The 57,040-nt window shown below is 63.3% G+C and carries 54 protein-coding genes and 3 pseudogenes (1 of these 57 cut by a window edge); 36 read left to right on the top strand and 21 right to left on the bottom strand.

Going from position 1 to position 57,040, the window contains the following annotated elements; translation table 11 throughout:
- Positions 1-439 precede the first annotated feature (439 nt).
- Positions 440-751, bottom strand: a pseudogene (locus tag E3N86_RS02035) (NUDIX domain-containing protein); the annotation flags it as partial.
- Positions 752-1,191: 440 nt separating this feature from the next.
- Here E3N86_RS02035 and E3N86_RS02040 point away from each other — a divergent pair.
- The 3 genes from E3N86_RS02040 (at position 1,192) to E3N86_RS02050 (ending at position 4,227) form a co-directional block, all read left to right on the top strand.
- Complete coding sequence (locus E3N86_RS02040) at positions 1,192-1,572, top strand: STAS/SEC14 domain-containing protein (RefSeq protein ID WP_369827978.1); 381 nt, start codon at positions 1,192-1,194, stop codon at positions 1,570-1,572.
- A gap of 318 nt (positions 1,573-1,890) precedes the next feature.
- Positions 1,891-3,429 carry a bifunctional diguanylate cyclase/phosphodiesterase gene (locus E3N86_RS02045; RefSeq protein ID WP_134511277.1) on the top strand — a complete coding sequence of 513 codons (1,539 nt, stop codon included), beginning with the start codon at positions 1,891-1,893 and terminating at the stop codon, positions 3,427-3,429.
- Positions 3,430-3,438: 9 nt separating this feature from the next.
- Positions 3,439-4,227 (top strand): class I SAM-dependent methyltransferase, encoded by a 789-nt coding sequence (locus E3N86_RS02050; RefSeq protein ID WP_104101742.1) that lies wholly within the window; start codon positions 3,439-3,441, stop codon positions 4,225-4,227.
- A gap of 634 nt (positions 4,228-4,861) precedes the next feature.
- Here the strand turns inward: E3N86_RS02050 and E3N86_RS02055 are convergent.
- Both E3N86_RS02055 and E3N86_RS02060 read right to left on the bottom strand, forming a co-directional pair.
- Positions 4,862-5,428 carry a GrpB family protein gene (locus E3N86_RS02055; RefSeq protein ID WP_134511236.1) on the bottom strand — a complete coding sequence of 189 codons (567 nt, stop codon included), beginning with the start codon at positions 5,426-5,428 and terminating at the stop codon, positions 4,862-4,864.
- 74 nt (positions 5,429-5,502) lie between these two features.
- Complete coding sequence (locus tag E3N86_RS02060; RefSeq protein WP_134341927.1) at positions 5,503-6,219, bottom strand: ASCH domain-containing protein; 717 nt, start codon at positions 6,217-6,219, stop codon at positions 5,503-5,505.
- Between the two features lie 680 nt (positions 6,220-6,899).
- On the opposite strand from E3N86_RS02060, the gene E3N86_RS02065 reads away from it, so the two are divergent.
- Positions 6,900-8,102, top strand: a complete 1,203-nt coding sequence (locus E3N86_RS02065) for a CaiB/BaiF CoA-transferase family protein (protein ID WP_241985915.1) — start codon at positions 6,900-6,902, stop codon at positions 8,100-8,102.
- Here the strand turns inward: E3N86_RS02065 and E3N86_RS02070 are convergent.
- Positions 8,099-9,676 carry a PucR family transcriptional regulator gene (locus tag E3N86_RS02070; RefSeq protein WP_134416672.1) on the bottom strand — a complete coding sequence of 526 codons (1,578 nt, stop codon included), beginning with the start codon at positions 9,674-9,676 and terminating at the stop codon, positions 8,099-8,101. The genes E3N86_RS02065 and E3N86_RS02070 overlap by 4 nt on opposite strands.
- A gap of 115 nt (positions 9,677-9,791) precedes the next feature.
- On the opposite strand from E3N86_RS02070, the gene E3N86_RS02075 reads away from it, so the two are divergent.
- From E3N86_RS02075 to E3N86_RS02115, 9 genes are all read left to right on the top strand, one after another.
- On the top strand, positions 9,792-11,165 hold the full coding sequence (locus E3N86_RS02075; RefSeq protein ID WP_134373399.1) for an aminotransferase class III-fold pyridoxal phosphate-dependent enzyme: 1,374 nt from the start codon (positions 9,792-9,794) through the stop codon (positions 11,163-11,165).
- Positions 11,162-12,706, top strand: coding sequence for an aldehyde dehydrogenase family protein (locus E3N86_RS02080; RefSeq protein WP_134511237.1), 1,545 nt, complete (start codon positions 11,162-11,164; stop codon positions 12,704-12,706). Before E3N86_RS02075 ends, E3N86_RS02080 begins: the two co-directional genes overlap by 4 nt.
- A 30-nt stretch (positions 12,707-12,736) precedes the next feature.
- Complete coding sequence (locus tag E3N86_RS02085; RefSeq protein ID WP_134373403.1) at positions 12,737-13,966, top strand: acyl-CoA dehydrogenase family protein; 1,230 nt, start codon at positions 12,737-12,739, stop codon at positions 13,964-13,966.
- 101 nt (positions 13,967-14,067) lie between these two features.
- Positions 14,068-14,346 carry a cupin gene (locus E3N86_RS02090; protein ID WP_134373405.1) on the top strand — a complete coding sequence of 93 codons (279 nt, stop codon included), beginning with the start codon at positions 14,068-14,070 and terminating at the stop codon, positions 14,344-14,346.
- A gap of 85 nt (positions 14,347-14,431) precedes the next feature.
- Positions 14,432-14,860: a GNAT family N-acetyltransferase gene (locus tag E3N86_RS02095; RefSeq protein ID WP_134341934.1), complete on the top strand. Its 429-nt coding sequence runs from the start codon at positions 14,432-14,434 to the stop codon at positions 14,858-14,860.
- Positions 14,861-15,236: 376 nt separating this feature from the next.
- Entirely contained in the window at positions 15,237-16,355 is a 1,119-nt protein-coding gene (locus E3N86_RS02100; RefSeq protein WP_134511238.1) for an extracellular solute-binding protein, read from the top strand.
- Complete coding sequence (locus tag E3N86_RS02105; RefSeq protein WP_241973158.1) at positions 16,328-17,266, top strand: ABC transporter permease; 939 nt, start codon at positions 16,328-16,330, stop codon at positions 17,264-17,266. Before E3N86_RS02100 ends, E3N86_RS02105 begins: the two co-directional genes overlap by 28 nt.
- Complete coding sequence (locus tag E3N86_RS02110; RefSeq protein WP_134341936.1) at positions 17,263-18,048, top strand: ABC transporter permease; 786 nt, start codon at positions 17,263-17,265, stop codon at positions 18,046-18,048. The genes E3N86_RS02105 and E3N86_RS02110 overlap by 4 nt, the downstream gene beginning before the upstream one ends.
- Positions 18,045-19,232: an ABC transporter ATP-binding protein gene (locus E3N86_RS02115; protein WP_134373409.1), complete on the top strand. Its 1,188-nt coding sequence runs from the start codon at positions 18,045-18,047 to the stop codon at positions 19,230-19,232. The genes E3N86_RS02110 and E3N86_RS02115 overlap by 4 nt, the downstream gene beginning before the upstream one ends.
- Before the next feature lie 63 nt (positions 19,233-19,295).
- On the opposite strand, the gene E3N86_RS02120 is transcribed toward E3N86_RS02115, so the two are convergent.
- Together E3N86_RS02120 and E3N86_RS02125 are read right to left on the bottom strand one after the other, a co-directional pair.
- Positions 19,296-20,603: an NAD(P)/FAD-dependent oxidoreductase gene (locus E3N86_RS02120; RefSeq protein WP_241985916.1), complete on the bottom strand. Its 1,308-nt coding sequence runs from the start codon at positions 20,601-20,603 to the stop codon at positions 19,296-19,298.
- Positions 20,600-21,841, bottom strand: a complete 1,242-nt coding sequence (locus E3N86_RS02125) for an NAD(P)/FAD-dependent oxidoreductase (RefSeq protein ID WP_134511239.1) — start codon at positions 21,839-21,841, stop codon at positions 20,600-20,602. The genes E3N86_RS02120 and E3N86_RS02125 overlap by 4 nt, the downstream gene beginning before the upstream one ends.
- A 154-nt stretch (positions 21,842-21,995) precedes the next feature.
- Here E3N86_RS02125 and E3N86_RS02130 point away from each other — a divergent pair, with 154 nt between their 5' ends.
- Entirely contained in the window at positions 21,996-22,988 is a 993-nt protein-coding gene (locus E3N86_RS02130; RefSeq protein WP_134341939.1) for an Lrp/AsnC family transcriptional regulator, read from the top strand.
- Positions 22,989-23,765: 777 nt separating this feature from the next.
- On the opposite strand, the gene E3N86_RS02135 is transcribed toward E3N86_RS02130, so the two are convergent.
- Both E3N86_RS02135 and E3N86_RS02140 read right to left on the bottom strand, forming a co-directional pair.
- A complete protein-coding gene (locus E3N86_RS02135) occupies positions 23,766-24,209 on the bottom strand; it encodes a hypothetical protein (RefSeq protein WP_134511240.1) in 444 nt (147 codons plus the stop codon).
- 265 nt (positions 24,210-24,474) lie between these two features.
- A complete protein-coding gene (locus E3N86_RS02140) occupies positions 24,475-25,206 on the bottom strand; it encodes a dienelactone hydrolase family protein (protein WP_134511241.1) in 732 nt (243 codons plus the stop codon).
- Between the two features lie 245 nt (positions 25,207-25,451).
- Here E3N86_RS02140 and E3N86_RS02145 point away from each other — a divergent pair, with 245 nt between their 5' ends.
- Complete coding sequence (locus tag E3N86_RS02145) at positions 25,452-25,985, top strand: DUF488 family protein (protein WP_134511242.1); 534 nt, start codon at positions 25,452-25,454, stop codon at positions 25,983-25,985.
- A gap of 80 nt (positions 25,986-26,065) precedes the next feature.
- The gene (locus tag E3N86_RS02150) at positions 26,066-26,275 is read left to right on the top strand and encodes a DUF2945 domain-containing protein (protein ID WP_104099967.1); all 210 of its coding nucleotides are present in this window, start codon (positions 26,066-26,068) and stop codon (positions 26,273-26,275) included.
- 40 nt (positions 26,276-26,315) lie between these two features.
- Here the strand turns inward: E3N86_RS02150 and E3N86_RS02155 are convergent, their stop codons facing one another.
- Positions 26,316-26,957 carry a DNA-3-methyladenine glycosylase gene (locus E3N86_RS02155; protein ID WP_134511243.1) on the bottom strand — a complete coding sequence of 214 codons (642 nt, stop codon included), beginning with the start codon at positions 26,955-26,957 and terminating at the stop codon, positions 26,316-26,318.
- A 200-nt stretch (positions 26,958-27,157) separates the two neighbouring features.
- Between E3N86_RS02155 and E3N86_RS17150 the strand changes: the two genes are divergently transcribed.
- Positions 27,158-27,358, top strand: a complete 201-nt coding sequence (locus E3N86_RS17150) for a hypothetical protein (RefSeq protein ID WP_134401125.1) — start codon at positions 27,158-27,160, stop codon at positions 27,356-27,358.
- An 822-nt stretch (positions 27,359-28,180) separates the two neighbouring features.
- The gene (locus tag E3N86_RS02160) at positions 28,181-28,636 is read left to right on the top strand and encodes an SRPBCC family protein (protein ID WP_104101671.1); all 456 of its coding nucleotides are present in this window, start codon (positions 28,181-28,183) and stop codon (positions 28,634-28,636) included.
- 323 nt (positions 28,637-28,959) lie between these two features.
- On the opposite strand, the gene E3N86_RS02165 is transcribed toward E3N86_RS02160, so the two are convergent.
- The 5 genes from E3N86_RS02165 to E3N86_RS02185 all read right to left on the bottom strand — a co-directional run bounded on the left by E3N86_RS02165 (position 28,960) and on the right by E3N86_RS02185 (position 33,508).
- A complete protein-coding gene (locus E3N86_RS02165) occupies positions 28,960-30,312 on the bottom strand; it encodes a M1 family metallopeptidase (RefSeq protein ID WP_241985917.1) in 1,353 nt (450 codons plus the stop codon).
- A gap of 625 nt (positions 30,313-30,937) precedes the next feature.
- A complete protein-coding gene (locus E3N86_RS02170; protein WP_104101668.1) occupies positions 30,938-31,606 on the bottom strand; it encodes a GAP family protein in 669 nt (222 codons plus the stop codon).
- Positions 31,603-32,136, bottom strand: a complete 534-nt coding sequence (locus E3N86_RS02175; protein ID WP_104101666.1) for a TetR/AcrR family transcriptional regulator — start codon at positions 32,134-32,136, stop codon at positions 31,603-31,605. The genes E3N86_RS02170 and E3N86_RS02175 overlap by 4 nt, the downstream gene beginning before the upstream one ends.
- Positions 32,137-32,346: 210 nt before the next feature.
- Positions 32,347-32,955 carry a hypothetical protein gene (locus E3N86_RS02180; protein ID WP_134373423.1) on the bottom strand — a complete coding sequence of 203 codons (609 nt, stop codon included), beginning with the start codon at positions 32,953-32,955 and terminating at the stop codon, positions 32,347-32,349.
- Complete coding sequence (locus E3N86_RS02185; protein WP_104101734.1) at positions 32,942-33,508, bottom strand: RNA polymerase sigma factor; 567 nt, start codon at positions 33,506-33,508, stop codon at positions 32,942-32,944. The genes E3N86_RS02180 and E3N86_RS02185 overlap by 14 nt, the downstream gene beginning before the upstream one ends.
- Before the next feature lie 192 nt (positions 33,509-33,700).
- Here E3N86_RS02185 and E3N86_RS02190 point away from each other — a divergent pair, with 192 nt between their 5' ends.
- Positions 33,701-34,552, top strand: a complete 852-nt coding sequence (locus E3N86_RS02190; RefSeq protein ID WP_134373425.1) for a carbonic anhydrase — start codon at positions 33,701-33,703, stop codon at positions 34,550-34,552.
- 269 nt (positions 34,553-34,821) lie between these two features.
- On the opposite strand, the gene E3N86_RS02195 is transcribed toward E3N86_RS02190, so the two are convergent.
- Positions 34,822-36,198 carry a serine hydrolase gene (locus E3N86_RS02195; RefSeq protein ID WP_134373427.1) on the bottom strand — a complete coding sequence of 459 codons (1,377 nt, stop codon included), beginning with the start codon at positions 36,196-36,198 and terminating at the stop codon, positions 34,822-34,824.
- Between the two features lie 148 nt (positions 36,199-36,346).
- Between E3N86_RS02195 and E3N86_RS02200 the strand changes: the two genes are divergently transcribed.
- The 13 genes from E3N86_RS02200 to E3N86_RS02260 all read left to right on the top strand — a co-directional run bounded on the left by E3N86_RS02200 (position 36,347) and on the right by E3N86_RS02260 (position 49,915).
- Positions 36,347-36,964 carry a response regulator transcription factor gene (locus E3N86_RS02200; RefSeq protein WP_198412859.1) on the top strand — a complete coding sequence of 206 codons (618 nt, stop codon included), beginning with the start codon at positions 36,347-36,349 and terminating at the stop codon, positions 36,962-36,964.
- A complete protein-coding gene (locus E3N86_RS02205; protein WP_104101655.1) occupies positions 36,961-38,136 on the top strand; it encodes a sensor histidine kinase in 1,176 nt (391 codons plus the stop codon). Before E3N86_RS02200 ends, E3N86_RS02205 begins: the two co-directional genes overlap by 4 nt.
- Before the next feature lie 111 nt (positions 38,137-38,247).
- The gene (locus tag E3N86_RS02210; RefSeq protein WP_166784976.1) at positions 38,248-38,898 is read left to right on the top strand and encodes a V-type ATP synthase subunit D; all 651 of its coding nucleotides are present in this window, start codon (positions 38,248-38,250) and stop codon (positions 38,896-38,898) included.
- Positions 38,895-39,248: a hypothetical protein gene (locus E3N86_RS02215; protein ID WP_104101650.1), complete on the top strand. Its 354-nt coding sequence runs from the start codon at positions 38,895-38,897 to the stop codon at positions 39,246-39,248. The genes E3N86_RS02210 and E3N86_RS02215 overlap by 4 nt, the downstream gene beginning before the upstream one ends.
- A gap of 15 nt (positions 39,249-39,263) precedes the next feature.
- The gene (locus E3N86_RS02220; RefSeq protein ID WP_166784977.1) at positions 39,264-41,186 is read left to right on the top strand and encodes a V-type ATP synthase subunit I; all 1,923 of its coding nucleotides are present in this window, start codon (positions 39,264-39,266) and stop codon (positions 41,184-41,186) included.
- A 14-nt stretch (positions 41,187-41,200) separates the two neighbouring features.
- Entirely contained in the window at positions 41,201-41,428 is a 228-nt protein-coding gene (locus E3N86_RS02225; RefSeq protein WP_198412860.1) for a hypothetical protein, read from the top strand.
- On the top strand, positions 41,428-42,021 hold the full coding sequence (locus E3N86_RS02230) for a V-type ATP synthase subunit E (RefSeq protein WP_134511244.1): 594 nt from the start codon (positions 41,428-41,430) through the stop codon (positions 42,019-42,021). The genes E3N86_RS02225 and E3N86_RS02230 overlap by 1 nt, the downstream gene beginning before the upstream one ends.
- Positions 42,021-43,115: a V-type ATPase subunit gene (locus E3N86_RS02235; protein WP_134373434.1), complete on the top strand. Its 1,095-nt coding sequence runs from the start codon at positions 42,021-42,023 to the stop codon at positions 43,113-43,115. Before E3N86_RS02230 ends, E3N86_RS02235 begins: the two co-directional genes overlap by 1 nt.
- 38 nt (positions 43,116-43,153) lie before the next feature.
- A complete protein-coding gene (locus tag E3N86_RS02240; RefSeq protein WP_158250282.1) occupies positions 43,154-43,477 on the top strand; it encodes a V-type ATP synthase subunit F in 324 nt (107 codons plus the stop codon).
- Complete coding sequence (locus E3N86_RS02245) at positions 43,477-45,237, top strand: V-type ATP synthase subunit A (RefSeq protein WP_134373436.1); 1,761 nt, start codon at positions 43,477-43,479, stop codon at positions 45,235-45,237. Before E3N86_RS02240 ends, E3N86_RS02245 begins: the two co-directional genes overlap by 1 nt.
- The gene (locus E3N86_RS02250) at positions 45,234-46,664 is read left to right on the top strand and encodes a V-type ATP synthase subunit B (RefSeq protein WP_134373438.1); all 1,431 of its coding nucleotides are present in this window, start codon (positions 45,234-45,236) and stop codon (positions 46,662-46,664) included. Before E3N86_RS02245 ends, E3N86_RS02250 begins: the two co-directional genes overlap by 4 nt.
- Positions 46,661-49,450 (top strand): cation-translocating P-type ATPase, encoded by a 2,790-nt coding sequence (locus tag E3N86_RS02255; protein WP_134511245.1) that lies wholly within the window; start codon positions 46,661-46,663, stop codon positions 49,448-49,450. The genes E3N86_RS02250 and E3N86_RS02255 overlap by 4 nt, the downstream gene beginning before the upstream one ends.
- A gap of 9 nt (positions 49,451-49,459) precedes the next feature.
- Complete coding sequence (locus E3N86_RS02260) at positions 49,460-49,915, top strand: hypothetical protein (RefSeq protein WP_134373442.1); 456 nt, start codon at positions 49,460-49,462, stop codon at positions 49,913-49,915.
- 14 nt (positions 49,916-49,929) lie between these two features.
- Here E3N86_RS02260 and E3N86_RS02265 read toward each other — a convergent pair whose 3' ends face one another.
- On the bottom strand, positions 49,930-50,244 hold the full coding sequence (locus tag E3N86_RS02265) for a hypothetical protein (RefSeq protein ID WP_198412861.1): 315 nt from the start codon (positions 50,242-50,244) through the stop codon (positions 49,930-49,932).
- On the opposite strand from E3N86_RS02265, the gene E3N86_RS02270 reads away from it, so the two are divergent.
- Complete coding sequence (locus tag E3N86_RS02270) at positions 50,237-50,422, top strand: hypothetical protein (protein WP_134511246.1); 186 nt, start codon at positions 50,237-50,239, stop codon at positions 50,420-50,422. The two genes, E3N86_RS02265 and E3N86_RS02270, sit on opposite strands and share 8 nt — an antisense overlap.
- A gap of 79 nt (positions 50,423-50,501) precedes the next feature.
- Here the strand turns inward: E3N86_RS02270 and E3N86_RS16645 are convergent, their stop codons facing one another.
- Complete coding sequence (locus tag E3N86_RS16645; RefSeq protein WP_166784978.1) at positions 50,502-50,675, bottom strand: hypothetical protein; 174 nt, start codon at positions 50,673-50,675, stop codon at positions 50,502-50,504.
- Positions 50,676-50,929: 254 nt separating this feature from the next.
- Here E3N86_RS16645 and E3N86_RS02275 point away from each other — a divergent pair, with 254 nt between their 5' ends.
- On the top strand, positions 50,930-51,856 hold the full coding sequence (locus E3N86_RS02275; RefSeq protein WP_104171202.1) for an aldo/keto reductase family oxidoreductase: 927 nt from the start codon (positions 50,930-50,932) through the stop codon (positions 51,854-51,856).
- Positions 51,857-52,805: 949 nt separating this feature from the next.
- Here E3N86_RS02275 and E3N86_RS17750 read toward each other — a convergent pair.
- The 3 genes and pseudogenes from E3N86_RS17750 to E3N86_RS02290 all read right to left on the bottom strand — a co-directional run bounded on the left by E3N86_RS17750 (position 52,806) and on the right by E3N86_RS02290 (position 55,917).
- Positions 52,806-53,459: a DUF2249 domain-containing protein gene (locus tag E3N86_RS17750; protein ID WP_134511247.1), complete on the bottom strand. Its 654-nt coding sequence runs from the start codon at positions 53,457-53,459 to the stop codon at positions 52,806-52,808.
- 200 nt (positions 53,460-53,659) lie between these two features.
- A pseudogene (gltD, locus tag E3N86_RS17220) lies at positions 53,660-53,856 on the bottom strand (glutamate synthase); the annotation flags it as partial.
- 72 nt (positions 53,857-53,928) lie between these two features.
- On the bottom strand, positions 53,929-55,917 hold the full coding sequence (locus E3N86_RS02290) for an aconitate hydratase (RefSeq protein WP_134511248.1): 1,989 nt from the start codon (positions 55,915-55,917) through the stop codon (positions 53,929-53,931).
- A gap of 279 nt (positions 55,918-56,196) precedes the next feature.
- On the opposite strand from E3N86_RS02290, the pseudogene E3N86_RS17755 reads away from it, so the two are divergent.
- Positions 56,197-56,292 (top strand): annotated as a pseudogene (locus tag E3N86_RS17755) (helix-turn-helix domain-containing protein); the annotation flags it as partial.
- A gap of 6 nt (positions 56,293-56,298) precedes the next feature.
- A complete protein-coding gene (locus tag E3N86_RS02295; protein ID WP_241980717.1) occupies positions 56,299-56,586 on the top strand; it encodes a hypothetical protein in 288 nt (95 codons plus the stop codon).
- Between the two features lie 246 nt (positions 56,587-56,832).
- Here the strand turns inward: E3N86_RS02295 and E3N86_RS02300 are convergent, their stop codons facing one another.
- Positions 56,833-57,040 carry the 3' end of a radical SAM protein gene (locus E3N86_RS02300; protein ID WP_206751002.1) on the bottom strand. The gene runs 758 nt beyond the window's last position, so only the last 208 of its 966 coding nucleotides appear in the window; its start codon lies beyond the right edge, outside the window — the gene reads right to left on this strand; its stop codon occupies positions 56,833-56,835.

A 57,040-nucleotide genomic window follows, 5' to 3' on the forward strand; every position in this document is an offset into this window, starting at 1 on the left:
CCTTTGTGAGTTCTTTGATCGGTACTCACTGACCATCCCACGGTGGCTCTTCACGTTGACGAAGCAACACTCAAGAGCGGGAAACCACACCACTCACGGGGACGTAACCTTACATCGGCGGTGAGGGCCTGCAGAATGGGCGCGCCTAACCCGCGGCCCCGAGCGTTCGCGGATAGCCGCAGGTCGAACAAGGGTGCGTCGTCGAGGAGGTCTTCGAGGATCACGAGGCCTACGCGCCCTTCGGATTCTGATTGGACCCAGAAGCTCGCGTGATCGGGGCCGCCAAATGCTCCCTCGGAGGTCTTTCGCTCGAGATCCGTGCGGGACGGTCTGGCGTTCACGTGGAAGGGGAACTCGTTAGACATCATGAACTGCATCAGTGCAGCGTGGTCAGCTGGCAGGTCGAGCGCGGTAAACGTGATGTCTAGGCTGCTGTCTCCTAGGTGATCGCGTGAGGGGGTACCGTTTGGGCTGAATCGAGCCCGTTCAAGCTGGGCCCGATGTCGTCAATGACTCGATCTATCCATTCGAACCGATCGAGCTGTTTGATCTGGAGGGGAAAGAACCAGCCGACAGCGGTCAACTCTTCCGTTTCGAGGACTGGCCGTTCCTCGGCAAGGCGGCAGAGGTAGGCGGTCGTGACGTAGCTCACGACGTCACCGTTCGGATACTCGTTCGTCGAGTCGACGCCACCATAGCTATCGACCACGGCGACAATGTCGACCTCGAGACCGAGCTCCTCCTTGACTTCCCTGCGTAAAGCGGATCCGCATCACCGACGACTCCTCCGGTGCCGGCGTAACCTTCGATTCTGCAACTGGCCTCGTGACCAACAACTGACCCGCGATAAACAAAAGCGAACCTTGGGGAGCAGCCCGGGGCCACTCCGCCCACAGTTACGTCGGGAGACAGGCCCCAGCTTTTTGCCGTGTAGGAGCTCCGGATGTCCCGTGAGAGGTCGGTCAGTCGTAATTCGTTCATGGCCGCTGTGAGATCAGTAACCTGCATACCTGATCGGTATTGGACCCGGCATTTGGATACTCGCGCTAATACATTGCATCCTCCGTGCCTGCAGAGGCAAGAACCGCTCTCAGCCTGCAACCCACCGTCCTCGTGACGGGAGAAATCGATGAACCCGAGTACCTTTGAGGAGCGGCTGAATGGTTCGGCGGCGTGCTCGGGGGAGGACACGTGGTGGTGGATCCGGTCGCTGCAAACGAGGCAAAGCTCAGCATTGAAATGAGTGATAGCGGGCTTCTCCATCTGCGCTGGCTGCCCGGGGTCCACGTTCAGGTCGAGGACGCTCGGGCCGCGATGGCGAAAGTCAACGAGGTCTGCCAGCAGGAAGAGCATCCCATGCTCGTCGATATGGCAGCGGTCGGTTCGGTTAGCCGTGAGGCCAGGGCTGTTTGGTCCATTCCCTGCAGCGCCTCACGCATTGCTCTATTAGGTGAATCGCCTGTAGATCGGGTCCTGGCGAACTTCTTCCTCGGTGTGCACGTCCCGCCTTGTCCGACTCGTTTTTTTACATCGCGCAGCGAGGCCTTGGACTGGCTTAGTGCCCGTGCATGAGCGCCGGGAAGTGCTGCCTGCCGCGATGAGGGCCACACCGGGCGTCTGTCCTTTGAGCGGGGAACCGGCGGTGGCGGTGCCCGACACGTTCCGGCCAACCGGCAGGGTTACTGACCGCCCGTCGGGCTGGCCGGCGCCTTCGGGTGGGTACTCCTCTTGGTGGAGTATCGATAGTGGGCCCACATCGGAGGTCGCTGGTGACCGCAGGATTCAGCGCGTGACAGATCGATTCAGGGCGACCCCGGGGCAGTTGCCAGTTCTTCGGCCGGGGTCTGCAAAGGGCCAGACTTCCCGTCGTGGATTGCACCTTTGGACGATATGAGCTCGGGAAAGGCCGCTGAGGACCCGCGCCTGCAGCAGTTGGTGGAGGGCATTGTCCGGTTGGCTGCCGGTGAGCTAGACACACGCATGAAAACTTCGGAACGTAGGGATGACATCGATGCTGTCATCACGGGTGTCAACCTGCTCGCGGAGGAACTTGACCATATTTACTCGGATCTGGAACGGCGGGTTGCCGACCGTACGGCCATGTTGGGGCGAGCGCAGGCTGAGCTGGAGCAGATGGCCAAGACGGATGCCTTAACAGGCCTTGCGAATAGGACCCTGCTCAACGAGCGGATCCAGGAGGCAATCCTGGCCAGTGCGGACAGCGGGAAAGCCCCGGCCGTGCTGGTGCTGGATCTGGATTCTTTCAAGGCCATAAATGACACTCTGGGCCATGGTGCCGGTGACGCCGTGCTGGTCGAGGTTGCCAAGCGTCTCCGGTCCGCCGTCAGGGCCGCCGATACAGTGGCCCGTCTGGGTGGGGATGAATTTGCCATCGTCATCACCGAGGCCACGGAAGAGGAGATCCTGCAAATTGCGCACCGGGCATCCGAGCAACTGCAGGACAGCGTGCGTGTCGGAACCGAAACGGTCTGGGCAATGGCCAGCATCGGGGTTTGCATCGGCACGCCGGGGTATCCGGCCGAGGCGCTGATGCGCGATGCTGACATCGCCATGTATCAGGCGAAGGAGCAGGGTCGCAACAACGTCCAGCTCTTCCACCCCGATATGCTCGACGCTGTCCGGGAACGCTCGCGCACAACCGCCGAACTACGCAGCGCTGTTGCCGGCGGCGAACTGGCACTGCGGTACCAGCCGGTGGTCGAATTGGCCTCCGGCAGGGTCATAGGCATCGAAGCCCTCCTTCGGTGGCATCATCCCGTGCGCGGAATTATTATGCCGGACAGCTTCATCCGCATCGCGGAAGAGACCGGCCTGATCCTAGAGCTGGGGCGGTGGGTGCTGCATGAAGGAGTCGCCCAGATGAGACGCTGGAGCGAAACCGCACCTGACCTGACGGACTTCCGTCTGCACATCAATCTTTCCGCCGCCGAACTGCTTCGCAGTGATCTGCTGGAGGATATCAGGGATACGCTGGACCGGAATCACGTGGCTCCGCGGCGTTTGGTTTTGGAGATCACCGAGACCGTGTTGATGTCTAGGGGAACGGCGGAAGAACAGGTCTTCAGCGGGCTGCGGGACATGGGCGTGGGGCTGCAAATTGACGACTTCGGTACCGGCTATTCGTCCATCAGCTATCTCCGGTCGCTTCCCGCGGACACGGTGAAGGTCGACCAATCCCTGATTCAGGACATGGGCTCGGACCAGCAGCAGCTGAAATTCATTGCTGCCATTCTTCAGCTGATTTCCTCTGCGGGACTGAAAGCGATCGTGGAAGGCATCGAAACCGCCGAGCAGGCGATCCAGTTGCAGGCCATGGGTTGCCTTTACGGGCAAGGCTATTACTACAGCTACCCGCTGCCGCCCGCGAAGGTACTGGATCAGCTCCGGAGCCTCGCGCAGCGTCGGTAGAGTTAGGGCATGTCAAAGCTTTGGGAACAGATGCTGCTTGTCCCAACAGTAGTACGCCTCACTTCCCGGGTACCGAGAGATCCGGCGGCCGCGTGGGATGGGTATTGGCGCGGAATCCACACCACCGGCCGTTCCGGAGACGTGCTGTGGGACTCCGGATCCCGGACCGAGCATGCGCAGTACTCCGACGCCGTCGTAGCCCACTTTGATCCGGCTCTTCCGGTGATTGACGTCGGGTGTGGTAACGGGACCTACACCCGCTGGCTTGCTGGTCTTTTTCCAAGCGTGCTCGGCATCGATGTTTCAACCGGCGCGGTCGAGTTGGCGAGGAGGGAAGCTGAAGGCGTCCAGAACGCCGACTTCATGGTCATGGATGCTGCGGGAGTAGGAGCGGGAGAGCACCTGTTGGAGCGGATGGGGCCTGCCAACGTTTTTGTCCGCGGAGTCTTCCACGTCCTGAAACCCGACAAACAGTCCAGCTTAGCTGCCAACCTGCGAACCGTCATCGGGCGCAGCGGCCGGGTGTTCCTCGCCGAAACCAACTTCCAAGGAAACAGCCTCGCCTACCTGCAGCAGCTGGGTGCCACGCCGCGAAGCATACCCCGGCAGTTGCAGAGCGCCCTGGAAAACCTGCCCCGCCCCGGGCGTTTCGGCGCCCAGGAACGGCACAGCACATTTTCGGATTCGGACTGGCAGTTGATCGCGGACGGGCCGGTGAACATCGAAGTGGTCCCGATGAAATCCACCGGTCTTTCGCAGCAGATTCCGGGATATTTCGCTCTTCTGGCCGGCAAATAAATCCAGCGAACATCCGCCCTGAGCGTCAAACGGCGGACTTGCTCTGAGGTACTGGCCCTGACACGTAGGAACAGCCCTTTCTCCGAACCCCGCTCACGTCGAGGGTCTCTCGCGTTACGTGGTGAAATGAAACCGCCAACGGACGCGGGCGACAAGACCCACCGATCGTCAGTCCGGGTTCTGGTCGACGCTGGCGGTCGGAGTCAGGTCGACTAAACTCACCGGCTCTACTTTTGCATGGGTCACGTCCGCCGGCGGCGCGACCGGAGAGTTCCGAAGCGAATCGCGGTCCGCCTCGCCATAGCCAACGATCTCGACTGTGACGGAGTCAAAGGTAAAGCTCAGTGCCCGCAGGGGGGTTCTGCGACGTGATGTAGAACGACCCTGGCCACGCGAGGCCACCGATCGGCGGCCCATCAGGATCGGGGTTAGCGAGAGTGACGCCAAACTCGGCGGCTAAGTCACGGCCGACATGGAACGGGAGCCCGACAGCATCCGGCACAGTCACGCGAGCCGCCAACAGCTCAGTCATAGCAACAAGCTACTCGCCGCCCGCCATGAAAACACCCCGCACCAGATCCGCGACCGTTGCATCGGTGGAACCGTCGCCGGGACGTGGTTCCGTGGGGACGGTTCAGCTGGTGGGCTGTCCTGCTCGCCAGTTGCGTGCATGGGTCAGTATCTGCTGGATGACTGCACTCTTGGCATCGGCGTAGTGGTTCATATCGCTCCATGTGTTCTCCGCGAACGTCCGCTTCGTGGATTCGTAGAGTGCACGGTCTGCAGCGCTGACCCGGAGCCAGTCGCGGAGGTCGAGGTAGTCGATTTGCTCAGCGAACTTTGCCGGAAGAACGTGCACGTGGAAGTCCAGCTCCGCCGTGCGGAGCATCCGGTGGCCGTATTCTCGGACACGGAGCCGCAACCCGATGGATTCCATTGGCACAAGGTAGGACTCCTCGTCGTCAATGTTGGCCACGACAAGCAGCATGTCGATCACCGGTTTCGCAGCCAGTCCAGGGACTGAGGTCGAACCGATGTGTTCGACCGACAGCGCAGCTGGGCCCAGGGAGTCCTGGATCTTTTGAGCCATGGAAGCTGCTTTTGAGGGCCATGTGTCGTCGTGATCGACGATGACGATCGCACGTTGCTCACGACCACCGATCAGGATGGTGTCGAATTCCGTGTCTCTTGCCTGGTCCATCCAGCGAGTCTGGCACGACAGACTCGGCCGTCCAGGCCAGACGGAAGTCCCTCAGCAGCGGAACCGTGACCGCGTCAAGCAGTCACCAGGTGAAACGTCGCTACGTCCACGACATCGTGGCCTTCGAGGTCCGGGTAGTGCGTGCGCAGTGCTCCGCGAAGAGCGTCAGCGTCGGGGAGGTCTTCCTGGCGAGCGTCGTCGTTGCTCAGGTGATCGAAGCGGCGTGATTCGATGCTCTCGATCTTGGCGTTGAGCCGCCGAATGGTGTCTCCGTCGTCGAATACAAGCACTGCCGATCCAGTCTGGATGGGATCGTGGTGGCGGATCGTGATTGTCTTCTGACCCGAAGCAATGCTGTCGTAGTAGCGAGGGTTGAAGTAGACGATTCTGGGGCCGAATGCGGGCTCCGGTGCCGAGTAGCTGCGGGGTAGTAGATCGCGAAGGGGTTCCGCGGTCACGTCGCCACCGGGGAGGGGCAGGATGACTGCCACATCGGGGTGAAGGTCGAGCAAGACCTGTCGGCACCGTCCGCACGGAGCGAGCACACCACGGTCACGGTCACCGACCGCGACGATGGTGACGAGGGGGCCAGCGAGGGCCTGCGCGGCGGCTGCAATGACGACGAGTTCGGCGCATGGCCCACCCGTGAAGTGAAAAACGTTCACGCCCGTGTGGACATTGCCCTGGGTATCCATGGCCGCCGAGGCGACCGTGTGCGTGTCATCGTCTGGCAGTGATCGCACTATCGCTTCGGCGGCAGTCACGAGACGACGTTCGTTGTTTTCCAGCACGGGCCCAGTCTCGCATCGACACCGGCCCCCGACTCGCTCTGCGGACTCAAACGAGCTTCCGAATTGGGAACCCTGAGGGCGTACGGCAGTCGTTACGGTTCCGATCCAGTGCCCGTATGGCCGTCCAAGGCTCTGCTAGCTTGGCCTCGACTCTCTGGGCCGGCCGGCAGGTGGGAACCGGTCCCTCAGGGATTAGGTCAGCACCTGTTTGAAGAGCGCTGGGTACTCATCATCAGCTAGGTCCAAAGACGTCGCCTCGTCCGAACTGAACCAGCCGAAAGCGTCGTGTTCATCGGGCGCCGTATTGACGGTGTCGCCGTCCCACCCGTTGACCCTTCACGCCTCCAGGAGGACGTCCGCTATTCGACGCGTTGGCAAAGCGTTATCCACGGTGTCACGGACGTGCCCGGTGTTCCGGTCTGGTGCGGCGGGGTGCTCGAACCGGGCATCGGCCTGGCAACAAATATCGCCCTTGTACTGGCCGGCGTCGCGGCATCCATCACCCAAATCGGGTTCCACCGCGTGGCGGTCTTTGAACCGGGCATCCGTGCATCGGATGTCCGCAGGCCTGGGTGCAGACATGTCCAGACTCTGGATGATCCGTCCAATGAAACAGCTCTGACTCGCCACTAGATTCGAGGAAACCCGAACATCATCTGAACCGAGTCAACGGAGCACGAGTGCAGAATCAGTTCGAAGACAGCCGGAGTCCAACCTCGAAGCCGCTCGCCGGGATCCTGGTCGCGGACTTCTCCCGGGTACTGGCCGGTCCGCTGGCCACCGTGACGCTGGCCGACCTGGGAGCACGGGTGGTCAAGGTGGAGAGGCCGGGCAGCGGTGACGACACCCGCAGCTGGGGTCCGCCGTTCTCCGCCACGGGGGCCACCTATTTCGAGAGCGTGAACCGCAACAAGGAATCCCTCTGCCTCGACCTCACCGACGACGCCGACCTCGCCGTCGCGCGCGCTCTCGCCCTCAGGGCCGACGTGGTGGTCGAGAACTTCAAGCCAGGCGGGATGGACCGGCTCGGCCTGGGCTATGAGAGCCTCAAGGCAGAGAACCCCGGCCTCATCTACGCCTCGATCACCGGTTTCGGCAGCGGCGGTGGGGCCGACCTGCTCGGTTACGACTTCATGGTCCAGGCGCTGGGCGGGCTGATGAGCGTCACGGGGGACGAGAGTGGCCCGATGAAAGCGGGCGTCGCTCTCGTAGATGTGCTCACCGCGAAAGACACGACCATCGGCGTGCTCGCCGCCCTGACGGCCCGAGCGAGCACCGGCCTCGGTGCCCGGCTGGAAATGAACCTGCTGTCGAGCCTGCAGGGGGCGCTCGCCAACCAGGCGCAGGCGTACCTCGGCGCGGGCGTGGTTCCCGGAAGAATGGGCAACCGGCATCCGTCGATCGTGCCGTACCAGCTGCTTGCCTGCGCGGACGGACCACTGGCCGTGGCCTGCGGTAACGACGCCCAGTTCGCCAAGCTCGCCCGGGTGCTCGGCGACGAGCGACTCGCAACCGACCCGCGGTTCTCGACCAACTCGGCCCGTGTGCACCACCGTGAGGAACTCGTGCTCCTCCTGGAAGCGCGCCTCGCGGAGGCTCCGGCGCTGTCTTGGCAGAACCGGCTCACGGATGCCGGCGTACCGGCCGGGCAGGTTGCCACCATCGCCGAGGGCATCGAGCTCGCCGAATCACTGGGCCTGGAGCCGACGATCGAGGTGCAGGACGCCTCGGGTGCCACCATGGGCCGCCAGATTCGGCACCCCGTCAGCTGGACGCCGCCGCTGGCCCCGCGCACGAGCGCGCCGCCGGCCCTCGGCGAGCACAACGACTCCATTCGCACCTGGCTCACCGGCGCTGCGGTTCTCGTCGCACCCCGGGGCTAAGCAGGCTGAACCGGCTGCGTGGTGACGCCGCGCAGCGCCAGCCACAGGTTCGCCGCCACATCGGGATCGTCGAGGTCAGCGTCGATCAGTCGGGAGGCGATCTCGATCCGGTGCCGCAGCGAATTGCGGTGCAGCTGCAGATCCCGAGCGGTCGTCTCCCACTGGCCGCGATGGCGCAGGTAGCAGCGCACGGTATCCACGAGATCCGCCCTGGTGTAGCCCTTGAGCGCTTCGACCCAGGAATCGGCCAGCGGGTCGAGAACGTTCTCCATCTGTACCAGTTGTCCCGGCGCTGCCCGCCGGCAGGCCCGGCCCACCTCAACCACGATGCCAGAGACCTGGGACGGCAGCACCGGACCGCTCATCGCGGCCCCTAGTCGGTCGGGAGCGACACCCGGCAGTCGCCTCGGCACAGGCGCCGGATGCTCCAGTTTCACCGTCTTGGCCGATGCAGCTGCGCCGCCAGCGACGTCTGGAGCGACGTGCGGCACGTCCAGGACCACGTAACTGAGTCCGTCGAAGATACACCGCAGGCTCGAGCGCCGGATGCTTTGCCGCAGCTCCGCGGCATCCTCCCGCGTCGCCATCGCGGCTACCGCATCGGCGAGCTCCTCGGTAGAGAGTAGGTCCACCTGCTCGCCGGTGACGGCCAGGACCCGCACCCGGTCCGTCACCGGGGGCAGTCCCAACTCCGCCGCAGCAAGGCGCGCGGCGTCGACGTAGCCGTGCAGGAGCAGGGTAGTGGCGGTTCCGCCCAGGATCGCGTTGGCCCGGCGCATTTCCCAGTCCTGCTGCGCCGTGATCGACAGCAGCATGCAGCCGGTCAGCATGAGCTGCCGGTCCGCGGGGCGGAGCGCCCGCCCGGCTCCGACCGCCAGGAACCCGGCGGTTCGCCGGCCAGACACGATGGAGTACTCGACGACATCCGTTCCCAGCAGCGGGAAGGTCGCTGCGGCGTGCGTGCCGGCCAGGTTCAGCCGGGCCGTCTCCTCTCGGAGCTTCGGCAGCACCCGGCTCTCGGTCGTTGGCCAGAGGGACTCCGGCGTGCCGTCGGCCGGCAGGTACGCGGCCCAGCCGCCCAGCGCTTCGGCCAGGACCTTCACCACGGATGCTGCCGCTCCCGGCCGCGTGGCGGCGCGCGCGAGCGAGGTCTGCAGCCCCAGGTTCGCTGCAAAATCGGCCTGTTCGGTGCGGCCCACGATGTCCCAGTACGCCCGGGAAACCTGCAGGAAGGGGGTTCCGTCCGGAACGATCAGCAGCGCCAGCCCCGCCTCGCGGCACGCGGCGGCGAGGTGCGGCGGAACGTGGTCGGTGCCCGCGCCGAGGCCCAGCCCGAGGGCTGACACCCCGTGGTCGACGAGCCGCCGCACGTATCGGCGTACATGCTCGTCGGTTCCGGCCAACGGGATTCCCGTGGTCAGCAGTAGTTCGCCGCCGCCCAGGTACGGAGTCGGGTCGGTCAGCTCGGAGATGTGGACTCCCGTGAGGTCGCGGCGGGTCGGTCGCCCGCCACCGTCTGACTGGAGGTCGCTGCCGAGCTGATCCTGCAGTTGGGTGAGGCTGATCGTCACCATGGGGTTCCTTTTCGACTCTGAAAGGCCAATATCTTGGATATTCTAGCCACGCCGCCCGGCCTTCTTAGACGTTTTATACGATGTCAAGCGGCGTGGCCTGCCCTACCTTTAGTCGATGGACACAGCGACCGTTCCCCAGACCCGACTCCTCCGGACGGCTATCCCGGGCCCTCGGTCCAATGCGCTGCAGGCCGAGCGGATGCGACAGGTCTCCAGCGGGTTCGGGACCGCGCTGCCGGTGTTCATCGAACGGGCCGAGGGCGGCATCCTGCAGGACGTCGACGGCAACCGCATCATCGACTTCGCCTCGGGTATCGCGGTCACCAGCGTCGGAGCCGCCAATCCGCTCGTGCAGGCGCGCGTCAGCGCGCAGCTTGCCCGCTTCACGCATACCTGTTTCATGGTCACCGAGTACGAGTCGTTCACGGCGGTCTGCGCCTGGCTGAACGCCCACACGCCCGGCGACTTCGAGAAGCGCACGGCGCTGTTCTCCACTGGTTCCGAGGCTGTGGAGAACGCCATCAAGATCGCCCGGGCCGCAACCGGCCGGGCCAGGGTCTTGGTCTTCGACGACGCCTATCACGGCCGGTCCCTGCTGACTATGGCCATGACCGCCAAGGAGAAGCCCTACAAGATCACTTTTGGGCCGTTCCCCACCGAGATCGTGCGTGCGCCGATGGCGGCTCCGCTGCGATGGCCGAGCGGCGCGGAGAACGCCACCGCCGAGGCGGTCGCCGGGGTCGAGGCTGTTCTGGCCGAGCACGGTCCCGAGACCTTCGCCGCCATGGTGATCGAGCCCATCCAGGGCGAGGGCGGCTTCATCGTGCCGGCTCCCGGTTTCCTGGCCGGGCTCCGCGACATCGCGGCCCGGCACGGGATCGTGTTCGTGCTCGACGAGGTGCAGGCCGGCATGGGCCGCACCGGCACGATGTTCGCCAGCGAGCACGAGGGCGTTGCCGCGGACCTCCTTGTCACGGGCAAAGCGCTCGGCGGAGGACTGCCTCTGACAGCCGTGACCGGCCGCGTCGAACTGATGAACGCCGTGCACACCGGGGGACTCGGCGGCACCTACGCCGGCAATCCGCTGGCCTGCGCGGCCGCGCTCGGCGTCTTCGAGGCGTTCGAGAACGGCGACCTGCTCGCCGGGGCACTGCGAATCGAGAGCACGGCCCGCCGCTTCCTGGAGCCGCTCGTGGCGGAGGATTCCCCCATCGTCGACTTCCGTGGCCGCGGCGCCATGCTCGCAATCGAATTCGCCGACTCCGGGACCCTCGAACCACGCCCCGAGCTCGCCGCCGCCGTTGCCGCCCGCTGTCACCAACAGGGGGTGCTCGTGCTCGTCTGCGGCACATACGGCAACGTCATCCGTCTGCTGCCCCCGCTCGTTATTGAACAGGATCTACTCGAAGACGGGCTCGCCGTGCTCCGGACAGCCGTCGAGACCATCTATGCCGAATCGACCGTCGGCGCTGCGGCGGTGCACGCGTGACCGAAACATTCGCACCGGCCGTCGACTCGGCCGTTGACCCGAGCTACGACCCCCGCACGGGCGCGCAGCACGGAAGCGTCTCTCACACTGCCCCGGAGCAGGTCGCCGAGATCCTGCGGCGGGCGCAGGGCGCGGCATCCCAGCTCGCCGACACCAGCCCCGCGACCCGGCAGGGCTGGCTGACCACGATTGCGGAATCCCTCCGAACCCACGAAGACGAACTCGTTCAGCTCGCCGGAGAGGAGACCGGCCTCGGCGCGGACCGGCTGCGCGGTGAACTCGCCAAGTGCGCCACCAGCACCGATTTCTACGGCGCGGTCGCGGCCGAGGGCAGCTACCTGGGTGCCAGCACCGAAGTCATCGGCGGCGACTCCACGCTGTCCCGCTGGAACATCCCCCTCGGCCCGGTCGCGGTGTTCGGGGCGAGTAACTTCCCGTTCGGGTTCGGCGTGATCGGCCACGACGTGGCGTCTGCGCTCGGCGCCGGCTGCCCCGTCATCGTCAAGGCTCACCCGGCCCACCCGCGACTCAGCGTGCGACTGGCGGAGCTGGTCTCCAACGCGCTCAACCGGGCCGGTGCCCCGGCAGGCAGCTACGCGCTCGTCGTCGGCTTCGACGCGGGCCTCCAGCTCGTCGACGCCTCCGAGGTCACGGCGGTAGCGTTCACCGGCAGTCAGGGCGGCGGGATGGCTCTCGTGCAGCGCGCCGCCGCGCGCGGCGTGCCGGTCTTTGCCGAAATGGGAACCGTGAACCCGGTCTTCGTCACGACGGATGCCGCGGCCGACACCGCGGGGATCGCAGCTGGCTTTGTCGGCTCCTTCACCCTCGGTGCCGGCCAGTTCTGCACCAAACCCGGGCTGCTCTTCGCCCCCGCGGGAGCCGGAATCTTCGAGGAAGTGCTGGCCCGGCTGTCGCAGGCCCCGCGGGCCCCGCTGCTGACCGCCGGCATCGCGTGCGGCTATCGGGCCGGTGTGGCGCAACTCATCGAGGCCGCCGATGTCGCGGGAAACGTCACGCCGACGGTCGTCACCGGGGAAACGCCGACCGACCCCGCTGACGGCTACGTGGCCGCCCCGCAGGCCGTCCTGGTGCGGCTGGAGGACCTTCACCCCGGCTCACGCCTGCTGGGAGAGTGCTTCGGCCCGGTCGCTCTCGTCTGCGAATACGAGGATACCGGGGCTGCACTGGATGCTCTGATGCGCCTGCAGCCAAGCCTGGTCGCATCTGTCTTCACCAGCGGCCCGGGCGACCCGGAGTCGGCGGAGGTCGTGCGGCGGCTGCTTGGGCAGGTGGGCCGGGTCGCGCTGAATGCGTGGCCGACCGGAGTGGCCACCAGCTGGTCCATGCAGCACGGCGGGCCGTGGCCGGCCACGTCCCGGTCCGACGCGACGAGCGTTGGAGCGGGCGCGCTGGGCCGATTCGTGCGACCGGTCGCGGTGCAGAATGCCGAACCCGCGCACCTTTCGGATGCCCTCCACCCTGACAACCCCTGGCGAGTTCCTCGGCGCATCGACGGGCGACTGACGCTCCCCACCCTCTGACTTCCGGTTCAACCTAACGAAAGCGAAACCATGACTGACCTCGCATCCCGCATCGGCCTGACCTTGACAACAGCTCCCTCCGGTGTCGTTGCCTCGCCTCTGATCGACACCTCGGATCTCATCGACATCGAGTCCCTGCTCACCGCCGAGGAGGTCAAGCTGCGCGATTCGGTTCGGGCCTTCGTTGATTCCACCATCAGGCCCAACATCGCCGGCTGGTACGAGAACGGGGTCTTCCCTCTCGAAATCGTGCCCCAGATGGCGAAGCTCGGCCTGCTAGGAATGCACCTGAAGGGTTACGGCTGCCCGGGCCGTAGCAGTGTCGAGTACGGTCTGGCCGCCCTGGAGCTCGAGGCCGGGGACTCGGGCCTCCGAACCTTCGTGAGTGTGCAGGGGTCCCTCGCCATGAGCGCCATCCACAAGCACGGCTCGGAAGAGCAGAAGAACGAGTGGCTGCCGAAGATGGCGGCCGGCGAGGCGATCGGATGCTTCGGGCTGACCGAGCCGAACTCGGGCTCCGACCCCAGCAGCATGACCACGTTCGCCCGCCGCGATGGAGACGACTGGGTGATCACCGGCACGAAGCGGTGGATCGGGCTCGCCGCCGTCGCCCAGGTCGCCGTGATCTGGGCGATGACCGACGACGGGGTGCGCGGCTTCGTCGTGCCCACCGAGACCGCCGGCTTCGCGGCCACGGTGATCGGACCGAAACTCTCCATGCGGGCGTCCATCCAGTGCGAGATCGACCTGGACAACGTGCGCCTGCCTGCCTCGGCGATGCTGCCGAAGGCCAAGGGGCTGAGCGGCCCGTTCTCCTGCCTGAATGAGGCACGGTACGGCATCATCTGGGGTGTCATGGGCGCGGCGCGCGACAGCTACCTCACCGCCCTGGCTTACGCCGGTGAGCGGATGCAGTTCGACAAGCCTCTGTCCGGCTACCAGCTGACCCAGCAGAAGCTCGTCGACATGGCGCTGGAGATCAACAAGGGCACGCTGCTCGCCCTGCACCTGGGCCGTCTCAAGGACGCCGGAACGCTTAAGCCGCACCAGATCTCCATCGGCAAGCTCAACAACACCCGTGAGGCGATCGCCATCTGCCGTGAGGCCCGCACAGTGCTCGGCGGCAACGGCATCACTCTGGATTACTCGCCGCTGCGCCACGCGAACAACCTCGAGAGCGTGCGCACCTACGAGGGCACCGATGAGGTTCACACGCTGATCGTCGGCAACCACATCACCGGAGTCGCCGCCTTCCGCTGACCCCGGTCCACCGTCCCGAGCTTGCACCGGGGTCATCTCGTGGCCAGTGATCAGCGCGGCCGGGAACGTCCCATGACACGACGAAGAACAGGTGAGCGATCATGGCAACCGCTGAAACGCAGATCGACAATGGGATCTTCAGGGTCACGAAGTGGACCATCGAGCCGAATGACGCCATTCCTATGCACGTGCACGAGTTCGAGTACGTGGTGGTGCCGCTCGTCAACGACAGCATGCGAGTGCTGAACTCCGACGGCTCGGAGATCGTGGCGGAGATTCGGCTCGGGGAGAGCTACACACGCCCGGCCGGCGCTGAGCACACAGTAATCAATCGTGGGGCCAACACGATCGAGTTCGTCGAGATAGAGAAGCTCCTTTAGCCGGCATCCAACCATGGATGTGCATAATCACGTGCTATCGGGCGATTGCCGGGGCGCAGTCCGCCCAAGACCGATTGGATGGGGAATGGATTCGTACTATCGGTTCTCAGCCGACGTCGCTGAGATAGACCGTGACCAGGTGCATCGCTGGATCAGCGAGCTGTCCTATTGGGCGCCAGGGCGGTCACGTGCCAGGCAGGACGCAGCCATAGACGGCTCACGAAACTTCGGTATCTACCACACCGAATCAAACAAGCAAGTCGCCTACGCCCGGGTCATCACGGATGGAGTGACTTTTGCATGGCTTTGCGACGTATTCGTCGACCCCGAGGTTCGAGGCCGCGGCATAGGCGGTGCTCTCATCGATGGAGTCTTGGAAGAGTGTGAACCACTTGGTCTGCGACGAATAGCTCTCTCGACAAACGATGCGCACGGCTTGTATTCCAGGTTAGGGTTCACGGCTTTGGATATCCCCGAGTCGTGGATGGAACGAATCGGGGACCCCACAGCTTGAGCACCAGCAGACCCGAATTGCGGCGGACGGTGGCTTGTTCCGAGTCAGTTTGGGTGCTCGGCCCATACTCGCGCCCATACTTCGGTCCAGGCGAGCGTTTTCCGGGTGCCAGCGGGAGGTGACCGCGTCTCTCGGCGAGTTCGGAAGTGCGCACATTTCGTCCTGATGCACGGGAGGAATTGTAAAATTGAGGGTTACTAAGTGCGTATTTTCGTTTTTTTCGCCGGCAAAGTTGGCTGATATTGGTAAATTGTTCGCACTTCCGGACCGGTATTGCTACGTTGGGGCCAACCGATTCCACGGGCTGGCCATGCACCGGGTGCGTGTCTACGGGTCTCACGGGATTTCACAACGGAGTGAAAGAAGAAGGATCACCATGCGAAACCAGAAACTGAAGCGGCAACTGAGCACAATCGCGTTGGGGGGAGTGGCGACTTTGATCATGGCTGGCTGCGCGGGAGGTAACGCAGCTGAACCCGTGGCAGATCGAGACCTTGGCACTCCGGTGGCAGGAGTCGTCCCCGAGGGCATTTTTGATGGTGTCACGCTCACCTACGCGGCTTCTGGCGGTATTTTCCAGGATGGTCAACGCGACGCAGCGTGGGATCCTTTCGCAAAAATCTCAGGTTCGAAATTTTTGCAGGACGCATTCGACGCCGGCAAACTCAAGGCCATGGTTGACAGCGGAAACGTGACCTGGGACATCACAAACGCGACGCAGTTCGACACCGCCCGTGGCTGTGGAACGCTGTACGAAGAGTATGACTACTCGCAGGTGGACATCTCGAAGGTTCCCGAGGGGACGATCACAGACAAATGCATGGTGCCGAATATTCTCTATGGTCTGGTCGTCGCTTACAATACTGATGCGTTCGGCGACAACCCTCCAACCAGTGCTGCCGATTTCTTCGATACCGACAAGTTCCCGGGCAAGCGTACGGTCAGCCAATCCCCGTATGTCGACCCCCAGACGGTGGAGTTCGCCCTGGCGGCGGACGGCGAAGATATCAACAACGTGCAGGTCGCCGACATCGCGACCGCCTTTGACAAGTACCGTGCCCTCGGTGACAACGTCATCGGCTGGACCTCCGGCGCTCAGGCACAGCAGCAGCTTGAATCGGGCGAAGCTGTCATGGGGCTGGTGTGGTCAGGCCGCGGATACGGTGCAGCGGCGGCCGGCGCGCCGGTTGCTCCTATGTGGGACGAGTGGATGATCATGGTCGATTCGACTGCCATTCCCAAGGGTGTCAAGGATCCGCAGGCGGCCTTCGCCGCCGTGAACTTCTACCTCGGCGCAGAACAGCAGGCACGCATGACGGAGCTGACCTCCTATGGGCCGGTGAATGTCGACGCGGAGCCAAAGGTTGATGCGACGTTGAAGACGTGGCTCACCACAGAGCATCTCAAGACCGGGCACGCTCCGAACATTGACTTCTGGGTGGAGAACTACGATGCCCTGTCGGCCGCATGGGCCAGCTGGGTTACCGGCAGCTGACCGGCATGGCTGTTCTATCCATCCGCGGCCGGGGCAATCGCTCCGTTGACGGCGGTGACACGAGCAGGACGATTCGAGAGCCAAAGAATTGGCGCCCGTTTCTGCTGCTGCTACCAGCCTTTGCAGTCGTCTCGTTCTTCTTTCTCGCGCCACTCATTGATGTCTTCATCCGGAGCATCAGCGATCCAACGCTGGGAATCCAGAATTACGTGTGGCTGTTCACCACTCCGACCAACATGGTGGTCGCGTTTCGCACATTCGGAACCTCGCTCGTTGTTACGCTCGTCTGCTTGCTCATCGCTTACCCTTACGCGTATCTGATGACGATTGTGAGTGATCGCACTCGCAATATGTTGCAGCTCTTCATCATGCTGCCCCTATGGACCAGCATCTTGGTGCGCACACTCGCGTGGATGGTTCTCCTGCAAGACACCGGCCCCATCAACGGGCTTCTTGAGACGTTGTTCGGGATCGGTCCACTGCCGCTGATTCGAAGCACTTTTGGCGTCGCTCTCGGCATGTCCCAAGTGCTACTGCCGTTCATGGTGCTGCCCCTTTATTCCGCGCTTGCCAAGATCGACAAGCGGTTGCTACCCGCTGCGGCGAACCTTGGGGCGAGACCCGTCACGGCATTCTTCACGGTTTACTTGCCGCTTTCTCGACCAGGGATATTTGCGGGTTCGGTAACGGTTTTCATTCTGGGACTCGGGTTTTACATCATCCCCGCGCTATTGGGTTCGTCGAAGGAAATCATGATGTCTGCACTCATGTACCAGCAGATCAGTGGCTTCCTCATGTGGGGCCACGGCACCGCCCTTGGAATCTTCATGCTCACAACGACCATCGTGGTGCTTGCGCTCCTGAGCCGCGTGTCTAAGGGTGCGAATCTGTTTGTGGGGCGGGCCAAATGACAATGAAACGCGCACTGGGTGCCCTGGCGGTTCTCATCGTTCTCTGGTTACTCCTTCCCACCCTGGTGATCATTCCTATGTCGTTCAACGCGGCGGCGTCGTTCAATTTTCCACCCCAGGGTTTCTCCTTGCAGTGGTACGAGAACTTCTTAACCGACCCATCATGGTTGCGCGCCTTGGGCTCATCGCTGCAGGTGGCCCTCATCACCACGGTTGTCGCGACGTCGCTTGGGATCATGGCGGCAATCGGGCTGTCCAAGGTCAAATTCCGCGGAAAGGCGTTGCTGGAAAGTTACTTCCTCACTCCGCTCATCGTCCCCGGCATTGTGATCGCCATTGGGCTTTACTCGCTTTTCCTGCGCTTCAACCTCCTCGGCACCCTTCCCGGGTTTGTGCTGGCGCACACCGTGGTTGCGCTGCCACTGGTCATTCTCAATGTGACGGCTTCGCTCCAAGGTGTAGATCCTCGCTTGGAGCAGGCGTCAGCCACGTTGGGGGCTGGCCGTCTACGCACCTTTTTCAGCATCACCCTCCCGCTCATCATGCCCGGGGTGACGGCGGGAGCGTTGTTCGCCTTCGTCACGTCCTTCGATGAGATTATTCTGTCGCTCTTCATCCAGAGTCCGCAGTTGCAGACACTGCCGGTGAAAATCTACAACAGCGTGACTCAGGCGAGTGATCCAACTGTCGCTGCCGTCGCCGTCGTGGCGATGTTCACGTCAGTGCTTGTGATGCTCACCGCACAATTTGCTACCCGCAAGAGAAAGCGAGTTTCGGCATGAGTCCGGAAAGTACCACTGCCGCACGAGACCAAAACGAACGTGAACTCCGGCAATTGCACCTCAATACTGAGGTCATTGGCGTGATCAACGACGCGGGCATCAGCCTTCGCGATGTGACAAAGCGCTACGGCAGTAAAGCTGTCGTTGATGCGATCAACCTCGTCGTAGAGCCGGGGGAGTTCATGACGTTTCTCGGCCCATCGGGGTCCGGGAAGACGACGACTCTCAACATGATCGCTGGCTTCGTCACTGCAACGGAGGGGTTGCTTCACATTTACGGCAAGCCTGTTGCCAAGATGCCTCCCCACAAACGAGACATCGGCATGGTGTTTCAGAATTACGCCCTTTTCCCGCACAAGACCGTCTTCGAGAATATTGCCTACCCCCTGGACCGGCGCAAGATTGCGAAATCAGCGCAAAAGGCGATGGTCGCGGGTGCTCTCGATATGGTGCGCATGGGGGAATTCGGCGATCGATATCCGGCGGAACTCTCGGGTGGTCAACAACAGCGAGTGGCTCTCGCTCGCTCGCTCGTTTACAAGCCACGCGTGCTGCTCATGGATGAGCCGCTCGGTGCCCTCGACAAGAAATTGCGCGAATGGCTGCAGAAGGAGATCAAACGAATCCACCGCGAGGTTGGATCAACATTTGTCTACGTGACGCATGACCAAGAAGAGGCTTTGTCTCTTTCTGACCGAATCGCAGTATTCAACAACGGGAAGATAGAACAGGTCGGCAGTCCGACAGAACTTTATCAAAGGCCTGAGACCCTTTTTGTTGGGCGCTTTCTCGGTGAATCTACGGTGTTGTCCGGCCGGGCGGTCGATTCCGTCGGCGGAATGACCACCCTGGATATTTCCGGACATGAAGTCCGTGTTCCCGGCCACAGGAGTTCAGCTTCGCTAGCGATTCTCATTCGTCCCGAGAACATAACGCTTCAGGATGAAGGCACCGTTCCGGAGTCGTCGCAGGTGAACTCGCTGCCAGTGATCGTGCTGGACGCAAACTATTTGGGTGCAGCCTGGCGTTGCGAGGTGCAACTTCCGGATGGCAGCACCGGCACTGTTCGTGAGGCGCACTCCGCTGTTGTGCGGGAGCCGGGTACTCGTGCGTCGATGAGCTGGAACGTCGATTCCGGGGTGCTGCTTGAAGACACCGGTGATGCAGGAGTGTCACTGACCTAGTCTCTGGTCAGAGAGTGAGTGATTGTGGAGCTGTCGGGCCGCACCAGATCAGGCCCGATGGCTTCATTTCGCGAGCAACGTCGAAACGAGGCGGGCCTCTCTAAGCCCGCTCTCTATCGCGCCGTCGATGAACCCGCCCCAGAGATCGGCGGTGTCGCATCCAGCGAAGTGGAGCACGCCATCCGCCAGCTGCAATTTTGAAAGGTCGCGAGTGAGCTGTCCTGGCCGGTGGGTCATCCACGTATTCTTCGACAAGGGATCCTTCATCCAGTCATGCGCAGCAACGTCGATCACTTCAAGGTCATCACGCCACACTCCCACGGCCGCCTGGACCTGTTCGATGCTGTTCACGTCAATGGCTGTGTGATCCGGCCCGAAGCCAACCAGAATCGAATGGTCTTCCTCGATGAACTCGCTCTTGAGCACCGAGATCGGGTGGTGCTGAGACGCGTAAGCGAAGAACCGTGGCAGACGACCGCGCACCTTTATCCACACCTTGATTCCCTGTGATGCCACGCGCTCGCGGTTGGCGCGCCTCCAAACTTCGGGGAGTGGGGGCGTGATGGTGATCGTATCGACGGCGTTGATGGGCAGGGTCATAATCACTCGCTGCGCCCGCAGCTGTCGACCGTCGGAGAGAGTGACGGTGGCCCCGTGCGCATTGTGCTTGATGGCCGTGACTGTCGAGCTGAGTTGGATGTCGCCGCCGATGTCCGCGGCGATTGCTGCCGTGAAGGACGACATGCCTCCCGCTACTCGATAGGTCGACGAGGCCTCGTGCATGAGAGGCCAGTGGCCGCCGGCCGCGCTCGCCCAGCGTAGAGCGCTGGCGAGACCGACCTCGTGCAGTGGTGCGTTCACGTGTCCGACCCACACAGATTCGTTCGCGTAGCGGGCCTCATCGTCCAGGAGTATTTCGTCTAGGCGCTGCTGTAGTGACTGGTCATCCCGTTCGGTGATTCCGCCGACTGTTGGATCTACCGCTCGCGGAATGGCAGTGAGCGCATCCTCAACTACCTGACGTTGCCCTTCATGGATGAGAGCTATGAAGTCTTCGAGTGTGCCTTGTCTTGGTGCGCCTCCTGCACCGAGCCAGTAGGCGTCTTCGGCGATCGGGCTGCGATCGATTTTCCGACCATACCGAGTCATTTCCGCCCACACGTGGGGTTGTACCCAGTGCACCCAGGTGCCGCCCAGTTCCAGGTCGTGCCCTAAAGCATGCTCGGTCCACGTGCGACCGCCAACTCGGTCGCGAGCCTCGAGCACGATCACTCTGTGACCACTGTTCCCGAGTTCTCGTGCGGCCACGAGTCCGGCGAATCCGGCGCCGATGACGATCACGTCTGCTGCATCCACCAGGCCGGCATTCACAGATCTTGAGTTTCATTTGCGACGGCCAAGATCGCTCTGGCTGCTCGAAAACCGGACACGACCGCCCCGTTCAGGGACTGTTGGAGGCCGGTGTGCTCGCCAGCAATTGCAACGAGCCCTGCCGCGCTGTCAAATGCGGTCGTGTCCTCTGGCCTCCATTCGAGGGACGGCGCTGAGTAGGACCCTAGTGTCCACTCGTCGTTTGTCCAGTCGGTCAGCAGCACATCCCCGTCGATGTCCAGTTCAGGGCGCATTTTTTTCAGTTCGGCAACCCAGCGTTGGGGCCCGTTCGCCGTATCGAGTGACTTCAGTGTGCGGGATCCGCCAGCGAAGCACGAGAGCGCCGGCACACGATTTTCCCCATCGACCGACATGGAGCGCCACGACCACCACGCATGATCAGCGCTCTGGAGTGCTGTGTCGTCATCGACAGCAGACAGAGGAACGCCGAGCTTTGCTGCCGTTCCCATCGAACGGTGGTCAAGCGCAGCTCGCTGGGTAGCAGGGAGCGTGAACCCGAGGTTGAGCGTGCGCAGGATTGGGAGTGGCACTGCGAGCACTGCAGCGTCCCCATCGACTGTGCTGCCGTCGCGGAGGTTCACCTGAATACCCGAACTCGACTGGTCTATCGCGGTTATGGGGAACTCCAGCCTTATGGCCGGGCCAAGCGAGCGGGCGAGTTCACTGGCGAGCGACTGGTTGCCCCTGAGGAATCGGCCGCCGTCCTCTATGTAACCTCCGTCGGCCGAGGACTCATGCATCAGGGCAGCTTCTGCGCTGATTAGTTCAGGATCACCGGCAAGCGATGTTGCTATTCGCCGATACGCCGGGTGGCCGTGAAAACCTGAGCCAATCGTCTCCTTGAATACGGTGTCTACCGAGATCTTGGTCACGCCATCTGCGAGCATCCGCTCTAGCGTGCGGATGAGACGACCACTTACTGCATTCAGCTCGCTGAGGCTCAAGTGTGAACCGTTGACGGTTCGCCGTGCGTACCGCACATTGTGAGTGAGAATCGGAACCTCAACCTCCGCTGACAAACGACGAATAGCAGATTCTGTGGGAAAGATGTACTCCCCACCGCGCTCAGTGACCTGACCGTTGCCGAGTGTCTCTGACCACGTGCGCCCACCGACCCTGTTGCGAGCCTCAAGAACAACAGGGTCATGACCGAGTTGTCTCAGCTTCCATGCGGCCGTCAGGCCCGCGAGGCCTGCGCCAACAATAATGACCTTCACGGTTCCCCCTCAGAGTCCGCACGGGGCGCGGTTGTTGACCTGAGCGACGACCAGCCCCATTGTTGATGCTATTCAGGCCTTAATTCCAGATATTATGGACAAAGACTATCCAGAATCGGAGAATATTCATACAGTTTCCCAACAATCAGGGTGAATGCGCACGGATTTGTATTTTCGTGGTGCAGGAGTCCCTGGACCTGATCTTGAGACGAGGCGAAAAGTGCCGGGCAGCTTAGGGTTCTCAATTGAAGAGGATCGCGTCATTGACTACCTTCGTCGTGATGGGCGTGCGTCTTACTCATCCATTGCAGAGGCGCTCGAGCTCACCAGGAATCGTGTTTCTGAAATCGTGAAATCAGTGGTCGACAGCGGTCAGCTGCGATTCACGGCGAGCGTCAATCCGCGCATGTTTGGCTTTCAAGTCGAGGGTCACCTTCACATTGTTCTCCGTGGTGACGCAAGTGCTCTTTACGAAGAAATGGTCGGGTCATCACTGACGACTTACGTCTCTACAACGACCGGCGATGCGGGGCTGTGCGTTCAGGTGCGATGTCGCTTCGAGACAGAACTGGTCGAGTTACTTGCTGCGATCAGAGAACACGTCGAGGTGCTTTCGATCCAGGTGCACCGTTATGAAAGCATCGTCCATAATATTTACGCACCCACGTTGCAGGCAGAGGATGAGTCCTATCTCGACGAGCTTGATATGCGCCTGATAGAAACGCTCGAACGAGATGGTCGCGCTCCCGTGCGGGTGCTTGCCGAGGCGCTCGGTCTGCCTGAAAGCTCCGCACGTCACCGGATGACGAGGCTCATCGATGGCGAAATAATCCGTGTGGTCGCAGTGCCGAAGCGGGATTTTGGCCGCGCACACACGATCGCACTCGGTCTGGGCGTGCGACACCAGGGAGCGAGCGGCACTTGTGTAGAAGTCCTGAGCAGACTGGGTGCAGAGTTCATTGCCACGACGACGGGTGATTTCGGCATCATCGCCACAGCAGTTTTCAATACTCTGCGGGAGGCGAACGACTTCGTGGAGACGCTTCGACGCGAGCCACGGGTCGTAGGGCTTTCAACGTGGGTCCACTTGCAGATCCAGAAAGAGGATTACAGCGTCGCTGAGTATCGAGACACCCGGCAACGGTGACCGCTGCCGGGCATGCCAGCCGGTACGGACGGCAGCTTTTCCGAGGCTGGCCAGGTTGTTGCTTCTAATCTGGGCATCATTCGATTCGCCATAGTCCGTGGTTCATTAGTGTCGAAGCCGCCTGAAAACGTGGTCTGGGCCGACCGGATCGGCTTACGGCTTCCTGCACAACCGGCTGAACACGCAAACCGTGGAAATCCGCGGGTACTCTGCAGCAGTTCCGGGTGGGCGATACCGTCGAGACGACTATCAGTCGTCCTTGGTTCGAGTGGATGCAGTTGCCCATCGCTTACCCATCAAAATCATTCTTGGCCGACCGTAATCGACCAGGTGCAGTTAGTTATAGTGAACCGCCCGGTTCCCTGTAAAAACAGGGGAATCCGCGAGTTTTCCAAGACATTTGGCGAAATCGAAGTTAAGGCCTGAACCATAAAGGGGTCGCAGGTTCAAATCCTGTCAGCCCGACCAAAGGGCCGTTCGCGAAACTCTTCACGAAATGGTCCGGTCGAAACAAAAAGAAATCGCTCCTGAGGCCTCTCGGGAACGATTTCTGGTTGAAGGGGTTCTCGCGTCCGATTTCGGTCGCGATGCTTGAGTTGTCGTCGTGCCATCGGCTGTCCTGCAGCTTTTTAAGCGTTTGCGCGCGCGCCGGATTGTCTCGAATGCTAAGTGTTTTTGCCATCGGAGCGGTATCTGGTCCTGAGCGGGACTGTTAGGTCCGTAGCGGTGGTCCGCCGGTTTCGTCCGATACGAGGTGTTTGAACTTGTCGGGCCGCATCACGCCGGCCGGGTAGGTGTCGGTGTAGGGGTTGTGCCATTCGCGGTCGCGGCGGCGAATCGGGCGGACGACGGGTTCTCCGTGAACGTGTTTTTTGCGTTGTCCCTAATTTTGTCGCTGATGAAAGCGGCGATTTTGCGGAGGTTGAAGTTCGTCAGCAGGATGGCGACGATAATTTGCGCGGCGCCGAATCCGCGCACTCGGCGGCGCCTGGCGGACTCGATGTCCTCAGGCCCGTTGCTTTTGATCTGGTCGTTCAGGGACTCGATGGAGTTGCGAGCATGGTCGTGGAATTCAGCCCATTCCTTCGTGCCGTATTCGAACGCCTCCGCGTTGCGCCGGTTGTTGGCAATGTCAAAGGACACGGAATGCTGGCTGCAGATCTTGTCCGCGAAGTCGGGCAGATCTTCTACGTCGACCGCGGGGCGGATCTTGTCCGTCACGGTCTTGAGCAGTTCTCATAAGGGGCAGGTCACGGTCGGGCTGGCGGCCAGTGCGGGGCAGCGCAGCACGACGCGGCCAGTTGCATCGGGCTTCTCCTTGACGTGGAGTTGGAACGCGGTGCGGCTCTTGATGCGCTCCCGGTTTGTTGCTGTATCGATGATGGGCCATTCCGTCCTCATTGGGCCACGTGCATCGCGTATGGCGCTAGGTGTGATGCGCCGGGTGACCGACGAGCGACACCATTTACGGGACTGGCTGGGTGGTTTAGCGTAGATGGGTTTTTAGGAAGAGGAATGTTCGCTCGAATGCGTCTGTCGTCTCGTCTGCGGCGTGGCGTGGAAGGTCCGGGTCCAGGGCGAAGCCGTGACGGACTTTGGGGTAAACAACCACCGCGGATTGCGTGGTGTTGTGGGTGAGGATTTCGCGCACCTGTTGGAGGTCACGGGCCGGGGTGCTGGCGTCTTCGCCGGCATATATTCCTAACCAGGGTGCCTTAAGCACGCGTACGGCATCGATTCCGCTGAGGATGCCAGGCCAGCGTGGCGAATCCAGGCCGGCACCGTAGAAGGTGACTGCGGCATCGATGTGCAGTGTTGCTGCCGCCCACAATGCGAGGGTGCCTCCCATGGAGAATCCTATTACCGCTACTTTCTGTGCTCCTTGGGCACGGACCCAGGACAAGGCGCTCTCGATGTCAAATGTGAGCCCTTCCCTCGTGAGGGTGTCGTGGTGACGGCGGGCTTGTGTGAATTTCCCATTGGTGACGACGGGGTCTGCGATGCGGTGGTAGAGGTGCGGCGCGGCGGTGATATAGCCGCAGCCGGCTAGGCGGACGACGAGAGCGGTGACCGGTGCGGAGAGGCCCCAGACCTCGTGGAGCACAATGACTCCAGCCCGGGCTACGCCCACCGGCATTGACACTGTCAGTGGGACACCACCAGCCCCTGCAGTTTTATTCGCATGCGAATGGTCGGAACGGGCCGGGATAGATTGCATGCTTTCTTCCGTTCGTTCAGGAATCCAGTGACAGCGGCTTCACCGGAGGTAGCCTCGCCTTGCCCGCGTGAACCGGCGGACTGGAACGAAGAAGCTTCGTCACTGATCAGGTTACCGATGGCTTCAGGACGGCAACAGGGCGATGCCACCTTACGAGGCTGCGCCCTTTATCGCGGAGCCGAGTGTCGGGCGCATAAATCTGACATTTCTGATGCGGGCTTCAGCACGTGCGGTTCAATGGGAGTATGGCTGGAATCTGTGTGTACACGATCGGGCATTCCACTCATCCCATTGATGAGTTCGTTGGAATGTTGAAAGCAAATGGTGTCGAACGACTCATCGACGTTCGCACCGTTCCCGGGTCTCGTCACAACCCACAATTTGGGGAACACGAACTCGACACAAGCATGCCGGAGGCACGTATTGACTATCAGCGACTTCCCGAGCTAGGCGGGTTACGGCATACTCCGGCGGCAGAAGCATCTATCAACGGAGCGTGGCGTAACAGAAGCTTCCGCAACTACGCCGACTACATGCAAACGCCCGAGTTCGTTGCCGGCGTTGACGAGTTGATGGCGCTGACGAAGAAACAGACGGTGGCAATCATGTGTGCCGAGGCCGTGCCCTGGCGTTGTCACCGATCACTGATCGGAGACGCGTTGCTGGCTCGCGGTCTGCAGGTTGCCGACATCATGAGCCTGACCTCGACCAAGCCCCACACCCTCACCAGCTTCGCGAAAGTCGACGGTAACCGCCTCTGGTATCCACCGGAAGAGTGAAACCCGAGGGTGCCAATCCGAAGCATGCTGGCACAGCGAATACATTCGAGAGCATCATTATGGCAGTGGAAGGCATACCAATGACAAAAAAATTCTCAGTTGGCGATCACGTGCGCTGGAACTCCGAGGCCGGCCATGTGCACGGCACCATCGCGAAAATTCATACGATAGACGTGGAATACAAAGGGCACACTCACCGCTGCAGTCCCGATGATCCGCAGTACGAGATCACGAGCGACACGACCGACCACGTGGCGATGCATAAGGGCGAGGCCCTGACGAAAATCTAGCCATTCGTGGCCACCAATGCAGACAAACGGCGAGCCACGGTTACGGGCGGCCTGGTTTGTAGGTTGAGAGGGATGCCGCATCAGCTAACCAGTATCGCCAGGGGAAATTCGTCGCATTGCCGCCGGGTCCGCTGACGCCAACGCGTGGTCCGGTTCGGTGGGGTAACACCAGGCCATCATCCGGAACGAAAAACTTCCACTGTCCGCCAAAAAGATCGTCACCGTCGTTTGCCAGGGTTGCCCCGAAGGTTTGGGCAACGCAGCCTGGGCCCCGCGCCAAACTGCTATTGGGAAGAGGAACTTTTCGTGGTTTGCTTTCTCGACGGCTGCGGGCAATGGCGGCACCTCCCATCACGTCTCCCGCCCTGATGAGACAACCGTATGGCTGTCCTGGTTGTCCGGCGACGAGGTTCAGCGAGTGGTGCATTCCATAGGTGAAGTAGCAGTAGAGGTGCCCGGCGGGACCAAACATTGTCTTGTTCCGATTCGTCTGGCCCCGATAGGCGTGTGCGCCGGGGTCGCGTTCACCCGCGTACGCCTCGACCTCGGTAATTCGAATGGTCACAATGCCGTCGTCATCGGTGCGTTGAAGGATGCAGCCGAGAATTTCGGGTGCGACATTGAGCACCTCGCGGGCAAAGAACTCTCGGTTCGCTAGATGAAATCCGTTCGGCAAAGTCACTTGGTTATCGTATGCATTCCTGGCGAGCAACGCGCGAACGAGCGTTCAGAGCATCTCAGAAGTTGATCTGGTCTTAACGTCACGCGAAATAATTTTTTGAATGAGCAGCGCAAGAGATGCAGCGGCATGAGACGGTGGCGTCGGTTCGTCGTCGTCTCCAACCTCCGCGATTCCTCCAGATCACCGAGATCTCTGTTGCTGTGGCGATTGCCTGGACACCGTTCCCTTTCCTCCCTGGAAACGCTCAGGAATTGCGGTACTACGCGCCGCTGGGCGCACTTCTGAGCATGCACCCAACCCTCATGCGTTCGCTCCGCAGCGCTTTACAAACCCTCGCTGGGCTGGCCTTCGGAATCGCCCTCGCCGGGGCCGTGCTCATCCTGAGCGAGCCCAGCGTTTAGACGATCTGGCTGGTCATCGGCCTCGGCCCCCTTATCGGAGGCATGCGATGGCTTACTGTGGGCGGAGGTCGAGCGGTTGAGCAGTTTTTGAGGCACCCTCGCCACGCACCTCAGCGATATCGGCGTGGCCTTGGTTGGGAGTTTGCCTCCCGAGCGTGAACTCCGGGCGACCAGGGGCAGCGCACTCACGGACGCGGCACGAGACGTCAGGTCGGCTGTGCAACGCGCCGATGAGAGTCGTAAGGGTAACCCTCGCGCTCGTTTCAACCGCAGAAATCTTGTTGTTGACTAGGAGGGCCTCGCGGCCCTGGAGAAGGTCACCTTTCACGTGCGCAACCTGTCCGAGGTTTTTGCGGGCATGATCTGGGGTAAACCGATTCCCCTTGAGCTGCCGCCCGAACTGCCTCCGGTTCTCAGCGATGCCCTGCACGCAGTCGCAGAAACCTTGCGTGCCCCGGACGATGGCCCGCGTGATAGCGCACCCCTTGATGCCGCCGTAGCGGCAGTCGAGGCGATTCTGCACGGCATGCAAGAGTTGGGTGCCGGGGCGACGTCGCTTAGCCCCACGGCCGCGATCGTCATCGATCTGAAGTGCATTTTGGTTGCCCTTCGCCCTGGGACCGAGAGAGATTCTGAAGAGTCTCCCTCGCCCGTCGTTCAGCCCGTCCCATCGCCTGTTCACGCTGCTGAGGTTCCACGCACAGGAACCTTCTCGTTCCCGCGAGTTTTTCCTTACCCGGGTTGACCTTGGATTAGCCTTCGGTACTGTGAATGGGATTGCAGAAACTATTTCATCCGTCGAATTCGCATTAGGAGGTCATCATGCCCAACGCCATCGAGACTGTCGACGTCAACGTTCCCGTTACCGTCGCGTATAACCAGTGGACAAAATTCGAGGAGTTTCCAAAGTTTCTCAGTTTTGTTGAATCCGTCACGCAGGTGACCGACACTCTCACCGAGTGGAAGGTTAAAGTCGGTGGCGTGGAGCGCGAGTTTGAGGCTCGGATAACTGAGCAGCACCCTGACGAGCGTGTTGCCTGGAACAGCACCGGCGGCCAGGTTGACCACGCGGGAGTTGTCACGTTCCATAAGTTGGCCGCGAACGAGACACGGGTGACGGTACAGCTTGATTGGGAGGCGACAGGGCTGCTTGAGAAGGCTGGGGCCGCTCTCGGTATCGACGATCACGCCATTAAAAAAGACCTCAGGAACTTTAAGGAGTTCATCGAGGCGAAGGGAACCTCCGACGGCGGATGGCGCGGAGATGTGAAGGCCTGACGCTGCCGGAAGACCAACCTCGGCAAGCGCTACTGGATAGAGTCGTCGGTCAACCGGATCAGTGAAGGCAAATATAGAGAAATCGCACCTGAGGCTTCTCAGGAACGATTTCTGGTTTGAGTGGATCTTGCGGTTTCGTGTGGCTGCGAGTTCTTCTTCAGCGCCGTAGCTCCGGCTGTTTTTCTGTGTTCACCTGTGTCGGATGGTCTCGAACGCTGTGTGTTTCACTTTGTCCGGGCGCATGAAGTCAGTCGGGCTCGATTGCTCGGGGCACATCGAGCCGTGAACCTTCGGGTTCTCCTTGCCAGGGACTGCGCTGGTGGCTAGGGCATTGCCGGGCGGTCGCCTTCGCGCAACCAGTCGTCGAAGAAAGTCTGGAGTTGCTGGCCTGAGCTCTCTTCCATTACGGCTTCGAAGTCCGCAGTGGTCGCATTCGAGTCGTCGTACTCAGTCAGCCACAAGCGGGCGCCGGCGAAGAACGCGTCGTCACCGATCTTCGCGCGCAATGCGTACAGGGTAGCCGCGCCTCGCAGATAGATCGGATTCGCAAAGAGGCTGTCGCGACCCGGGTCTGCGATGTTGAGTGCCCATCCGTCGTTTGCGTCCAGGTATGCCACCGTGTCGGCGAACTGATTGGAAATTGATGCGGTGCCCTGATGTTCTGCCCAGAGCCACTCGATATAGGTCGCCCAGCCTTCGTTCAGCCAGATGTCCTTCCAATCAGCCGGGGTCACAGAGTTGCCGAACCACTGGTGCCCCAGTTCGTGCACCACTGTGTTTTCGTCCGCGACCTCGGAGTACACCGGGCGGGTCTGAGTCTCCAGGGCGTAGTCGACCGAGTCGTCGTCGACAATGGCGCCGAACGACTCGAACGGGTATCGCCCGAATTGGGCCTCCAGAAAGGTGATCATCTGGGGCTGCAGCGCGAGTGCCGCCGCTGTTTCTGCAAGAGGCGCGCCCGTCACTCCATCGTCGATCGCATTGATGATCGGCAGACCGTCCGGACTCACGTCGCGGGACAAGGCGTAGTCGCCTACGCTCGCCGTCGACAGGTAGCTGGACATCGGGTCGGATGCCCGCCACGTCCATGTTGTCCAGCCGGCCTTTGTCTTGGGCGCCCCGGCGGGCAGCCCGTTTGCCACAGCTGTCTTACCGGCCGGCACCGTGATGCGGAACCTGTAAGTTGCCTTGTCTTCCGGGTCGTCGTTCACGGGGTACCAGGTCGCCGCTCCATCGGGCTCGTTGACCACCATCGCGCCATCAGCAGTGGTGACCCACCCGTAAAGGGCCCCGGTGGTGTCTAGTGGCCGCCCGGTGATCCCGCCATATTCAATGACAATGGTCGTCGTCTGTCCTGCTTCGAGCTTCGGCCGCAGCTCAACGGTGAGTTCCCAGTATCGGTTTGCATTGTCCTGCTCCTGTGACCACTCGGCGCTGTCTTTGCCTTGCGCTTTCCCGTGTGCCGCCGCCTTGCCGTCCACCCGGACCGACGAAACGTCGAGGCCGCGTAAGTCGAAGTTAAGCGACTGCAGATCCTGCTTCGCGCGGAGTGTGATGGTCGCGACGCCGCTGAGGCGGCCTGTGAGGACCGTGGGTTCCGTCGGCGGCGTGTAGCGAAGGGCAAGGTCGTAGTGCTGGACGTCGTACCCGCCGTTGCCGGCGTTGGGGAAGTACACGTCACCGCTTCCGGCCGCGCCGGCCGTAGAGCGCGCCCCGTCCTTCCCAAGGGAGACCTGCGCCGTCTCACTGAATGCGCCAGACGCGACCGTTGTCGGCACGATTGCGACCGCTGGAGCTAACCTCGCCCTGGCGTCGGACGCGTTGGGGGTTACTGCTGTTCCGGTTCCGCAGGCGGCCAAAGCGAACACGGATAACCCCGCGAGTGCGACGGTTGTGAGCCTTCTCAATGAATCCAAGGGACATCCCCTTTGTTGGCAGTGAGGTCGAATATGGACTGGCTGGACTGGAGAAAAGCGTGAAGACGACGGTTAAATTCAGGGAATCCACAATTTAGTGCCCATCTCCGGCAACATCAACCGCGCTCATGGAATTGGCGCAGCAAGCACAGTGCACCCGGCGTCGTTGCTCCCGCGAGTGGATGTCCGTGGGACTGTGACGCGGGCTCTTCGCGTTGGTTGCCTACGTCGGTGAGTATGCGACTTGAGTCGGCGGCCACTTCCATGCGGTTACGGCAATGGCGATGAGAAGTACCACTTCGATGAAGCTACCGAGGAGGTAGTGGACCCATGCGTCGCGAATGGCCAGACAGGATGAAGACCCAGAAAGAAGGGGCGGACGATGTTAGCTGAGAGCCCAGAGAGGCAGAGTCCCGACGAAGAGACCAAGGGTCATGAGCGCGATCGCCGCCGGATGTGACGCTGGGACGTCTCCGGTTCCGAGTCTGTTGGTGATGCGGGCCAGGAGCGCATGGGTTCGTTGGCGAGAGAGCAGGCCGATGACTAGGAGCGTTAGGCAGGGTAGGCAGTAGATGACCGTATACCCGGCCAGCACCAGGAGCGCTTCACCTGTGCTGGCTTGCGCGTCGAGGAGCCTTTCGATAGCGATGAAGTAGGGGAACGCGTTGGGCAGATCGGCGGCCGTGAGTAGTGCGCCAAAAGGGAATGCAGTCCACGGGGTAAACCACGTGGGCAGTTCGATGGGTTTGCGGGGTCGGGTTCGGAAGCGTCGAACGCCAGCGATAACCACCGCGGCTCCCGCTGCCCCGAAGGCGACATAGCGCAGCGCGAGCACAATGCCGCCGACGGCGCCTGCGGCTGCGCTAGCGCCGAGAAACAGTGCTGCACCCGCCACGAACACGGTTGTGGCCGCGCCGAGAATGGTCACCAGTGCCGTTAGTCCGGGCCGACTGGGTGCAACAAGCAGGATGAGTGTGACGGCGACGATGGTCGCAGGATTGAAGGCGTCGAGGGCCGCTAGGCCGGCAATCGCGCCCAGTAGCGCTCCACTCATTGTCTGGACGCACCACCGGGTCGAGGGATCAGGGCGTCGAGGAGTGCGTCGAGTTGTGCGGGGGTGGGGGCAGGCTCGATGCCGGCGATCACGTTGGCTGCGAGTCCGTCACCGACGAGGCGGATCACCCGCGCGCGTGTGACGTCGCCCGTTTCCTTCTGAATCATGGCCTCCCACCGAGAGCCGGCTTCCTGCGCGGCGGTAGCGACGTCATCACCCGGCGACTCGACCGCCCGGTGCGCGACCGCTAAAGCTCGGAACAGAGCCACGTCATCACCCGTCGGCACGGAAAGCCTGAGCCAGGCTTCCGCCGCCCGGCCCTCCATCGACGCCGCAAGCATCGCTACGTCGAGCTCCTCCAACGCCCCGATGGCCAAGCCCTGAACAAGAGCCGCGCGCGAAGGAAAATGATGGATCAGTCCGCCCTTCGACACCCCCGCAGCACTCGCGGTGCTGTTCAAGGACGGCACAACACCGCGCTCGAGAGTGAGGTTTCGGGCTGCGCTGAGAATAAGTGACCGACGATCCATGGGACCATCCTAGATGCAAACCGACCGGCCGGTCGGACATCGTTGTTGATCGGCCAGGAGATTATCCCGGCGCAGCAGTGAGTTACTGTCGCATCCGGCAAACTCGTTTTCTTCCGGGGCACGACACAACGGTCTCACTGACCGCCGCGGGGTCCGAAACCAGATGTGACGATTCCGGCACCGGTCCCGTCATCCGCTCGCGGGCGTGGATCAGCCAGGGAACGCTGCGTCGTAGACCGCGCGAAGCTCAGCGCTGTCGGCCCCGGTGACGCCGCAGCCGGTGATCGTTCCATCGACTGCGCCGACGAGGTAGCTCTGGCCGACCACGAAGGGCACGCCCGAGAAGTCGGAGGTCATCGCGTCGACCTGCGTTACCTCCACGCGGTCGGCGACGTCGCCAGCGAAGCGCTCCCTGACCTCCAGCAGAACGGTGTCGCCCTGGATCTGCAGCACCGTCGCGGCGAACGCCTGCTCCTGCGCCGCGACGGTCGCCGGCTCGAGCCTGAGGCAGCTGCCGCTCGCGAGGCCTCCGTCCATGGGAGGCTGCAACGCCTCGACGGTGGGCTCCGGACCGACGACGACGAGGGGCACGACGATTGCGGCGGCGATGGCGAGGCCGGAGGCGATGCCGACCACCGGCATCCACCGCCGCAAGGCGCGTCGCGGCGCCGTGGGGGTGACGGTCGTGGTGATAGGGGATTGGTCGGTCATGATCTGCTCCATTCTGTGGTCGAGCCAAGTCGGCGAGGCAGGGGGCAGCGTGCGGGCCGGATCGGCGGCACGCAGCTGATCGCGCAGCGCACGGTCATCGTCGTGCATCTTCGCTCCCTTCGTCGTACGGTACATGTCCGGTCGGGTCGCCGGATTTCAGTAGCTCCTGCTTGAGGCGAGCCTTCGCACGGTGTAGGCGGATCGCCGCTGCGTTCGCGCTGATGCCGAGCACGACGGCAATCTGCGGGCTTTTCAGCTCGTCCCATGCCCACAGCCGCAGGATCTCCGCGTCGTTTCGACGCAGGCCGGCGAGGGCGGTGGTCACGCGGGCCGTCTTGGCGGCGCCATCGACGGTGGATGCTGCGGGGTTCTCGTCCGCAGCGGCCGGCGGCGGGTCGATGGCAATGATGCGGCCGATGAGACGGATGCGCCGGCGCTCGGCGCGTTGAGCGTTGCTGAGGCACTGTCGAGCGACGACGATCGCCCAGGGAAGTGCGTCGTCGGGCACCTCGTCGAGGCGGCGCCAGCACACCAGCAGAGTGTCGCCGATCACGTCGTCGGCCGTCGCGGCGTCGGTGCGGCGGTGCAGATAGCGGCGCACAGGGTCGACGACGAGCACGGCGAGGTTATGCATCCGCTTCTCGCGATCGGTGTCGGTCACAACTCTCATACTGAGGGATGTCCGGCAGGGGCGTGGGGATTTCAGGCGAGGTGCTTTCGCACTGCATGAGATCGGCGGTGACCGTAGACCGGGTGCAGCGAGAGGATAATTCGGGAAAGCAGCTCTGTCACAAGAGTGGTCACGCCACATGTTCGGTGTGGCGTTTTTCTATGCCGTTTTCCAGGAGTTCCCATGTCCGCACGACCCTGGCTCATCACCTCAGCTCTCATGGTGGCCGCGATCACCCTTGTCGGCTGCGCCCAGCCCGCGCCGGAGTCGAGCAAGCCACCGGTGGCGGAGCCGGCGGGATGGTCTTGCGACGGCGCGAGCGGACCGGCATCGTGGGCGGAGGTGGACCCCGGCTTCGCGGCCTGCGGCGCGGGCACCGCCCAGTCCCCGATCGACCTGCCCGCGACCATGCCCGCACCGAGCTCGGTCATCCAGCTGAGCGCGGAGGACGCGGAGGCCGATGTGTTCGACACCGGGCACGCGGTGGAGTTCGAGGCCGACGGCGAGGGCGAGACCCTGACTTTCGCCGGCGACGAGTACAGTCTGCAGCAGATGCACGCCCACGTGCCGTCGGAGCACACCGTGAACGGCCAGCCGGCGGCGGCCGAGCTGCACCTGGTGCACGCGGATGCGGCTGGCAATCCACTGGTGCTGGGCATCCTCGTGGCCGAGGGGCAAACATCCGGCGTCCTGGCGCCGTTCATCGACAGGGCCACGCATATGGCTGACGACGAGGACGTGACAATGGATATCGCGGCCGTGCTGCCGCGGACGCTGGACAACTACGAGTACTCGGGCAGTCTGACCACACCGCCGTGCACCGAGGATGTGCAGTGGGTCGTGACGAGCACGCCGATCTCGATGTCGGCGGAGCAGATCGGCACACTTGAAGGCACACAGTCACAACGCACGGCCGGCGCAGCCGCTGGGGGACCGGGATGTGGTTGGCGGATCCGCGAAGCTCGGGATCGAGGGGTAGCGGCCGGGTCGTTCCGGGCCAGCGCGCCGGGGCTTCCGGGCCCCGGAACCCATTAGTGGCGATTGTGGGCAGGCTGAAGTTCGCCACCAGCAAGGCTTCGCTGGAAGGCCTCGCATCTGCCGCCAAAGTCCGATGGAACTCGACACTGCTAGGTTTGCGGCATGGACGAAATTTCAGTCCGCGACGAAATCGTCTATGTCTGTGATCCAGTCCTTCGCGCCTATCTGCGCGGATTAATACCGAACGCCGTGTAGTTGGCCGTGTCTCCTCGCGATCGCCATCATGCGAGGCACGTTCAGGCACGGAACCACGGGGATCTGCACAGCTACCGGCTGACTAGGTGAGTCCGCGGAAGCTCCCCGAACGCGACGCTCTGATCGACATCCAGGGTCAACGCGTCATCCCGAAACTCGAGCGTGTACGTGCGCGAGAACGGCGTGCCCACGTTGTGCGCCCGCACGACCAGAGTGCTGGGGGAGACCCACGCGCCGCTCGCCAGTACCCGGGCATCGGCGGATGCCACCCATTCGCCGTGGCCGAAGGCTAGCCGCTGGCCCACGCCGCCACGGATGATCGTGAGCAGTCCCGGCTCGAAAGTTACCGCGGTCACGTCCGCATCGTCGAAGTCGAAGCGGACGCCCGCCACCCGCGCCGCCGTCTGTGACGTGGGTTCGCCCACGACGGTCGGCAGGGTGAGGCCCGCCAGCTTTCCGGCAAGACCACTCGGTATCTCTGCGAGCGGCTGGTCGGTGAAAGCGGGCAGCAGGTGTTCCCAGACGAGATCGAGCGCGCGCTGCGCGGTCGGGAGCGCCGCAGTCAGCACGACCACGGCATCCGTTTCTGGAAGCACGAGGCAGACCTGACCGAACGCTCCGTCAGCGCGGTAACCGGTCGGCCGGTTCCGCCAGAACTGGTAGCCGTAGCCCTGACGGCCGTCGACGTCGTGCTCGGTGCCCGACGTGTCCACCTGCACCCGGGTGGCCTCGTCGATCCACTCCGCCGGCACGAGTCGCGTGCCGTTCCATTCGCCGCGTTGCAGCAGCAGCTGGCCGAAGGTCGCGAGCTGCTCGGTCGTGAGGGAGAGCCCCCAGCCGCCGGCGTCGATGCCGCGCGGGCAGGACTCCCACGTGGCGCCGATGATGCCGAGCGGGTCGAACAGTCGCGGGGTGAGGTAGTCGAACAGGCGCTCTCCGGTGAGCCGCTGCAGGATCGCCGAGAGCAGGTAGCTCGCGCCGCTGTTGTAGACGTAGTGGGTGCCCGGCGCGAACTCGAGGGGCTGGGCCAGGATGGTGCGCGCCCAGTTGTCACCGTGCGAGTCGTCGGCGAGCGACACCGTGTCGGTGGGATGCCCCGTGGTCATGGTGAGCAGATGGCGCACAGTCAGCGCGGCCAGGTGCGGGTGGATCTGCTTGGGCAGGTCGTCTGGTAGCAGGTCGACGACGAGGTCGTCGAGCGTGAGCCGGCCCTCGCCGATGGCGAGCCCGACGGCGATCGAGGTGAAGCTCTTGCTCACCGAGAACATGAGGTGCGGATGCTGCGCCGCGAAGGGATACCACCAGCCCTCCGCAATGACGCAACCGTGTCGAACGACCATGAGGCTGTGCAGGCTCTCGAGCTGCGCCTCCGCCGCGGCGATGAAATCGAGAATGGCGGCGGAGGAGATTCCCTCGGCCTCGTTGGTGCTGCGGGGGAGCGGGTTCATGGTTCAATTGTGCCGGGTCGAGCAAATGCCGGCACTCGAGTCGTCGCCGGCGGCCACCTTTCGGGTCCGATGCTGTCTGAACCGCCCGATTTCAGCCCACGGAGGCTAAACTTTTTGCATGCGAACCGTAGGTCCTCGAGTTCGAATCGTGGTGGCCGATGATCATCCACTGTTTCGGCGTGCGCTGGAGCAGACGATCAGGGACCAGGGTGATTTCCAGCTTGTCGGCCAGGCCTCGGATGGTGGCGAGGCGATGGAGTTGATACGCGAGCTGGCCCCGAATGTCGCAGTTCTCGATGTCAGAATGCCCGTTTTGGATGGCCTCCAGGTGGTCAATGCTGTGTGTCGCGATGGGCTCTCGACCCGGGTGATCCTCCTTTCGGCCTACGTCGACGGATCAGTGGCCTTCGACGCTGTGGCCGTGGGTGCCAGTGCCTACCTCTCCAAGAGCGTCGATCCACAACTTCTCACGGACACGATCCGCGCCGTGAGCCGGGGCGAGACAGTGCTCGGTTCGGAAGTGCAAGCTTCTCTGGCAGCCGAAATCCGTCTCCGGGGAGCACAGGAGCGCCCCACGCTGTCCAAGCGTGAACTGGAGATCCTCGTGCACGTCGCTGAGGGTCGATCCGCACCGCAGATTGCACAACTCCTCTTTCTGTCCACGCCGACGATCAAGAGTCATCTTCAGGGACTGTACGAGAAGCTCGGGGTCTCGGATCGAGCCGCAGCCGTTGCGGAGGGGATGCGGCGCAGGCTGTTGGAATGACGTCGCGACCCCGGTTGATGTCTCGCCAGAGCGGAGCTTTCGCCGTCATCCGACTGGCTGCGGTGCCGGTATTCCTTCTGGCCGAGCGGCTGGTCGAACATCCCGAGGCCAATCAAGCCCTGTTCACCCCATTGCTGGCGTTGGCGGCCCTTTACGCTGTTGCCGCCATGGTCTCGGAGGTGTGTGGACGGCCGCTCAGCACGCCGGCTGTTCTCGTCGCAGTCGACATTGTCTTGATCGCAGCTCTTGTGGCGACCTCCGGAGGTCCGTTTTCCCAGCTTCGCTACGCATTCTTCCTGTTACCCCTTGGTGCGGCGCTGCTCGTGAGCCCCCGTCTGACGGCCGCGTTCTCGGCGGCTGGATTGTCACTGTATGCCCTCATCGCCGTAACCTATCCGGAATTTGCCCAGGTCCCGAGGGATGCCGTCGGTTTCGAAATCACGCAGATTCTCTTTCTAGCCTGGACCGGCTCCGCTGCAAGCGTTCTGTCGGCGATTCTGGCGCGCCGAACGCGTGAAGTGTCTGAGCTTCTGGCGGTCCGCGGCCGTCTTGTGGCGCAAGCCCTGGATGCGGAAGACCAGGCGCGAAGACTATTGGCGACGTCGCTGCACGACCACGCACTTCAGAATCTTCTCGCCGCCCGCCACCTCCTGGCGTCTGAGGGGCGTGACAATGCAGCTTTGATCGGTGAGGGGCTGGACCGCGGAATCTCTCAAATACGGGAGGCCGTCTTCGACCTCCACCCGTATCTTCTCGAACCAGTCGGACTGCGTGGTGCCATTCACGCCATCGCCGCACGTGCGGGCGATCGCGGGGGATTCGACGCTTCCGTCGAGGTCGAGGCAGCGGCGAGCGGCGTGCACGATCAGTTATTGTTCGCAATCGCCCGCGAGCTGGTCGCCAACTGCGTCAAACACGCTCACGCCACGTCCATGTCGATTTCCATCCGAAGATTGGCCGACACGGTCGAGCTGATCGTGGTCGACGATGGAGTGGGAATCGATTCGAGCGAGGTCGAGCGGGCTCCCTTGAATGGGCATATCGGCCTTGCCTCCAGCGCCGAGCGCGCCGTGGCGATCGGCGGAACCTTCGAATACGGCGCCGGAACAGACGGCCGAGGTACGCGGGTCCGTGTGTGCCTGCCGATGCCGGCGCGTTCCAGAGCGGCCTGATCAGAGCTCTGCACAGTCGATCGGATGACCTCCGATCGGCTCCAGCGTCTACCTGAGGTTTCATCCGGTCGTGTCTCGAGTGGCCGACGTCCACACCGCAAGACTGACTGCATGGAACATGTGAGTGCAACGCGCAGCGAGCTTTTGGCACGACGCGGCCAGATCAAACTCGCCGTGCAGGGCAGGGACCTTCTCAGTGAGAAGCGTGCGGCCCTGATGCGAGAGTTTCAGCGACTCGGGACATCCGTTCTCGAGGCAATGCGCGAGTTCGAGCGCGGCGCGGGAGTCGCTCGCCGGTCGCTGGGAGAGGCCCTGGCTCTTGACGGACCGGAGTATGTCGGATCCGCCGCGATTGCCGCGTCGGCAAGCATCGGTGTTGAGCTCACCGCTCGCTCCGTGGCCGGGGTCCGGATCGCTGAACTGTCCCACGACCCGGTGGCGCGGTCGAGCATGGCCCGCGGTTACGGGCTGCCATTCTCCTCGGCGCGAGTCGATGTCGCCGGCGACGCGTTCGAGCGTCAACTTGACCGGCTCCTGGATCTCGCGGCGGTCGAACTCACTCTGCGTCGCCTGGCCGAAGAGATCGCCAGCACGACCCGGCGCGTGAGCGCACTGGAGAACGTCGTGGTACCCCGACTCGAAGGCGAACGTGACTTCATCGCCCTGGTTCTCGACGAACGCGAGCTGGAGGACCGGGTCCGCCTGATGCGCGCGAAGAGTATGCGGATGAATGAGCCGGACGAAATGGCGGTTGTCGCGTGACCACCCGAGGTGTGCAGAAAATGCCGGGAGCGATCAACGCCATCCGCGACTTGGAGCGTACGCTCTCGGACACCGTGAAGCACCGCGCCTTTGCAGCTGAGAGCCGTCAGGACGCCCGGCGGGAGGCTGATCGCCTCATTGCCGAAGCCCAAGACCGTGGTTCGCGTGCCGCGGAGCGCGCCCGCGAGGAAGTGAGTTCAGCCAGCGAGCTCGAGACCGGGTCGATCCGAGCGGAAGCGGACGCCGAGATCGCTGCACTGCACCTGTGGCTGACCACCGAGCGAGCCGCCCTGCTCGCCGAGATGCGGGCAGTAGCCGCTCCCGAGACTTTCGACCGTTCGGATGCCTAGCCGATGCTGATCCCCATGGCCAAGTTGCAAATCGCGGGCCGTCGCGAAGAACTGAGCGCGGTTCTCGAAGGTATCTACCGTCTCCAGGGCATGCAATTGGTCGACGTTGCCCGCGATCCGGCGCTCGATGTCGATGCCGCCGGTTTGAATGACGCCAACTCCCTCACGCAGGCGCGTCTTGAACTCCTCGTCGCCCGCCTCGACGCACTGCTCTCACTCGTCGGCAGCGATGATCGAGGTGACTCTCGTCTCCGTGGGGACCCGGATCCCGTCAGCGGTGCTGTCGACCTGGCCGACGTCGAGGCCGAGCTCGACCGCATCAGCATTCTGGTACAGGGAGCCGCCCAACATCTTGATTCGCTCACGGATGAGCTGGCGGTGCTGCCCAGGTACCTGCACCCGCTGGAGCAACTGGCGAGACTGGTGCCAGAGCTTGCGGCCCTCCCCGAATACGAGTTACAGAAACTCGGGCTGGACACCGCGGCTCTGGTACTGAATACGTCGGATGACACATTGGTCGACACGTTACGGCGCGAACTGACCGAGGTGTTCGGAGTGCGCTTCGATCTCACCTCGGCCCGGGTCGGCACGGATGCGATCGGCTGTTTGCTCGTCTTCTCACACAGCGACAGCGCACGCCTGCACGCCCTCCTGGGGCAGGAACACGTTCGGCACCTGCCCCTCCCAAGCGCCTACTCCGGGCAGTCTCTCTTCGGAGCTCTGGCAGGGATGCGTACGCGGCTGGATGCCCTTCCGCGGGAGCTCGCTGACGCGCATCAGGTGCTGGAGGAGCTCATCGGCCCGCACGTGGAGGCATGGCACGTCACGCTTGCGGGCGCTCGCGCGGAACTCGAACAACTCGCCGCCGCCGCCAGGGCCGGGGTAACCGACCGCGCATTCGCCGTCGTCGGCTGGGTTCCGCGCCCACACGTGGCTCGTTTCCACGAGGCACTCGCCGCTCTCTCGATGGGTCCGCTCGCAATCGAGGAACTACCTCACGACGAACGTGCCCACAGCACACCGGTGCTGATGAAGGAGCGCCGGGTGGCGCGCCCGTTCGGACTTCTGACCCGCTTTTTGGACAACCCCCGTGCCGCCAGTCTGGACCCCACCGGGCTGATGGCGCTTTTCCTGCCGTTGATGTTCGGCGTGATGGTCGGCGATGTGGTGTACGGCACGGCTCTTCTTCTCGTCGGCCTCTGGGCTCGCCGGAAATTTGGCAGGATTTCCCCCGGTATCGCCGACTTGTGCAGCGTTCTGGTGTTCGGTGCGATCTGGGCGATCATCTTCGGTTTCCTCTTCGGAGAGGCTTTGGGCAATCTCGGTAAAAACCTCTTCGGTGACTTCTCGCTGTGGTTCTACCGCGGCGACGCAAACGCATTGCAGCCGCTCCTGCTGTTCGCACTGGCGATCGGGGCTGCGCACGTACTGCTCGGCGTTGTCCTCGGCATGTGGCAATCGTGGCGGGACCGCGCGCACCGTCACCTTCTCGATCGGGTGGGAACGTTCGCTTTCCTGTGCGGGATGTTGGGTCTGGCCGGTTTTGCGGCAGGCGCCCTGCCGCCGGGATTCATGTCGCCGGCAATAGCCCTGACCGTGGTCGGCCTGGTCCTCGTGATGTCGCTCCACGGCACTCTCGGGCTGATGATGGCGCCGCTGGAGCTGCTCGGCGCGATTGGGAACATCCTCTCCTATCTGCGGCTGGCCGCCGTCGGCCTTGCGTCGGTATACCTCGCCATCGTCGCCAACGAGCTCGCCACCGTGGGCCCGCTCTGGCTCGGCATCATCGTCGCGACGTTCTTTCACGTACTCAACCTCGCTCTCGCAGGTTTCAGCCCCATGATCCAAGCGCTACGACTTCATTACGTCGAGTTCTTCTCGAAGTTCTTTATTGGCGGCGGTCAAGCCTTCATCCCGTTCGGAAAATCACACTCATAACCCAGGAGAAAAAAATGGACATTGGAATCGGACTCATCGCAATCGGCGCGGCCCTCGCAGTAGGCATCTCGGCGCTGGCAACCGGGCTGGCTCAAGCCCGAATCGGCGCGGCAGCCATGGGTGCCATCGCCGAGAAGCCGGAACTCGCCGGCAGGGCCATTCTGCTGGTCGCGATCCCGGAGACCCTGGTCATCCTTGGTTTCGCCGTGGCTGCTATGGCGATCCTCCTGCTGCCGGCCTGATGCCGCTCACAGACCTGCTTCAGGCCATCCAGGCCGAAGCCGACGACGAGATCGCGGCGGACCTGCGAGCGCTGCGAGCTGAGGCGGACGCCACGGTCGCTGAGGCTTCCATCAGGGCGCACGCGCTTGAGCGTGAGCTCGAACGGCGGGCCACGGCCGAATCCCAGGTCGATGCCGGCCGGCGAATAGCAGCCGCCCGTCTTGCCGCCGTCCGCCAAGTCCGTCTTGCTCGCGAAGAGGCCTATCTCGCGCTGCGGGCGGACCTCGCGGAGGAATTGAGGTCAGCCCGGCACTCACCGGCGTACCCGCGGCTATTGGGCGAGCTCATCCAGGGTGCGATCGCGGCACTCCCTGGCACCGTGCTGATCCGGGTGGATCCCCGCGATGCGATCACTGCTCAGGAGCTGCTGGCGAGCACCGTTCCCCCCGTGACGCTTGAAGCGTCACTATCGACCTGGGGTGGGATCCACGCGGTCGATCCCGATGGCCGCACTGTGATCAACACTCTGGAACAGCGCCTGGTCGATGCCGAACCCTGCCTTCGGATGCTCTATGCACGAACCATCGTCACTGCGGGAAGCGAAAGCAGCTGATGGCGATCCTGCGGGTGCGTCCCCGCTTCGAGTACGGAAACACCCGGCTCCGGGTCCGGCGGCTTGATCGCATGGGGGAGAAGCAGCTCTCCGAACTGATGGGACGCGACGTCGACGGCCTTCTGGGTGCGCTCGCCTCGACGGCGCTCCGAGCCGAGGCCGAAGCTGCACTTGCCCGCGGCGGCGGCGTGCGGCTTTTGAACGCCGCACTTCGAGGGCACGAAGCCCGCGAACTCGAGTCGATGCGCGGGTTCTACAGTGAAACTGCGCTACACCTGGTCGACCTCCTGCTGGCCCGATTCGACTTACACAATCTGCTCGTGCTGCTGCGTGGTGCTCTGCGAAGCGCAGACGAAGAGCAGGTGCTCGACGAGATCATCCCCGTGGGCGCCTTCACCGACCTCCTGGTCCGTGAAATGGTTCGCCAACACGAGCCGGCTGCTGTTGTCTCGCTGCTGGCGGGCTGGGAGCTGCCCGACGTCGTCACAGCGCGCGCCACCGTGGACGCCTTTGCCACCTACGAACGTGATGGCAACCTCGGCCAATTTGAGAGCACAATCACTGCAGCCCACACGGGATGGGTTGTCGGCGAACTTGATGACCTTGGCAGAGAGGCCGTCGACCTCCGCGCCTCGCTTGCGCGCAGCGTCGACGAAACCAACGTGATCGCGCTGCTGCGACTTCGTTCCGCACTGTCCCGTCGCGAAATGTCCAAGCTGCCCGACGTCGCACCCTGGCTACCCGGTGGCGGAATCGTCACCTCCACACTGGAATCGGCGTTGAGGCAGGCCGAAGACACCGAGGCTGCTGCACTTCTTTCCGCGTCGGCCCGCTACCTTGACAGCCCGCTTGAGGCCTGGTCGCGCGACGGCGACGTCGCGAGGACTCAGCGCGCTTTGGAGCAGCAGCGGGTGCTGAACGAGATCTCGCTGTTTCGCCGCGGAGATCCCTCGGGTATCGCCATTCCGATCGCTTACGTCGCCGAGTTGGCACTGGAGACGCGGAATCTCCGGGTGTTGGCCCAGGGCGCTGCTCTGGGGACTTCTCCGGGTGACCTCGATGGGCAGCTTCTCTTGCCGAAGGCCCGACGATGATGAGCGTGACAGCGGATGCGCGTTCTCGCTTGCTGGTAATGACGGTCGATGAACTGGCCGTCGGGTACCGCCTGGCCGGTGCTGATGTGATGGTCGTCGCCGATGCCGAGGCGGCAGGTACGAGACTCCGCGAACTCCTCGACGAGGGCGTGGAGGTGGGCGTGATCGCGGTGCATGAACCGTTTTACACGTCCCTCGACCCGCCGCTACTCCGGCGTATCGAAAGAACCCTGCCCCCACTCGTTGTCGCACTCCCCTCCGGGGAGCGTCCGCACGGCGACTCCGGACGGCGAGAACAACTCCTCCAACGGCTGTGGCAGGCAGTCGGTTACGAAATCACATTCGACTCAGAAGGCCGGTAATGAACACACAAACCCTGACCGACGCCGGAACCCTATGGCGGGTCGCCGGCCCCGTGGCCGAGGCGATAGGCCTCCACGCCCGGCTCTACGATGTCGTGCTAGTCGGCACGGCCCAACTCCCCGGCGAGGTGATCCGGATCGACGGCAAACGCTGCGTCATCCAGGTGTACGAGGACACCGCGGGCCTCGCGGTCGGCGAACCTGTCGTGAATACCGGCCAGCCGCTCCAGGTCGAGCTGGGGCCGGGGCTGCTGGGCCAGATCCTCGATGGGACGCAACGACCGCTGAGGGAGCTCGCCAGGCGCGGCGACGACCCGTATGCCGTCGCGACCATCGCGCGCGGGGCCCGCGCAACAGCGTTGGATCGCGAGCGCAGGTGGGACTTCTCGCCGGCGGTTCGCGAGGGTGACCAGGTGGGGCCGGGCGACCTGCTCGGAACCGTGCCGGATGCGGCGATGGCGCACCGTGTTCTGGTGCCGCCGAGAGTGAGCGGAATCGTTCGCAACCTGCGCACCGGCCTCCTGCGAGTTAGCGAACCGGTCGCAACGGTCGGCGACGAGGAAGTGGCGATGCTGCAGTACTGGCCCGTGCGCCAGGCTCGGCCGGCCTCGCAGCGACTCGCTCTCGAGGTGCCCCTTGTGACCGGCCAACGCGTCATCGACACTCTTTTCCCCATCGCTCGGGGTGGCGCAGCGGCGATCCCGGGAGGGTTCGGCACGGGCAAAACCGTGCTCGAACAGTCGCTCGCAAAGTGGTCGACGGCGGATGTTGTCATCTACATCGGCTGCGGGGAACGCGGCAACGAGCTGGCAGAGGTGCTCGAGGAGTTTCCGGCGCTCGTCGACCCACGCACGGGGACGTCGCTGATGCAGCGAACGGTGCTGATCGCGAATACGTCGAATATGCCTGTGGCCGCCCGTGAAGCGAGCATCTACACCGGGATCACCATTGCGGAGTTCTTCCGCGACCAGGGCCTGCATGTTGCGCTGATGGCCGACAGCACCAGCCGCTGGGGGGAGGCGCTGAGGGAGGTGTCGAGCCGCTTGGAAGAGATGCCGGCGGAGGAGGGCTACCCGGCCTACCTCGCCACCCGCCTGGCTGAATTCTACGAACGGGCCGGCGCCGTCCGCTGCCTCGGTGATGAGAATCGGACAGGTTCAGTCACCGTCATCGGTGCGGTCTCCCCGGCTGGCGGAGACTTCTCGGAACCCATCACCCAGCACAGTCTGAGATTGGCCGGGACATTCTGGGCCCTTGACACCGCGCTGGCGAGGCGTCGTCATTTTCCGTCGATCAACTGGACTCGCAGCTACACCCTCTACCAGCTCGACGGATGGTTCGCCGACGAGGTCTCCGCGGACTGGCCAGTGTTGCGGGCGTGGGCGCTGGACATGCTGCAACGCGAGACATCACTGCTGGAAATCGTGCAGCTCCTCGGAGCAGACGCGCTTGCGGCGCCACAGCGCGTGGTTCTCACCATCGGGCGGCTGCTCCGAGAGGATTTTCTGCAACAGTCCGCGTTCGACGAGGGCGACGCATCCTGTTCGCTCGCCAAGCAGCACACGATGCTCACCGCAATTCACGCAGCGCACGATGCACTGGCGACGGCAGTCGAACGCGGGGTGGCGCCGGACACCGCGTCGGCCGTTCCAACGCTGCTCGAGATCGGGCGCATGCGCGCCTGGCCCGAAGCCGAAATGGCTCAGCTCTCGAATGATCTGACCGCTCGCATCCGTACCCAACTTGAGGAACTCCGATGAAATCCACAGTGCCCGAAGCCGGCCCCGCCCCGAAGCTCTCCATCGACCACCGAACGGTCACCTATGTGTCCGGCCCGCTGCTCATCGCCGAGCAGGCGCAGGGCGTCGGCTACGACGAACTGGTTGACGTCATCGCGCCCGACGGAGACGTCCGACGGGGTCGAGTGCTCGAGGTAAGCGGCGACAAGATGACCGTGCAGGTGCTTGAGGGTACCCGCGGTCTTGACCGTCAGGGGACTGTCGTCCGCACCCGTGGTGCTTTCGCCCGACTGCCTGTCGGACCCGGCCTCATCGGGCGGATCCTCGACGGTGCCGGCGTACCGATCGACGGCGGCCCCCCGCTGCTGGCGGTAGCCGAGCGCGACGTGAATGGGGCGCCGATGAACCCGGTCGCGCGAGATCACCCCTCCGAGTTCATCGAGACCGGCATCTCGGCGATTGATGGCCTGAACACTCTGGTGCGCGGTCAGAAACTTCCGATCTTCTCCGGCTTCGGCCTGCCCGCCAACGAATTGGCGGTGCAAATTGCCGCGAGTGCGCGGGTGCTCGGAAGCGACGAGGACTTCGTGGTCGTCTTCGCAGCGATGGGGGTCACGCAACGCGAGGCTGCCTACTTCCGTGGTCAGTTCGCCGACAGCGCCGCACTCGAAAGGACGGTGCTCTTTCTGAACCTCGCCGACGACCCGACGGTCGAACGCCTGCTCACACCCCGAGCTGCGCTGACGGCCGCCGAGTACCTCGCGTGGGAGGAAGACCGCCATGTGCTTGTTATCCTCACCGATATCACCAACTACTGCGAGGCGCTTCGTGAGGTGGCCGCGGCTCGTGAGGAGATTCCGGGTCGGCGGGGCTATCCGGGATACATGTACACCGACCTTGCGTCGTTGTTCGAGCGTGCCGGGCGAGTGCGTGGCCGCCGGGGATCGGTTACCCAGCTGATGATCCTCTCGATGCCCGACGACGATATCAGTCACCCCATTCCCGATCTGACGGGCTACATCACCGAGGGACAAATCGTGCTGTCGCGGGATCTCCATCGGCGAGGCATCAGCCCGCCCATTGACGTTCTGCCCTCGCTGAGCCGGCTCATGAACGCTGGCATCGGTGCGGGGCGCACCCGGGAAGATCACTCAGCGGTCGCCGACCAGCTTTATGCCTGCTTTGCGAGAGGTCGGGAACTGCGCCAACTCTGCTCGATCGTCGGCGAGTCGGCCCTTTCGGAAGAGGATCGGCGGTTTCTGGCCTTCGCCGAGGACTTCGAGCAGCGTTTTGTCGGCCAGTCCGGTGTGTCACGCACGCTCGTCGAGACTCTCGACCGTGCGTGGGAGCTACTCGCTCGCTTTCCTGCGGCTGAACTCAAGCGGGTCAAACCGGATATTCTCGCGCGCTACCACCACTACAAGGATGAAATGGCGGAGACATCATGAGCACTGTTGTGGGCAAAACGGTCGCCTGGCACGACCAGGAAGTCGCGGTCGTCATAACCGGATTGCAGACGAATGCGACTCGGGGCCTTGACGAGAAGATCGCCGTTCATCGCCTGGAGGAGTCCGGCTACAACGAACTCGAGGAGCGCGCCGGTCGGTCGGTGTGGAACATTCTGTGGGAACAGGTGTCATCCATCCTGATCGTGATCCTGGTCGTGGCCGCCGGTTTGGCTGCGGCCCTGGGCAAGGCCATCGACGCCACAGCCATCATCGCCATTGTCGTTCTGTTCGTTGTTCTCGGGGTCGTGCAGGAGTACCGTGCGCAGAAGGCGATCGCCGCGCTGAAACAAATGGCAGCGCCAACCGTGCGCGTCGTGCGTGACGGCCAGGTCCGTGAGCTATCGGCGCGCGAACTCGTGCCCGGCGATCTCGTGCGCTTGGAGACCGGATCCGTGATTCCGGCCGATGTGCGCATCGTCGAAAGCATCAATCTGCGCACCCAGGAAGCCGCGCTGACGGGGGAATCCGAACCGGTCGACAAGACCACTGACCCGATTCCGGGCACCGACATTCCTCTCGGAGACCGCACCAATCTGGCCTTCCTGGGCACCTCCGTAACCTACGGGCGAGGGTCTGCCATCGTCGTCGAAACGGGCATGGCCACCGAACTCGGACGCATCGCCAACCTGATCCAGGAAGTCCCGCAGGAGAGAACGCTTCTGCAGAAACGCCTCGACAAGCTGGCGAAGCTTCTCGCCGCCGTTGCCGTCGCAGTCGCCATTCTCGTTTTCCTGACCGGCCTTCTCCGCGGGGAGGAGACCTCGCTCATTCTCCTCACCGCGGTCTCGCTCGCCGTGGCAATCGTCCCCGAGGGTCTGCCGGCTGTGCTGACCTTCACGCTGGCCCTCGGCGCCCAACGGATGCTCGTCCGCCGGGCGCTGGTGCGGCGGCTTGCCGCGGTGGAGACTCTCGGCTCCGTCACCGTCATCTGCTCGGACAAGACAGGCACGCTGACCGAGAACCGGATGACCGTGACTGTGCTCGAGACGCCGCGCGACAGCTTCGACCTCGCAGCGGGCGCGACCCCCGAACTCAATGATGACGGTCAGGTTCTGCTCGCTGCCGCAGCCCTCTGCAACGACGCGGTCCTGGACCGGCGATCTGAACATCCTGAAGCCGTCGGCGATCCGACCGAGGGCGCCCTCGTGCTCGCGGCGGATCGGTTCAGCATGAGCAAGGAAGATCTCGACTCGGGACTACCGCGAGTGGGCGAAGTGCCTTTCGACTCGACCCGAAAACGCATGACGACACTGCACCGCACCCCTGAGGGTGGTTCCCGTCTTCTTGACACGCTGATGACGGTTGCAGAGGGTGCTCCCTTCCTCGCCCTCGTCAAAGGTGCCGGAGATGGTATCCCAGAGCACTGCAACCGGATCGTGCAGAACGGGCGTGTCCGCCCGCTGGACGACGCAGCTCGAACTCGGTTCAGCGCCTCCATCGAGCAGATGACCGAAAAAGGCCTCCGAGTGCTTGCCGTCGCCGCACGCGGCCTCGAGGAACTCCCACCGTCGGGGAAGGGGGAGGAGGCCGAGCAGAGTCTCGTGCTGCTCGGGCTGATCGGGATGGTTGATCCTCCCCGCTCGGAAGCTCGGGATGCCATCGCGCGCTGCGCGACGGCAGGAATACGCCCCATCATGATCACCGGCGACCACCCCCGCACGGCGCGTGCCATCGCCGTCGATCTCGGCATCGCCGAACCGGACGGCCTCACCCTGACCGGGCGCGAGCTCGAGCAGATGGACAGCGAGACATTGCGCATCGCAGTGCGCACCACCTCCGTTTTCGCGCGAGTGTCTCCCGAGCACAAATTGCGCATCGTCGAGGCGCTGCAGGCCAACGGCGAAATCGTGGCGATGACCGGTGACGGGGTGAATGACGCGCCGGCACTAAAGAAGGCCGACATCGGTGTGGCTATGGGATCAGGAACGGATGTCGCCAAAGAGGCCGCCGAGGTCGTTCTGCTCGACGATAACTTCGCCACTATCGTGGCCGCGGTTGAGGAGGGGCGGGTCGTCTACGACAACGTGCGCCGTTTCGTGGGCTTCTCGATTTCAGGCAACTTCGCGAAAGTGCTGATCGTGGCAATCCCGCCGCTCTTCGGACTGCCGCTGTATCTTCTCCCGATCATGATTCTGTGGTCCAACCTGCTCACGGATGGCCTCTTGGGGCTCGGGATGGGCGTCGAGCGGGCCGAGCGGGACACGATGCGACGGCCTCCCTTCAAGCCGACCGAAAGCATCCTCAGTCGCGGCATCGGGACTCAGATCGCTTGGCTGGGTCCGGTGATCGGGGGGGCGCTGATCGCAGTAGGTTGGGTCGTTTGGTACAGCGCGGGCGGCGACAGCGGCTCGATCACTCCCGAAGCCGAGGCCCTCCTAGCGACAATCGTGTTCACGAGCCTCGCCTTCATCCAACTCGCGCGAGCCCTCGCCAGCCGTTCGTTCGTCGAGCCGGTCTGGCGAACGGGGCTGCGCGGCAACAGGGTTCTGGTGAGTATGATTCTGGTCGCGCTCGTCCTGCAACTCGCCGTGGTCTACCTGCCGTTCGCCCAGGAAATCTTCGGCACCGTACCTCTGAGCGCGGCCGAACTGGCGGTCGGCGTTCTTCTGGCGCTGGGTCTTCTCGTGATCATGGAGGTCGACAAAGCGTTCCGGCGGCGCGCCGTGCGCAAGAACTCCGCGAACGATGTTCCGGAGCAGAACCCACATCACCGCGGCCCGAAGTGAGCCATTCTGATGGCTGATCGGGACCGCACAGCGGTCCGTGCCCGTGACCCGGGCACGGCCCGGGGCCACCGAGGCCGAACGTTCGCCCTGTTCGGGCTGCCGCTGCTGGCCGTGGCCGGTGTGCTCGCCGTCTCGCTCGTCATCCCCGGGTCGAACACCTGCGGGGGACCCGTCCCCGGCTGCGGAACGCTGCGCAACGCCGGACAGATCCCGATGGACATTCAGGCGGCAGGTGGCACAGCCGACGTGGGCACCGTGACGGTGCAACCGAGGGAGCGGGTGCTGCTGTTCGGGACTGTGAGTGAGGTGCGGGTTGATGCGGGGCAGTGCCTGATCGTGGAGGGTGGACCGTTCTGGAACGCCCGCACCGACATCGACCGGGTGGCAGAGCCGAACGGGCTGTGGCACGCGATCGATGATTGGGGCGCACGGGTCCACCTCCGCGACGGGCCGTGCCTGGAGTAGACGTGACGCGGCCGTCACCGGCCCGACAGACGGCGTGCACGCCCGGTGAGCCGAGGTACGAGACGCACATGGATCACCATGCCGACCAGCTCCACGAGGGTCTGGGTCACCACGGCCAGTGCGGCCACGGACAAGGACTCCGGTAGCGCAAGTGCCAGAGGGAGCACCACCAGGGAATTGCGGACGGACCCGCTGAAGACGAGCGCACGAGTCGCCGGCACGTCCAGGCGTGCGAGTCGATTCGCTGACAACCCGACGACGACCATGATGACCGGGAACGCGATGTACAGCACCACCACCAGCAGAAGCGAGGCAATCCGGGTGCCCACCGCCGCGATCTGGGATCTGCTCAGCTTCGATTGCCCGGCCGAACCGGTGCCGACGGCCAACCCATTGAACCGTGACCGCAACCAACAGGGAAATCACGAGCAAGACGAGGAACGCCCCGAGGAACGGCTCGATATCGATCATCGAGAGGTGTTCGGGCCGGCGAACAGCAGCAGGTAGATGGGAAGTAGAACAATCTGCAGAAGCATCAGCAGAGGTGTGGCCGCCAGGAGTCGTTCACGTGTGGCCAGTAGCACTTCTAGGTATGCACGTGATAACAGCGCCAGCCCACGTAGTTGGTAGCGCGGTTCTTGACGATGTGGTGCCGGCCCGTGTTGGGCGAGAGGATGAGGTGCAGGGCTGCGTCGACGGAGTCTATGGTGGACGATTCGGCGCTTTCGGCGAGGCTGATCACACGGGTATCTGGCTCCATTCGGGCGTCGAGTCGCGAAAAAAATCAAGAGTTCCCGAGACCTTTGGTGAATCCCGAACTTCGCTCTGACCCTTTACCGGTGCCAGTCGCCACCCCACCCGCCGGAGCAAAATGCACTCGGTCCAAGGCTTCCCCTTCATTTTTGGTTTTCCGATCGCGGCCACCGGCTGACCACGTAAGTGTGGCGCGCGAAAACTCTCCAACAGTCTTTGAGCGCGAGCTGGCAGAAATTCGAAGTAGGGCAGGATGGTCTGATGAAGATATACAACCCTCCACGTACGAATCTGCAGGCATCCAATGTCATTCTCGGGATGATGAGGATCTCGGACATGGACGATGAGGAGATCCGCGCTCTCGTCGGCACCGCGCGGGATGCCGGCATCAATTTCTTTGATCACGCCGATATCTACGGTGGCGCGCACGGCTGCGAAAAGCGGTTCGGTGACGCGGTCACGTTCACGGACGCAGAGCGTGAGGCGGTCATCATTCAGTCAAAGGTCGGCATCCGTCAGGGCTTTTTCGATTTCTCCAAGGAGCACATCCTCCGCTCGGTCGACGAGTCTCTCGCGGCGCTGAACATCGACTACCTGGATATCTTGCTGCTGCACCGTCCGGACACTCTGGTCGAGCCCGAGGATGTTGCTGCGGCGTTCGACGCGCTGCACGCCGCGGGAAAGGTGCGCAACTTTGGTGTCTCCAACCAGACGCCCGGGGTGATCGAACTGCTGAAGCGTTCGGTCAACCAGCCGCTGGCCTTCAACCAGGTGCAGCTGAGCATCACCCACGCGCCGTTGATCGCGCAGGGAGTTGCTGCCAACATGGCAGGGCTGGACCAGTCGATTGACCGCGACAACGGGCTCCTCGAGTACAGCAGACTGAACGACATCACCCTGCAGGCCTGGTCGCCGTTCCAGAGCGGCATCTTCGACGGCGTGTTCGTGGGCGACCGGGAGAATTACGGCCCGCTCAATGACGCCCTCGATGACATCGCCGCCGCCCACGGGGTCACGCCGACGGGGATCGCGGTCGCCTGGATCACCAGGCACCCGGCCAACATTCAGGTGGTCCTGGGGACGACCAAGCCCGCGCGAGTGGTGGAGTCTGCCGCAGGGTCCGAAATTCCGCTCAGCCGTGAGGAGTGGTACCGCCTCTTCACGACCGCTGGGCATGTCCTCCCATAAGCAGGAGCGCTCCACATCGTCTTCCTGACCCCAGATGCAGGTAACCCTGGCGGCCAGCGACGCGACTAATTGCACGAGGGGGTCGTGCAGCTTGTCGGCCGTGCCGCCGGGAATTACCCGCCTACGCTACGTCGACAATGATGACCCGAGAAGGGCGTGCCGTCCGCAAGGTGGACATCACGCCAATGAGGTCGTCGGCGAGTTCAGGTGGTGAGCGCAACACACTGAGTTCTGTGGGGTGTTGTTGATGGCTCGACCGTTGTCGCCTTTGAGCGTTCGTTTGTCGCTTTGGGAGGGGGTGGACGCGGGGCTGTCGGTGGCCGTCGCGACGCAGGCTGCGCCGTTCGACGACCTGGGATCAGGGAGCCTTCCGAATGGCCGGGAACCAGTCGGGTGTCGACCTCAACGGGGCGCTCGCCCAGCAGCGGGCCGGAGAACCTCGAACGCCGTTTCGCCGTGTGACGGTGGGTCGGACGCCCGCGGCGCCCGGTTCGGAGGTGACGGGCCATTCCCCGGGACAGCCCGTTTGCGTGCGGCGAATACAGAGCCCGATAGATACTTTCGTGCACGACGTCCATCTCGGGCTGTCCCGGGAAATCGATCCGCAGCTGGTGACTGATCTGCCTGGGTCTCCACTGTTGAACGCGGGCAGCAGTTGCGCCTGTGGAGATTCCTTCAGCTAGTCGCTATTCACACGGTTTCCGGTGAGATCATCCGCAGGGATGGTCTCCCCATCGCGTTTACTCCACGGGAATTCGGTTCTCCTGACTGGAAATGCAGGTGGTTTGGTTGCTCCTCAGCGTGCCGCGTACTGTTGACGATTCTGGCGGCCAAGGTGAGGAAATATTTGGAGTGGAACGGAATCACTTGGCGCGATGACGGCCGCCAAGAGATCGAACGCCTCCTGGCCACCAACAACTTCCCCGAATTCACCGGTCGGCTCTGTCGGTTAAGCGCGGCTGAAACGCACCCGCCAGAGCTCCGGGCCTCGTTCGATGTAGCTCACGTCGAAAGTGTTTGGCTGGCTCTGCTGAAGTTCCGCCAGCATCCGTTGGGGGTCGTGCGGTTCGATCACGTCTAGGGCGAACCCCGGCACAACGGCGTCGAGCGCGCCGAAGACGGCCGCGTGCCGGATGGCGTGCGGGATGGTGCGGGCGTCGAGCACGATGGTGTCCGTCCCCTCGGTCGTCCCGTCACGGCCCCCATCTGCCGTCGGCTTGCCGAGTGCAATCGGCGGAGGACGCCGCGCCGGAGCGATGAGCTTCGCCACGGTGAGCAGGATGACCGCGTCTTCGACAGCCTCCAGCGAGTTGCGGCCCGGCGGCATCGTGATCAGGTCCCCGCGCCATCCAGACCACGATGCGCCACCCGAGGTGAGATTGACCCGCCCCTCGAGGACCTGCACGGTTGCTTCAGCCAGGTTGTCGTGTTCTCCAAGGCGTCGCCCGGCACGGAGCGCGATCAGCGTTTGCCGGAGGACGTGCACGTGGCCGCCGTAAACGGTCTCCGCGCTGCGACCGCTGGATGCGTCCCGTGCGTGATTGAGATGGTGGCGCACGAGTGCGGTGAGCGACTTCTTTTGCATGTCGTTCTCAACTTCCATTTCCCTCATGCTCCGCTACCGCTGTGCGCGTGTCAACGGTGCTGTGATTGCCGCGCGTGGCTGGTCGGTGCCGCCCGTTCTCAGTTCCCAGCCGGCCACGCTGCCAGCGCGTGGAGTCTGCTGATTTTCGAGGATCTCATGCTTGTTGATCTCCGTTTTCCGCGCGGTCTAGGCGCATAGTGCCGCGGTTGGGTTGAAGGTCAATTAGATGGCGAAGGGGTGGTCCGTTGGCTTGGGGAGGGCAGCTGCGTCTCACCTCCAAGAAACGATCGACGGCTGCTGCTGCGGCGCGACCTTCAGTGAAGGCCCAGACGATGAGCGACTGTCCCCGGCCGGCATCACCGGCGACGGACGCGCCCTCGTGGCTGGTCTGGTATTCACCGTCACATGCGATATTGAGATCGGTCGGGCACTGGGGGCGGTTACCGTCACAGAATGAAAATTTGCCGCAAAATGACACTGCGCGGGCCTATTTGGTTTCCTCAGGAACGGCGGCTCCGCGCGCGCTCCGGGTGCGCAGCCACGGGATGAGGCCACCGACGAGGAGCATCTCGATCTGCCGGGTCGAGAGTTCGTGGCGCACGGAGTAGATCTCATCACGGGTTATGTTGCGCACGAGGATCTCCGTTCCGTTCGAGAGCGCCTCACGAATCCCGTCGAGCACGAGCACGTCATCCTGCGCGATGCGATCGTGATCGGCCGCATCCGCGAACTGGAGCGCCAGTGCGCCGAAGTTGGCCAGGTTCTGCCAGTGGATGCGTGCGAACGAGACCGCCAGCACCACCCTTAATCCTAGGAAGCGCGGGGTGATCGCGGCGTGCTCCCTAGAGGAGCCCTGCCCATAGTTGGCACCGGCGACGATCATGTGGCCGGTCGTATCTCGGGTTTGGGCAGCGCGAGTCGGGTAGGTCGGGTCGACTTGGTCGAAGGTGAATTCGGCGAGCTTGGGGACGTTGCTGCGGAAAGGGAGCACGCGCGCACCCGCCGGCAGGATCTCATCCGTCGAAATGTCATCGCCCACGATCAGGGCGACAGGTGCCTCGATGTGCTCGGAGAGCGGTCCGAAGACCGGCAACGAGGAGATGTTTTCGCCCTTGACCAGGTGCACCGCTATGGATTCCTCCGGCGGTAAGGGCTTCTCGAGCATCGCCAGGTTCACGCGCGACACCGCCGGAAGTGTGATCTGGGGATATTCCAAGCCGAAGAGCCCGGGCAGGTCCCGCGGATCGGTGATCTGTCCCGTCAGCGCGGCGGCGGCCCCCGTCTCCGGCGAACATAAGTAGACCGAGTCTTCCTGGGTGCCCGAGCGGCCGGGAAAGTTGCGCGGCATCGTGCGCAGGCTGATGCTGCCATTCGCTGGGGCCTGGCCCATGCCGATGCAGCCCATACAGCCGGACTGATGCAGTCGAGCCCCCGCCCCGATCAGATCCAGGGTGGCCCCCATGATGGTCAGGTCCTGCAGAATCTGCCGGGAGCTGGGATTGACGTCGAGGGACAGGCCGGGGAATGACTGCCGCCCCTTCGTGATCGCGGCCACGATCGCGAAATCGCGCAGGCCCGGATTCGCGGACGACCCGATCACGACCTGTCCCACCGGGCGCCCCGCCACTTCGCGCACCGGCACGACGTTGCCGGGCGAGCTGGGAAGCGCGATCAACGGCACGATAGAAGCCAAATCGATCTCCCCGGTCACGTCGTAGGTTGCATCTTCGTCCGCGAGCAGTTCGGTGAAATCCTGCTCGCGCTGTTCGGCGCGCAGGAAGGTTTGCACCTGAGCGTCGGCCGGGAAAACGGTGGTGGTCGCGCCCAGTTCGGCGCCCATATTGGCGATCACGTGCCGATCCATCGCGGTCAGGGTGGCGAGGCCGGGGCCGTAGTATTCGATGATCCGGTTGACGCCGCCCTTGACGCCGTGCCGGCGCAGCATTTCGAGGATGACGTCTTTGGCACTGGTCCACGGCGGCAGTTGTCCGGTGAGCTTCACGCCCCAGATTTCGGGCATCCTGATGTACAAGGGCTCGCCGGCTATGGCCAGGGCCACCTCGGTGCCGCCGACGCCGATGGCCAGCATCCCCAGCGAGCCGGCGGCCGGGGTGTGGCTGTCGGAGCCGACCATCGTCTTTCCGGGGATGCCGAACCGCTGCATATGCGTGGGGTGCGACACCCCGTTCCCGGCCTTCGAGAACCACAGGCCGAACCGTTGGCAGGCGGAGCGGAGAAAGTCGTGGTCCTCCGCGTTCTTGCTGTCGGCCTGCAACAGGTTGTGGTCGACGTACTGCACGGAAACATCCGTGCGCGCGCGATCCAGTCCCAGCGCCTCCAACTCCAGCATGACCAGGGTCCCGGTCGCGTCCTGGGTGAGGGTCTGGTCGATGTGCAGGCCGATTTCGGTCCCCGGCACCATCTCCCCGGAGACCAGGTGCGACGCGATGAGTTTCTGGGCGACGTTGTATGCCACGGTGAGCTTCCTTACTCGATAGCGGTGCCCGCCGACATACGGCGGTAGCGAATTGGCCTCCGGGGCATTCCGCTCGTCCCCAAGGTAGGCCACTCGTGGCGCTGGGGCTAGCTTTTCCAGGGAGAATGGACATCCTCTGTACTGGAAAGATGGACCGGAAAGACGGGGCTTTGGGAGGGGGTATCGCGTCCTACTGGGTATCGGTGGTTAAGCGAGCATCAGAAGGTGCTGCCATCACCGGTTCAGGATTTCAGTGTCGCCCGTGTCGGACTTTGATCGTTGCGAGTTCGAGAAGAGATCGGATTCCAGCTCGCCCGGGGTCACGGGGTGCGTCGCATCGCAGCGGCACTGGGCCGGGCGCCGTCGACGATCAGTCGGGAGGTGACCAGCAACCAGGTCGCCGGCCGCTACGTGCCCTCGCTCGCGCAGGAGCAGACCTGGGCAAGGGCTCGGCGGCCAAGAGCCCGGAAGCTGGACGGATTAGCGTTACGGGAACAGGTCACCGTGATGCTCACCGATCGGTTCAGCCCGGAACAGGTTGCGGGTCGACTGAAAGTCGAGCATACGGAGAATCTGGAGATACAGGTGTCACACGAGACGATCTACCAGGCACTCTACGTTCAAGGTCGTGGATCGTTGCGCTTGGAAGTTGCCACCGCGTTGCGGTAAGGGCGGGCAACACAGCGACCGCAGAGGCCGGAGGGTCTCACCAGAGGCCGGAGGGTCCGGGATCCTCGAGAACGTTGCCGCCGAGCTCAACCGCCGGCCCCGCACACGCCACGGCTACCGAACGCCCGCAGAAGTCCTCGCCACACCAATCTCGAATCGAACAAATCAAACCGGTGTTGCACACACCACCTGAATTCGCCGCCCGGGTGAACCGAGACCACGCGGATGCTCGCCGAGCCGATACGGTCACGCGCAGGGGAACCATTCCGAGATTGCGTTGGCGGAACGGCGATGCGCGATGAATCGGCGGGTCACTTCAGCGATCGCATCTGCAAGCGGGAAGATGTTTCCCGTTACGAATTGGTCGTCGTGGTCGGCGGCAACGGGATGCCAGTAAACGCCGTCGGCGGTGATCGTCACCTCGGGTATGAGCGAGTCAACGGTCAGTTCTATG

The sequence above is a fragment of the Cryobacterium sp. Hz7 genome, assembly GCF_004402815.1.
Taxonomy (GTDB): Bacteria; Actinomycetota; Actinomycetes; order Actinomycetales; family Microbacteriaceae; genus Cryobacterium; species Cryobacterium sandaracinum.

Coding starts and splice junctions, on each gene's coding strand:
- E3N86_RS02045 (WP_134511277.1), top strand. CDS start 1,891: ATGAGCTCGGGAAAGGCCGCTGAGGACCCGCGCCTGCAGCAGTTGGTG.
- E3N86_RS02050 (WP_104101742.1), top strand. CDS start 3,439: ATGTCAAAGCTTTGGGAACAGATGCTGCTTGTCCCAACAGTAGTACGC.
- E3N86_RS02055 (WP_134511236.1), bottom strand. CDS start 5,428: ATGGACCAGGCAAGAGACACGGAATTCGACACCATCCTGATCGGTGGT.
- E3N86_RS02070 (WP_134416672.1), bottom strand. CDS start 9,676: ATGGTGACGATCAGCCTCACCCAACTGCAGGATCAGCTCGGCAGCGAC.
- E3N86_RS02075 (WP_134373399.1), top strand. CDS start 9,792: ATGGACACAGCGACCGTTCCCCAGACCCGACTCCTCCGGACGGCTATC.
- E3N86_RS02085 (WP_134373403.1), top strand. CDS start 12,737: ATGACTGACCTCGCATCCCGCATCGGCCTGACCTTGACAACAGCTCCC.
- E3N86_RS02090 (WP_134373405.1), top strand. CDS start 14,068: ATGGCAACCGCTGAAACGCAGATCGACAATGGGATCTTCAGGGTCACG.
- E3N86_RS02095 (WP_134341934.1), top strand. CDS start 14,432: ATGGATTCGTACTATCGGTTCTCAGCCGACGTCGCTGAGATAGACCGT.
- E3N86_RS02100 (WP_134511238.1), top strand. CDS start 15,237: ATGCGAAACCAGAAACTGAAGCGGCAACTGAGCACAATCGCGTTGGGG.
- E3N86_RS02105 (WP_241973158.1), top strand. CDS start 16,328: ATGGGCCAGCTGGGTTACCGGCAGCTGACCGGCATGGCTGTTCTATCC.
- E3N86_RS02110 (WP_134341936.1), top strand. CDS start 17,263: ATGACAATGAAACGCGCACTGGGTGCCCTGGCGGTTCTCATCGTTCTC.
- E3N86_RS02115 (WP_134373409.1), top strand. CDS start 18,045: ATGAGTCCGGAAAGTACCACTGCCGCACGAGACCAAAACGAACGTGAA.
- E3N86_RS02130 (WP_134341939.1), top strand. CDS start 21,996: ATGCGCACGGATTTGTATTTTCGTGGTGCAGGAGTCCCTGGACCTGAT.
- E3N86_RS02140 (WP_134511241.1), bottom strand. CDS start 25,206: ATGCAATCTATCCCGGCCCGTTCCGACCATTCGCATGCGAATAAAACT.
- E3N86_RS02145 (WP_134511242.1), top strand. CDS start 25,452: ATGGCTGGAATCTGTGTGTACACGATCGGGCATTCCACTCATCCCATT.
- E3N86_RS02150 (WP_104099967.1), top strand. CDS start 26,066: ATGACAAAAAAATTCTCAGTTGGCGATCACGTGCGCTGGAACTCCGAG.
- E3N86_RS02160 (WP_104101671.1), top strand. CDS start 28,181: ATGCCCAACGCCATCGAGACTGTCGACGTCAACGTTCCCGTTACCGTC.
- E3N86_RS02170 (WP_104101668.1), bottom strand. CDS start 31,606: ATGAGTGGAGCGCTACTGGGCGCGATTGCCGGCCTAGCGGCCCTCGAC.
- E3N86_RS02175 (WP_104101666.1), bottom strand. CDS start 32,136: ATGGATCGTCGGTCACTTATTCTCAGCGCAGCCCGAAACCTCACTCTC.
- E3N86_RS02180 (WP_134373423.1), bottom strand. CDS start 32,955: ATGCACGACGATGACCGTGCGCTGCGCGATCAGCTGCGTGCCGCCGAT.
- E3N86_RS02190 (WP_134373425.1), top strand. CDS start 33,701: ATGTCCGCACGACCCTGGCTCATCACCTCAGCTCTCATGGTGGCCGCG.
- E3N86_RS02195 (WP_134373427.1), bottom strand. CDS start 36,198: ATGAACCCGCTCCCCCGCAGCACCAACGAGGCCGAGGGAATCTCCTCC.
- E3N86_RS02205 (WP_104101655.1), top strand. CDS start 36,961: ATGACGTCGCGACCCCGGTTGATGTCTCGCCAGAGCGGAGCTTTCGCC.
- E3N86_RS02210 (WP_166784976.1), top strand. CDS start 38,248: ATGGAACATGTGAGTGCAACGCGCAGCGAGCTTTTGGCACGACGCGGC.
- E3N86_RS02220 (WP_166784977.1), top strand. CDS start 39,264: ATGGCCAAGTTGCAAATCGCGGGCCGTCGCGAAGAACTGAGCGCGGTT.
- E3N86_RS02225 (WP_198412860.1), top strand. CDS start 41,201: ATGGACATTGGAATCGGACTCATCGCAATCGGCGCGGCCCTCGCAGTA.
- E3N86_RS02230 (WP_134511244.1), top strand. CDS start 41,428: ATGCCGCTCACAGACCTGCTTCAGGCCATCCAGGCCGAAGCCGACGAC.
- E3N86_RS02235 (WP_134373434.1), top strand. CDS start 42,021: ATGGCGATCCTGCGGGTGCGTCCCCGCTTCGAGTACGGAAACACCCGG.
- E3N86_RS02240 (WP_158250282.1), top strand. CDS start 43,154: ATGACGGTCGATGAACTGGCCGTCGGGTACCGCCTGGCCGGTGCTGAT.
- E3N86_RS02245 (WP_134373436.1), top strand. CDS start 43,477: ATGAACACACAAACCCTGACCGACGCCGGAACCCTATGGCGGGTCGCC.
- E3N86_RS02250 (WP_134373438.1), top strand. CDS start 45,234: ATGAAATCCACAGTGCCCGAAGCCGGCCCCGCCCCGAAGCTCTCCATC.
- E3N86_RS02255 (WP_134511245.1), top strand. CDS start 46,661: ATGAGCACTGTTGTGGGCAAAACGGTCGCCTGGCACGACCAGGAAGTC.
- E3N86_RS02260 (WP_134373442.1), top strand. CDS start 49,460: ATGGCTGATCGGGACCGCACAGCGGTCCGTGCCCGTGACCCGGGCACG.
- E3N86_RS16645 (WP_166784978.1), bottom strand. CDS start 50,675: ATGGAGCCAGATACCCGTGTGATCAGCCTCGCCGAAAGCGCCGAATCG.
- E3N86_RS02275 (WP_104171202.1), top strand. CDS start 50,930: ATGAAGATATACAACCCTCCACGTACGAATCTGCAGGCATCCAATGTC.
- E3N86_RS17750 (WP_134511247.1), bottom strand. CDS start 53,459: ATGGAAGTTGAGAACGACATGCAAAAGAAGTCGCTCACCGCACTCGTG.